Annotated in this window: 27 protein-coding genes, 2 tRNA genes, 2 rRNA genes and 4 CRISPR repeat arrays (2 of these 35 only partly in view); of the genes, 23 read left to right on the top strand and 8 right to left on the bottom strand. The window is 35.8% G+C overall.

What is annotated here, in order from left to right:
* Positions 1-1684, top strand: partial view of a DUF5686 family protein gene (locus tag CGC49_RS03215; protein ID WP_095911835.1) — the 3' portion only. 839 nt of this gene lie to the left of the window's left edge; the window shows 1684 of its 2523 coding nt (coding positions 840-2523); the start codon falls outside the window, past its left edge; its stop codon occupies positions 1682-1684.
* A 17-nt stretch (positions 1685-1701) separates the two neighbouring features.
* Here CGC49_RS03215 and CGC49_RS03210 read toward each other — a convergent pair whose 3' ends face one another.
* On the bottom strand, positions 1702-2835 hold the full coding sequence (locus CGC49_RS03210) for a beta-ketoacyl synthase N-terminal-like domain-containing protein (protein WP_232745195.1): 1134 nt from the start codon (positions 2833-2835) through the stop codon (positions 1702-1704).
* Positions 2836-3102: 267 nt separating this feature from the next.
* Between CGC49_RS03210 and cas9 the strand changes: the two genes are divergently transcribed.
* From cas9 to CGC49_RS03180, 5 genes are all read left to right on the top strand, one after another.
* Positions 3103-7527, top strand: coding sequence for a type II CRISPR RNA-guided endonuclease Cas9 (gene cas9 / locus CGC49_RS03205; RefSeq protein ID WP_095911833.1), 4425 nt, complete (start codon positions 3103-3105; stop codon positions 7525-7527).
* Entirely contained in the window at positions 7511-7936 is a 426-nt protein-coding gene (locus CGC49_RS03200) for a PIN domain-containing protein (protein ID WP_157908987.1), read from the top strand. The genes cas9 and CGC49_RS03200 overlap by 17 nt, the downstream gene beginning before the upstream one ends.
* A gap of 6 nt (positions 7937-7942) precedes the next feature.
* Complete coding sequence (gene cas1 / locus CGC49_RS03195) at positions 7943-8836, top strand: type II CRISPR-associated endonuclease Cas1 (RefSeq protein WP_095911831.1); 894 nt, start codon at positions 7943-7945, stop codon at positions 8834-8836.
* Positions 8833-9171: a CRISPR-associated endonuclease Cas2 gene (gene cas2 / locus CGC49_RS03190; protein ID WP_095911830.1), complete on the top strand. Its 339-nt coding sequence runs from the start codon at positions 8833-8835 to the stop codon at positions 9169-9171. The genes cas1 and cas2 overlap by 4 nt, the downstream gene beginning before the upstream one ends.
* A gap of 245 nt (positions 9172-9416) precedes the next feature.
* Positions 9417-11971: a CRISPR direct-repeat array (repeat unit 46 nt; unit sequence GTTGTAACTAATCACAAAGTTACAGATTTTGAAAGGATTTTACAAC).
* A gap of 2324 nt (positions 11972-14295) precedes the next feature.
* The gene (locus CGC49_RS03180; RefSeq protein ID WP_095893597.1) at positions 14296-15498 is read left to right on the top strand and encodes an IS256 family transposase; all 1203 of its coding nucleotides are present in this window, start codon (positions 14296-14298) and stop codon (positions 15496-15498) included.
* A gap of 23 nt (positions 15499-15521) precedes the next feature.
* Here the strand turns inward: CGC49_RS03180 and CGC49_RS03175 are convergent, their stop codons facing one another.
* From CGC49_RS03175 to CGC49_RS03165, 3 genes are all read right to left on the bottom strand, one after another.
* Positions 15522-16481 (bottom strand): IS30 family transposase, encoded by a 960-nt coding sequence (locus CGC49_RS03175; RefSeq protein ID WP_095911828.1) that lies wholly within the window; start codon positions 16479-16481, stop codon positions 15522-15524.
* A gap of 156 nt (positions 16482-16637) precedes the next feature.
* Positions 16638-17367: a CRISPR direct-repeat array (repeat unit 46 nt; unit sequence GTTGTAACTAATCACAAAGTTACAGATTTTGAAAGGATTTTACAAC).
* 942 nt (positions 17368-18309) lie between these two features.
* Positions 18310-20358: direct repeats of the CRISPR family, unit length 47 nt; unit sequence GTTGTAACTAATCACAAAGTTACGGAAAATTGAAAGCAATTTACAAC.
* A gap of 1184 nt (positions 20359-21542) precedes the next feature.
* Positions 21543-24100: a CRISPR direct-repeat array (repeat unit 46 nt; unit sequence GTTGTAACTAATCACAAAGTTACAGATTTTGAAAGGATTTTACAAC).
* Between the two features lie 278 nt (positions 24101-24378).
* Positions 24379-24759, bottom strand: a complete 381-nt coding sequence (locus CGC49_RS03170; RefSeq protein WP_095911827.1) for a hypothetical protein — start codon at positions 24757-24759, stop codon at positions 24379-24381.
* 158 nt (positions 24760-24917) lie between these two features.
* Positions 24918-25610 (bottom strand): hypothetical protein, encoded by a 693-nt coding sequence (locus tag CGC49_RS03165; RefSeq protein WP_095911826.1) that lies wholly within the window; start codon positions 25608-25610, stop codon positions 24918-24920.
* A 346-nt stretch (positions 25611-25956) separates the two neighbouring features.
* Between CGC49_RS03165 and CGC49_RS03160 the strand changes: the two genes are divergently transcribed.
* The 4 genes from CGC49_RS03160 (at position 25957) to CGC49_RS03145 (ending at position 28887) form a co-directional block, all read left to right on the top strand.
* Positions 25957-26403: an isoprenylcysteine carboxylmethyltransferase family protein gene (locus CGC49_RS03160; RefSeq protein WP_095911825.1), complete on the top strand. Its 447-nt coding sequence runs from the start codon at positions 25957-25959 to the stop codon at positions 26401-26403.
* Between the two features lie 43 nt (positions 26404-26446).
* A complete protein-coding gene (locus tag CGC49_RS03155; RefSeq protein WP_042345088.1) occupies positions 26447-27049 on the top strand; it encodes an HD family hydrolase in 603 nt (200 codons plus the stop codon).
* Between the two features lie 42 nt (positions 27050-27091).
* Complete coding sequence (locus CGC49_RS03150; protein WP_095894431.1) at positions 27092-27787, top strand: metal-dependent hydrolase; 696 nt, start codon at positions 27092-27094, stop codon at positions 27785-27787.
* A 152-nt stretch (positions 27788-27939) separates the two neighbouring features.
* The gene (locus CGC49_RS03145; RefSeq protein WP_232745194.1) at positions 27940-28887 is read left to right on the top strand and encodes a phospholipase A; all 948 of its coding nucleotides are present in this window, start codon (positions 27940-27942) and stop codon (positions 28885-28887) included.
* Between the two features lie 72 nt (positions 28888-28959).
* On the opposite strand, the gene CGC49_RS03140 is transcribed toward CGC49_RS03145, so the two are convergent.
* From CGC49_RS03140 to CGC49_RS11240, 3 genes are read right to left on the bottom strand one after another with little or no spacing between them, the layout of a single operon-like run.
* A complete protein-coding gene (locus tag CGC49_RS03140) occupies positions 28960-30735 on the bottom strand; it encodes a RagB/SusD family nutrient uptake outer membrane protein (protein WP_095911824.1) in 1776 nt (591 codons plus the stop codon).
* An 11-nt stretch (positions 30736-30746) separates the two neighbouring features.
* Positions 30747-33443, bottom strand: coding sequence for a SusC/RagA family TonB-linked outer membrane protein (locus tag CGC49_RS03135; RefSeq protein WP_198540636.1), 2697 nt, complete (start codon positions 33441-33443; stop codon positions 30747-30749).
* Between the two features lie 11 nt (positions 33444-33454).
* Positions 33455-33694 (bottom strand): carboxypeptidase-like regulatory domain-containing protein, encoded by a 240-nt coding sequence (locus CGC49_RS11240; protein WP_232745193.1) that lies wholly within the window; start codon positions 33692-33694, stop codon positions 33455-33457.
* 422 nt (positions 33695-34116) lie between these two features.
* Between CGC49_RS11240 and CGC49_RS03125 the strand changes: the two genes are divergently transcribed.
* The 9 genes from CGC49_RS03125 (at position 34117) to CGC49_RS03085 (ending at position 50553) form a co-directional block, all read left to right on the top strand.
* Positions 34117-34809, top strand: a complete 693-nt coding sequence (locus CGC49_RS03125) for a succinate dehydrogenase cytochrome b subunit (protein WP_095911822.1) — start codon at positions 34117-34119, stop codon at positions 34807-34809.
* Positions 34810-34811: 2 nt separating this feature from the next.
* On the top strand, positions 34812-36842 hold the full coding sequence (locus CGC49_RS03120) for a fumarate reductase/succinate dehydrogenase flavoprotein subunit (protein WP_042009164.1): 2031 nt from the start codon (positions 34812-34814) through the stop codon (positions 36840-36842).
* Positions 36843-36912: 70 nt separating this feature from the next.
* A complete protein-coding gene (locus CGC49_RS03115) occupies positions 36913-37299 on the top strand; it encodes a four helix bundle protein (RefSeq protein ID WP_018279739.1) in 387 nt (128 codons plus the stop codon).
* A 55-nt stretch (positions 37300-37354) separates the two neighbouring features.
* On the top strand, positions 37355-38098 hold the full coding sequence (locus CGC49_RS03110) for a succinate dehydrogenase/fumarate reductase iron-sulfur subunit (protein WP_042009162.1): 744 nt from the start codon (positions 37355-37357) through the stop codon (positions 38096-38098).
* A gap of 183 nt (positions 38099-38281) precedes the next feature.
* Positions 38282-40870, top strand: coding sequence for a TonB-dependent receptor domain-containing protein (locus CGC49_RS03105; protein ID WP_095911821.1), 2589 nt, complete (start codon positions 38282-38284; stop codon positions 40868-40870).
* A 148-nt stretch (positions 40871-41018) separates the two neighbouring features.
* Entirely contained in the window at positions 41019-42278 is a 1260-nt protein-coding gene (locus tag CGC49_RS03100; protein WP_095911820.1) for an ectonucleotide pyrophosphatase/phosphodiesterase, read from the top strand.
* 177 nt (positions 42279-42455) lie between these two features.
* Positions 42456-45134 carry an AsmA family protein gene (locus CGC49_RS03095; protein WP_095911819.1) on the top strand — a complete coding sequence of 893 codons (2679 nt, stop codon included), beginning with the start codon at positions 42456-42458 and terminating at the stop codon, positions 45132-45134.
* 264 nt (positions 45135-45398) lie between these two features.
* Positions 45399-48581 (top strand): TonB-dependent receptor, encoded by a 3183-nt coding sequence (locus tag CGC49_RS03090; protein ID WP_095911818.1) that lies wholly within the window; start codon positions 45399-45401, stop codon positions 48579-48581.
* Positions 48582-48594: 13 nt separating this feature from the next.
* Entirely contained in the window at positions 48595-50553 is a 1959-nt protein-coding gene (locus tag CGC49_RS03085) for a RagB/SusD family nutrient uptake outer membrane protein (protein ID WP_095911817.1), read from the top strand.
* 427 nt (positions 50554-50980) lie between these two features.
* On the opposite strand, the gene CGC49_RS03080 is transcribed toward CGC49_RS03085, so the two are convergent.
* Complete coding sequence (locus tag CGC49_RS03080) at positions 50981-53374, bottom strand: heavy metal translocating P-type ATPase (RefSeq protein WP_095911816.1); 2394 nt, start codon at positions 53372-53374, stop codon at positions 50981-50983.
* A 1061-nt stretch (positions 53375-54435) separates the two neighbouring features.
* Here CGC49_RS03080 and CGC49_RS03075 point away from each other — a divergent pair.
* The 4 genes from CGC49_RS03075 to CGC49_RS03060 all read left to right on the top strand — a co-directional run.
* A 16S ribosomal RNA gene (locus tag CGC49_RS03075) occupies positions 54436-55953 on the top strand.
* 150 nt (positions 55954-56103) lie between these two features.
* A tRNA-Ile gene (locus CGC49_RS03070) sits at positions 56104-56177 on the top strand.
* Positions 56178-56340: 163 nt separating this feature from the next.
* Positions 56341-56414: transfer RNA gene (locus CGC49_RS03065), tRNA-Ala, on the top strand.
* Between the two features lie 171 nt (positions 56415-56585).
* Positions 56586-57671: ribosomal RNA gene (locus tag CGC49_RS03060) — 23S ribosomal RNA — on the top strand (it continues 1747 nt past the right edge of the window).
* The 16S and 23S rRNA genes sit together here with 2 tRNA genes alongside, the layout of an rRNA operon.

The raw sequence follows: 57671 nt of genomic DNA, 5'->3' as shown, positions 1-57671 counted from the left end.
CATTTATTTTTTTCCAAAAATAGATGCTGATTTGGCTTTGGAAGGAAATTTTATTGTGGATACTAAAACTTTTATTATCAAAAGTATAGAGATGAAAACTACTCCCAAAACCAATTTGAATATGGTGCGGGGATTGTTTTTCGAAAAGCATTTTACCATTGAAAATGATAGTATTTATTATCTTGAAAAAGAAATTCAAGAAGCTGATTTTACGATTCTTTCTAAGGACATAGAAGAGAAAGGCTTGTACATTCGTAATACCATAGGATACTCTGATGTGGTCCTGAATCAACCAAAATCGACTCTTTTTTATGAACAAAAAATAGTTCAAAAATATAGGGATCAATTTGTTAAAGGGGATACATATTGGCAACAAGCAACCGTAAAGTCGGCAAATATTTCTAAAACAACTCGGTTGATTAAGGAAGTGGCTGATAATCCGAAAGTTAAATTAATTACTACACTTGCAGATATTATAGGTACAGGGTATGTATCGTTAAATTCAATCCCTTTGGGTAAAGGACTGCAATTCGGTACATATTGGCAGGTGTACGAATCAAACGATGTTGAAAAGCATCGACTTAGATTAGGCTTTAGAACATTTAATTCAATTGAAGATCGTTTTCGCTCTTATTTTTACGGAGCTTATGGCATTGGAGATAAGCGGTTTAAGTATGGATTAAGTGCTAAATATTTACTTTCGGAGGAACCTCGAGTGACGTTTGGAGGTGCTTATCAGGATGACTATTTGCAATTAGGAAACTATTTGATTCACGATGATGGTAATTTCACATTCCGAAGAGGAAGTAACGCCATTATTAATCGAGGAGAAAACTATTTTTTGACCAGAAATCAAAAGACATCAGCGGCTATAACGTATGTGCCGTTAAAAAACATTGAAGTTAGTGTTTTTGGAGTATATCAGCACTCACAATCTGCCGATCCTGAACATTTTTTCATAGCCTTTCGCGATTTGAAGAATAATCAAACATATACCAATTATACCGATTTCAACACAGGGTTGAATATCAAATTTACCCCAGGAAGAAACGTCTTTGGCTATGGGGTGGAGCAACGTTATGGAGAGAAAATACATGATACTTACGTGTTAAAATATACTAAAGGAGCATCAGGAGCTTTAGGAAGCCAATTTGACTATGATAAAGTACAGGTTTTAATCAAAAAACCTATTACTGTTTGGAATTTAGGAATGCTGAACACAACTTTTGAGGCAGGGAAAATTTTTGGTACCGTACCGTTGACTATTTTGACACCAACGCCTGCCAATCAAGCCTATTCGATTATACCTCAGTCGTTTGCGTTGTTAGATTATTATGATTTTATAAATGATACCTATCTTAATGGTTATTTTGAGCATCATTTTAACGGGTTTATTTTGAATAAAATTCCACTTGTTGACAAAACAAAATTACGAAGTTTATTATTTGCTCGTTTTGCTTATGGTACTATAAGTCAGCAAAATAGAGATGCTCACCAAACGAATCTAATATACAATACGCCTGAAAAATTGTATTGGGAATACGGTTTTGGTATTGAAAATATAGGTTTTGGAAATATTCGCCCGTTTCGTTTAGATTTTATATGGCGTGGTGATTTTAATGATGTTAACGGTACTCGGAATCCCAAGTTTGGCATTCGTTTTAGTGTCATGCCTAATTTTTAATGTCAGCAGTACAAAAATTATTTTTCGACTAAAATACTCACAGCATTTCCTCCAAAACCAACAGCGTTAATGAGTATTTTTTCTATTTTTTCAGGTTTCTTTTGTTTTTCAACATAAGGAACGCTATAAACTTCCTGTTTTTGGAGCATACATATTGCCATTTCAAGACTCAAAGCACCACTTGCACCAAATGTATGTCCTATTTTCCATTTATTATTAGTCATAAAAGGAACAGATTCTTTGAAAACTTCTCGGATAGCTGTGATTTCTGCTAAATCTCCTTTAATAGTACCTGGAGTGTGGGTGATAATAACGTCTATATCACAAACGTCTGTATTTCGTAAAGCCATCAGCATAGATTTTTGTAAGCATTCGCCATTGGCCGAAAGAGATACATTGTGAGTTAATTTCTCAGAAGCAAATCCGATTCCTGTTATTCCTGCTAATCGATTGTCTTTCAATCCATTTTCTAAGCAAAAAACAGAAGCTCCCTCACCTAAAACCATCGTATTTAGCTTTTTGTGTACGTCCATTGCTCGGCAGGGAAAATCATCCGTTAGGCTGCTGTAAATTTTTAAAGCTTTGGCTTGAGCTATAGTAAAGGGAGTTAACGGAGCTTCGCTTCCACCGACTAAAAATCGCTGTTCCATACCACTTTGAAGCCATGCAATACCATTAACGACAGCGTGTAAAGATGTTGAACAGGTGATGGAATGAGACATTTCAAAACCTATACTCCCTAAATCTTGACCAACCCACGAAGCAATATTTCCTAACGTAGTAGTTGGAGAAGCTAAAGTTTCACATGCTTTATTTTCAATGAAATAGGAGTGATGTTTTTCAAAAAGAGTTGTCGCTCCGCGAGAAGAACCGATGTTTACACCAAAATTACCATCACACCAATTAGCCTGTTTGACTGCTTGTCGGGCTGATATAATTGCAAATAAAACTGTATCGTCCAAGTTGGTATATGCCGGTGATGATAGTCGTAAGTTGTTTACAGCAGTCAGACCGCTTTCAGAGAGTTTTCCCATAGGAACCTCACCATAAGGCTTCAATAAAGATATTGGATTTTGATATGACAGGCAGACTTCTGTAAAAGAATTTCCTAAAGCAGAAATCGAACCCATTCCGACGATTGATATGTTCACAGTTTAAAAGTTTTATATGCAAAAGTAAGGAATTTTTATTATTTAGGATTTGAAAGGTGTGATTTTTCCCAATTTCAAAGGCTTAATAGGAAATAATTAAGAGGATGTAAAATAAAAGCCCCGCAGATAGGCGAGGCACTAGATGTTTTCACAACGGAATAATCCTTATTGTAAAATCCTTTCAATGGTGCAAAGTTAACTAAAATAATTTGAATAAACAAAATATTTTTTATAATTTTACCTCATAAAAATTTAATAAGAATAATTATGAAACACATACTTGGTCTCGATTTAGGGACAAACTCTATTGGTTGGGCATTGATTGAAAGAAATATCGAAGAAAAATACGGAAAAATCATTGGGATGGGAAGCAGGATTATTCCGATGGCTCAGGATATTTTAGGAAAATTTGATGCAGGTCAGTCTATTTCGCAAACGGCTGAAAGAACCAGATTTAGAAGTACAAGAAAACTATATCAGCGAGATAATTTAAGGAGAGAACGACTACATAGAGTGCTAAATATTTTAGGTTTTTTGCCCACTCATTATGCTAATGTCATTGATTTTGAAAAACGATTGGGACAATTCAAGGAAAATCAAGAGCCAAAACTTCCGTATGCTAAAAATGAGGAAGATAAATTCGAGTTTATTTTTAAATCAAGTTTTGAGGAGATGGTTGCTGATTTCAGAAAACAACAACCACAATTATTTTATACAAAACCCAATGGAAAGGAAAGCCAAATTCCTTATGATTGGACAATCTACTATCTGCGAAAAAAGGCTCTCAGTGAGAAAATATCCAAAGAGGAGTTGGCTTGGCTATTATTGAATTTCAATCAAAAAAGAGGTTATTATCAGTTAAGGGGCGAAGATGAACAAGCAGACGAAAGTAAATCTATAAAATTCTATGCCCTTAAAGTGGTAAAAGTAGAAGAAGACGGCAAGGATAAAAAAGGGGATACTTGGTACAATGTGCATTTGGAAAATGGTTGGATTTATCGTCGCACAAGCAAGAATTTTTTGGATTGGGAAGGAAAAATAAGAGAATTTATTGTTACTGAAAAACTCAATGAAGATGGCACTATTAAAGTTGATAAAGAAGGTAAAGAAGACAGAAGTTTTAAAGCCGTAAATTCAGAAGAAGATTGGATTGCAATTAAAAAAAGTACGGAGGATAAAATCAACTATTCCGAAAAAACAGTAGGTGCTTATATCTATGACACGCTACTGCAAGAACCTAATCAAAAAATAAGAGGAAAACTCATCAGAACCATTGAAAGAAAATTCTACAAAGATGAATTGATAAAAATCCTTAAAAAACAAATAGAATTACAACCCGAAATTTTTACCAAGGATTTGTACAAGGCTTGTATTGAGGAACTATATCCTCACAATGAGGCTCATAAGAAAAATATTTCAGACCGAGGGTTTGTATATCTTTTTGTGGAAGATATTATTTTTTACCAAAGACCACTGAAAAGTAAAAAATCGCTGATAGCAAAATGCACTTTGGAAGAGAGAAGTTTTGTTGTAGAAGAAAACGGAAAACGAAAAGAGAAGACTGAAGGAATAAAATGTATTGCTAAAACCAATCCTATCTATCAAGAATTTAGATTATTACAATGGTTTCATAATTTGAAAATCTATAAGAAGGACGATAAAACAGATATTGATATTACGGATGAACTTTTACCTACAATAGAAGCTAAAGAGCAATTTTTGGAATGGCTGAATGATAAGGCTAGTATATCCCAAAAAGAATTGTTGAAATATCCACCTTTTCAATTGGAAGAAGCGGTGAGAAAAATTTTGGTTCAAAAATTAGAAGAAAAACCCAAAAAGAAAGATATTGAAATGGGATTGGAAGAATATTTTCGTTGGAATTATGTACAAGATAAAGTTTATCCTCTGAATGAAACTCGTGGTGAATTTTTAAAAGTATTGAAAAAAAATAAGTTATCCCCAAACTTTTTAAACAAAGAAACAGAGTACAGACTTTGGCATTTGTTGTATTCTGTTGAAGATAAAGTGGCTATCGAAAGTGGTTTAACTAAATTCGCCCAAAAGTATAATTTACCTAAGGAATTTGTACTTGCTTTTTCAAAATTTCCTCGAATGGAAAAGAATTATGGTGCTTTCTCCGAAAAAGCTATTAAAAGACTATTGACTTTAATGCGTTTTGGGAAATTTTGGGATTTTGAAAACATAGATGATAAGACAAAAGAACGCATTGATAAAATTCAAACAGGAGAATATGATGAAAAACTCAAAAATAGAGTTCGTGAAAAAGCAATTCATTTAACTCGTGATGAACACTTTCAAGGACTTCCTCTGTGGTTGACAAGTTATATCATTTATAACCGACATTCGGAAGTCTCGGAAATTAAATATTGGAAAACAGCCGACCAAATAGAATTGCTCAAACAACATTCACTTCGTAACCCAATTGTAGAACAAATTATAAATGAAACCTTGCAAACTGTTCGCGAAATTTGGGAATATTATGGCGAAGGCAAAGAAAATTTCTTCGATGAAATTCACATAGAATTGGGAAGAGAAATGAAAAATCCTGCCGATAAACGCAAAAAAATGACAGAACGCATTACTGAAAACGAAAATACTAATATCCGCATAAAGCTTTTATTGTCAGAGCTTTTAAATGACGGAGTGGAAGAGGTGCGTCCGTATTCACCGATGCAACAAGAGCTTTTAAAAATTTACGAAGAAGGTGTTTATGAAAATGAACAAGATGAAAAAGTTTTGGAGGAAATTACTAAAATTCGCAAGAAAAACCAACCGACGACAAAAGAAATCAATCGTTATAAACTTTGGTTAGAGCAAGGCTACAAATCCCCTTACACAGGTGAAATGATTCCCCTTTCCAAATTGTTTACTTCAGCATATCAAATTGAGCATATCATTCCGCAATCACGCTATTTTGATGATAGCTTGTCGAATAAAATTATTTGCGAAGCAGAGGTCAATGAATTAAAAGATAATCAGTTGGCTTATGAATTTATTCAGAATTTCGGTGGACAGAAAGTACCTATTGGCAGAAATGAAACGGTAACTATTCTCAAAAAAGAACATTACGAGGATTTTGTTCAAAAATACTTTTCAAAAAATAGTTTAAAACGAAAAAAATTATTGATGGACGAAATCCCTGAAGATTTTATTCAAAGGCAATTAAACGATAGTAGATATATCAGTAAAGTCGTTAATCTGTTGTTGTCTAATATTGTGCGAGAAGATGGCGAGGAAGAAGCAAGAGCCAAAAAAGTAATTGTTTCATCGGGAGGAGTAACCACTAGATTGAAACAAGATTGGGGCTTGAATGATATATGGAACAAGCTGATTACGCCTCGTTTCGAACGATTGAATCAAATGGCGGGTTATGAAAAATATGGTTCTTGGGAAAATAAAGAGGGTAAAAAAGTTTTCCAAATTAACACGACCGAACAAGAATTGATGAAACTCAATAAAAAACGAATCGACCATCGCCACCACGCGTTGGATGCGTTGATTGTTGCGTGTAGTACAGCCGACCATATCAATTATCTGAATAACGAATCTGCTTCGGAAAATAAAAAATCCGAACGATTTGACTTAAGAAAAAAACTTCGCCGAATTGAAAAATACATTAAAGACGGCAAGGAGCGAGAGGCTGCAAAAGAATTTTACAAACCTTGGGAAACCTTTACACAAGATGCCAAAGAGGCGTTGGAACAGATTATTGTGAGTTTCAAGCAAAACAATAGAGTCATTAACAAGTCGGTAAATTATTACCAAAAATGGGAAAAACAAGCCGATGGTTTGATGAAAAAAGTTTTTGTAAAGCAAAAGAAAGGAGACAATTGGGCAATTAGGAAGCCCTTGCACAAGGATACGATTTCAGGTAAAGTGAATTTAAATAGAATAAAAGTTCCTAAAGGAAAAATTCTCACAGCAACAAGAAAAGCGTTGGATGCCACTTTTGATGAAAAGAAAATAGCATCAATTACCGATACAGGTATTCAAAAGATTTTGCTAAATTATTTGAAATACAAAGGTAGTTCAGAATTAGCCTTTTCACCAGAAGGGATTGAAGAAATGAATAAGAATATTTCTCAATTTAATGATGGTGTGGCACACAAGCCAATCTATAAAGTTCGAGTTTTTGAAATGGGTAGTAAATTCAACTTAGGAAATTCAGGCAATAAAAACACCAAATTTGTAGAAGCTGCTAAAGGAACGAATCTATTTTTTGGAATTTATGTCAATGATAAGGGAGAAAGAAGTTATGAAACCATACCTTTAAATGTTGTCATTGAACGCCAAAAACAAGGTTTACCTTCTTGTCCTGATAGGAATGAAAAAGGAAATAGATTATTATTTTCACTATCTCCTAATGATTTAGTGTACATACCTACCGAAGAAGAACAAGAGCATCCGCATTTGGTAGATTTTAGCAAATTGAGTAAGGAGCAAGTGAAACAAATTTACAAGATAGTAAGTTTTACAGGGAATAGGTTATATGCAGTGCCTAATACCGTAGCAAAATCAATTGTTGATAAGGTTGAATTTACTCAACTAAATAAAATAGAGTTTATTAAAGAGAAACAGATGTGTATTAAGATAGATGTGGATAGATTGGGAAATATAATTACCTTAACATCTAAAACGATTCGTGAAAAATTTGATAAGTACAAATAAAATTTTTGTAGATACTAATATTATCCTTTATGCTATTGAAAATCAACATGAAATAAAATCTAAAATAGCTATAGAAATATTAGAGAAGAGACCTTATATATCAAATAAAATATTGAATGAACTAATGAATTTGTTACATAACAAGAGAAATAATAGTAAGTTTCAAAAATCAAAAGAAGAAACAATAGCTATTATTTTAGAATTATTAAAAATATGTCCACTAACGATAAATTCAAAAGATACATATTTCAAAGCCAGATATTTGATGGATAGATATAGGTTGTCACTTCATGATTCTATAGTTGTTTCTGATGCCTTTTTAGAAGGATGTGATATTCTATATTCCGAAGACATGCATGATGGATTATTAGTTGATAAGAAAATGAAAATTATAAATCCTTTTAAGTAAAAAATTATGCTCTACCGCTCCATTTATATTGGCAATCCAGCGTATTTGAAGTTGAAAGACCAACAGATGAAAATCGTTTGTCCTGAAACCAAAGCAGAGAAAGGGAGCGTTCCGGTAGAAGATTTGGGTTTGTTGATGCTCGACCACTTTCAGATTACCATTTCCCATCAGCTGATACAGTGGCTGATGGGAAACAATGTGGTGATTATCAGTTGCGATGCTCATCATCTCCCACACGGACAAATGCTACCGCTCCACGGAAATGCGATTCATTCCCAACGCATAAAAGACCAGATAGAAGCCAGCGAACCGCTCAAAAAACAGCTGTGGAAACAAACCATAGAATGCAAAATAGCCAATCAAGCCGCTGTTTTGGAACGACTTGGAACTTACTCCAGTCCGATGTATGAGTATCTCAACCAAGTGAAATCGGGCGACACCAGTAATATGGAAGGCATCGCTGCACAGCACTATTGGAAATACCTCATTCACCCCGATTTTTTACGCGAACGCTACGGCGATTCGCCCAATCAGTTTTTCAATTTTGGTTATTCCGTATTGAGAAGTATCGTGGCAAGAGCCATTGTAGAAACAGGTTTACTGCCCGTTTTGGGGATTTTTCACAAAAATAAATACAATGCCTACTGTTTGGCAGATGACCTAATGGAACCTTACCGTCCTTTTGTGGATTTATTGGTCATCCGATGGTTGGAAAAGAATCCTGAAGCCGAAGAACTGACCAAAGAAGCGAAAGCCCATTTTTTGCAAATCGCTACCAAAGATGTGAAAATAGATGAACAGGTGCGTCCGCTATTGGTTGCGGTAAAATCTACCGTTTCCTCTCTTTACAAATGCTATACGGGCGAAAAAAGACAAATTTCTTATCCTAAAATGTTATGAATTCCGAACGATTTAACGCTTATAGAATTATGTGGGTAATGGTTTTATACGATTTGCCAACCGAGACCAAGGCAATGCAAAAAGCAGCTAATCTCTTCCGAAAACGCTTGGAAGATGATGGATTTTCTTTATTTCAATTTTCGATATATACGAGACACTGCCCTAGCCGCGAAAATGCCGAAGTACATATAAAAAGAGTAAAATCGTGTCTCCCTAAATACGGTAAAGTAGCAATTATGTGTATAACAGATAAGCAATTCGGAGAAATCGAATTATTTTATTCACAAGTCAAAGAGAAATTACCTCCCACATATCAGCAATTGGAACTGTTTTAGTAAGTAGATTAAGATAGCTTCTAAATTACGTGTAGTATCTGTATTTAAGACGTGTTGTACTGATTTATATTTTGTTTGTATACAAGGTAAATTCGGTATAGAAGGGCTTATTTATGTAAATCAAAAGGACAAAATAGGAATAAAAAAATGTAGAAAATATACAATTTTTAGATACTTTCCATGTGTTTTTTTTATTGAATAAAAAGGGGCAATCCTTTGATTTTTAGTAGATTGTCCCTTTTGAGGTTGTAACTAATCACAAAGTTACAGATTTTGAAAGGATTTTACAACAATTTCCAAACAAAGCACCTTTGAACCTACGTTGTAACTAATCACAAAGTTACAGATTTTGAAAGGATTTTACAACATTGACTTTGTAACTTAGCTTTTTTCTTGTGTTGTAACTAATCACAAAGTTACAGATTTTGAAAGGATTTTACAACTTGTATTCCTGAACAAAATATTCTTTTGAAGTTGTAACTAATCACAAAGTTACAGATTTTGAAAGGATTTTACAACATAATAGAAAGGATTTTAAAAAATAACATAGTTGTAACTAATCACAAAGTTACAGATTTTGAAAGGATTTTACAACATACATATTAACGTACATTTTCCAAATGTTGTTGTAACTAATCACAAAGTTACAGATTTTGAAAGGATTTTACAACAGAATAAAAAAAGTACCCGTTACAATACTCGTTGTAACTAATCACAAAGTTACAGATTTTGAAAGGATTTTACAACGACGCTATGAAAGTCAGTGATGATAGTTTCGTTGTAACTAATCACAAAGTTACAGATTTTGAAAGGATTTTACAACACGGTCAATAATCTTCTGAATGCGGCCAGGGTTGTAACTAATCACAAAGTTACAGATTTTGAAAGGATTTTACAACCTTTGTTAAAGACGGGCTTCATTGCCAAGGGTTGTAACTAATCACAAAGTTACAGATTTTGAAAGGATTTTACAACAGTTGATAGGTGTATGCCTGCCCGACAATGGTTGTAACTAATCACAAAGTTACAGATTTTGAAAGGATTTTACAACTGTTAGTTTTCATTTTAGATACGTTGTTGGGTTGTAACTAATCACAAAGTTACAGATTTTGAAAGGATTTTACAACTATCAAGAAACAGCAGGAGTTGGAGGATGAAGTTGTAACTAATCACAAAGTTACAGATTTTGAAAGGATTTTACAACGGCGGACAAGATGTATCTCGTCCCTACATTGTTGTAACTAATCACAAAGTTACAGATTTTGAAAGGATTTTACAACACTTTGCTTCTATTTTCTTGTTTTTTTAGTGTTGTAACTAATCACAAAGTTACAGATTTTGAAAGGATTTTACAACTATTGTTTTCCACATGCGCTGGTATTTTATGTTGTAACTAATCACAAAGTTACAGATTTTGAAAGGATTTTACAACCGCTGCGGCAGCGCGCAAGGCCGCAAGGCCGTTGTAACTAATCACAAAGTTACAGATTTTGAAAGGATTTTACAACATATTAAAAGCATTTTTAAAAAGATGTAAAGTTGTAACTAATCACAAAGTTACAGATTTTGAAAGGATTTTACAACGTCTGCAAGAACTTCCACAATTTGAGGGACGTTGTAACTAATCACAAAGTTACAGATTTTGAAAGGATTTTACAACCCATAAAGCTCCGTTAAGTGCAGGGTCTATGTTGTAACTAATCACAAAGTTACAGATTTTGAAAGGATTTTACAACTATTATTAAAGACATATGAAGTCTATTTTAGTTGTAACTAATCACAAAGTTACAGATTTTGAAAGGATTTTACAACACAGATTTATTTTTCACCATCAAGTTCGGAGTTGTAACTAATCACAAAGTTACAGATTTTGAAAGGATTTTACAACAATAATCATAGTGCCGTGGCGGTGGGCTTTGTTGTAACTAATCACAAAGTTACAGATTTTGAAAGGATTTTACAACTAAAGTTGATGAGTGGCAAATTTACTTTCCGTTGTAACTAATCACAAAGTTACAGATTTTGAAAGGATTTTACAACAATGGGGGTTTGAATACGAAGAAAAGCCCGGTTGTAACTAATCACAAAGTTACAGATTTTGAAAGGATTTTACAACGGCGGAATGGATATATCCTTTCCCTACGTGGTTGTAACTAATCACAAAGTTACAGATTTTGAAAGGATTTTACAACTTGGTAGCGTCAAAGTCACAAAAGTAAGTTGTTGTAACTAATCACAAAGTTACAGATTTTGAAAGGATTTTACAACTCCGTATAGTCCTAAATATGCGGGGGGCAAGTTGTAACTAATCACAAAGTTACAGATTTTGAAAGGATTTTACAACATACATATTAACGTACATTTTCCAAATGTTGTTGTAACTAATCACAAAGTTACAGATTTTGAAAGGATTTTACAACGTTATGGATTTCACATTATTGTCTATTAAGGTTGTAACTAATCACAAAGTTACAGATTTTGAAAGGATTTTACAACGCACTTCTGCGTTGATGACTTTTATTGTTTGTTGTAACTAATCACAAAGTTACAGATTTTGAAAGGATTTTACAACAAAATAGTCGTAGTCGTTTCATCGCCCTATGTTGTAACTAATCACAAAGTTACAGATTTTGAAAGGATTTTACAACCTCAGCACTTGCAAAGTTAGCAACCACAGGGTTGTAACTAATCACAAAGTTACAGATTTTGAAAGGATTTTACAACAAAAACAAACATTTTGTAAACAATTTTAGAGTTGTAACTAATCACAAAGTTACAGATTTTGAAAGGATTTTACAACACTACTACGATAAGTTTTTCAGCAGTCTGTGTTGTAACTAATCACAAAGTTACAGATTTTGAAAGGATTTTACAACATAAACTGGGAAATAAAGTCTTTGGAGAAAGTTGTAACTAATCACAAAGTTACAGATTTTGAAAGGATTTTACAACCAATGTCTGGTTCGTCAGATGCTAAACCAAGTTGTAACTAATCACAAAGTTACAGATTTTGAAAGGATTTTACAACTAAAAACGTAAATGTCACTGATTTTTCTGGGTTGTAACTAATCACAAAGTTACAGATTTTGAAAGGATTTTACAACCGGCTTTCCAAATGTATTTTTTGACATTGTGTTGTAACTAATCACAAAGTTACAGATTTTGAAAGGATTTTACAACGGAAAGACAAAAGAGGGTATCATTTTGGAAGTTGTAACTAATCACAAAGTTACAGATTTTGAAAGGATTTTACAACTATATTTTCAGACAAAAATCAATCGTATGGTTGTAACTAATCACAAAGTTACAGATTTTGAAAGGATTTTACAACATCTGTTTTCAAGGCTCAAAAGGTCGGGGCGTTGTAACTAATCACAAAGTTACAGATTTTGAAAGGATTTTACAACTGTTCATTACTGCAAAGCAACGAAAGGTAAGTTGTAACTAATCACAAAGTTACAGATTTTGAAAGGATTTTACAACGCAAAAATTCCGTAGCACACAAAATAATGGGTTGTAACTAATCACAAAGTTACAGATTTTGAAAGGATTTTACAACATTTTGACCTACAAATATAGGGCGCATATTGTTGTAACTAATCACAAAGTTACAGATTTTGAAAGGATTTTACAACTTCAAATCTGAAGCCCCATAAACCGTTTGTGTTGTAACTAATCACAAAGTTACAGATTTTGAAAGGATTTTACAACGCAAGGAGCAGACCCTTACATCTTGATGAGTTGTAACTAATCACAAAGTTACAGATTTTGAAAGGATTTTACAACAATCGAGAATTTATGGTTTCATTCATATATGTTGTAACTAATCACAAAGTTACAGATTTTGAAAGGATTTTACAACAAAAAATAATTACATATGATACTTATTCCAGTTGTAACTAATCACAAAGTTACAGATTTTGAAAGGATTTTACAACGTATTCAATAAAGACGTAATACTTGCAAAAGTTGTAACTAATCACAAAGTTACAGATTTTGAAAGGATTTTACAACAGCAGCACTATCGACAATAGCCAAAGGATGGTTGTAACTAATCACAAAGTTACAGATTTTGAAAGGATTTTACAACTGTATTTATGGATTAGAAATAGAAGCCGAAGTTGTAACTAATCACAAAGTTACAGATTTTGAAAGGATTTTACAACTATTGCGTTATTATAATCTTGCGCTATTTGTTGTAACTAATCACAAAGTTACAGATTTTGAAAGGATTTTACAACTAAATATTAAAACTGGATATGTTTCTTATAGTTGTAACTAATCACAAAGTTACAGATTTTGAAAGGATTTTACAACATACGGATTTACGCAAGATGTTGATTATCAGTTGTAACTAATCACAAAGTTACAGATTTTGAAAGGATTTTACAACTGGATGTGAAAAGGATAAAAAAGAAGATTAGTTGTAACTAATCACAAAGTTACAGATTTTGAAAGGATTTTACAACAAAAAAAGTATCCCAAAGGATTCCCTTACCGTTGTAACTAATCACAAAGTTACAGATTTTGAAAGGATTTTACAACATGAGAAGAGTATGATAACTAAAACAGAAGGTTGTAACTAATCACAAAGTTACAGATTTTGAAAGGATTTTACAACGTTTTACATTACAAATATATAACATTTATTGTTGTAACTAATCACAAAGTTACAGATTTTGAAAGGATTTTACAACTCAAAGTAGTTCAGGACGTTGTTCAAGTTGGTTGTAACTAATCACAAAGTTACAGATTTTGAAAGGATTTTACAACCAACATAAGCATTGATTGGTTATTAACAGGGTTGTAACTAATCACAAAGTTACAGATTTTGAAAGGATTTTACAACACAGGTTTATTTTTTACCATTAGGTTCGGAGTTGTAACTAATCACAAAGTTACAGATTTTGAAAGGATTTTACAACGGTTCAATAACATTCATAATCATCTTAGATTCAACCCCCAAGTGCAATTTTTTATGCCACGAATTTATAAAATAAATAGGAGTATCCCATAATCTGTGTAAGTTGAAAAGTTATTCTGAAATTTTTTGAGCCCTTAAAAGCTCAAAAAAAATTTCGGAAATAACTTTTTAACTATTTTTGACCCATAATTTAAACAGATATGATTAACAAGGAAGAATTGCTCAACAGCAAAGAATTTTACAAGTCATTTAAGACTGCTGAGGACTTGACAGGTTTCTTTAAAGAACTCCACAAAAAAGCGGTGGAACATATGCTCAATGCCGAACTCGACGTTCACTTGGACAACGAAAAACATGACAAAACCAAAGATGGAAATTATCGTAACGGACACACTTCCAAGAAGATAAAAACTTCCTTTGGCGAAGAACAAATCCAAGTTCCTAGGGATAGAGACGGTAGTTTTAACCCAATGTTAGTCCCTAAACGCAAGAACGTTATCGATGGTTTGGAAAACATCATCGTATCGTTCTATGCCAAAGGAATGAGCGTAAGCGACATCGAAGAACAAATCCAAGAAATGTACGGCTTTGAAGTATCAACTTCCACAATATCAAGGATTACCAATGCGGTTACCAATGAAATGGTCGCTTGGCAGAACCGCCCGTTGGACGAGCTGTATCTGATTGTTTGGATGGACGGCATCGTTTTTAAAGTTCGTGAGAACTCAAAAGTTGTCAACAAAACCATTTACCTTGCTGTGGGCTTGAATCGAGAGGGAAAAAAGGAAGTTTTAGGAATGTGGCTCGGAAAGAATGAAAGTTCCGCCTTTTGGATGAGCGTTCTCACTGATTTAAAGGCTCGTGGAGTGGAAGATATTCTCATTACTGCCACCGATAATTTAAACGGATTTACGCAAACCATTCGCACGGTTTTTCCCCAATCACAAACGCAAATATGTGTGGTTCATCAGATTAGGAATGCTTGTAAGTATGTGGTTTACAAAGACAGAAAAGAATTTACAGCCGATATGAAACACATCTATACTGCCCCTAACAAGGAAGCTGCCAAGGTTGCTTTGGAAGATTTTGCCCAAAAATGGGAGTCAAAATACGGCTATGCTATCAAATCTTGGTATGACAATTGGGACGAATTGACCGTATTTTTCGATTTTCCGTTAGAGATAAGAAAAATTATTTACACAACCAATCTTATTGAGAATCTGAATGGTAAGATTCGGAAATACACCAAAAACAAGCTGTCTTTCCCAACAGACGAAGCTGTGCAAAAGTCCGTTTTCTTGGCTTTGAGAGAAGCTACCAAAAAGTGGAGTATGCCTATCCAAAATTGGGGGATTGTCTTGAACCAATTTATGCTTATATTTGCACAAAGACTCAAACTATAAAAACTTAACCCCAACTTTTTAACTTACACACTTAGAGGGATAGTGTCAAATAAATTTTTAGGTTCTTCAAAATCTAATGTTAATCTCGGTCTTCGGTTAATTTTATGTTGAATTTCTTTAATCTTCTCTTTGCTAATTTTCTCAAAATAAGTACCCTTAGGGATATATTGTCGTACAAGTTTGTTGGTATTTTCACTCAATCCTCGCTCCCAAGAACAATACGGATTGGCAAAATAAAAATCACAACTTAATTTCTTGCTAATATACTCATGTTCAGAAAATTCTAATCCATTATCACTGGTAATGGTTTTCACATAATCTTTATAAGGGAGCAAAGCGTATATCATTGCTTTGGCTAAACTTTTTGCATTTTTACCACTTAACTTCCTCATTATTAGAAATTTTGTTTTTCTTTCTACAATCGTCAGAATCGCTCCTTTATGTTCTGCCCCCACGATTAAATCTACCTCAAAATGTCCAAATTCTTCATTAGTCAAAACGATTTCAGGGCGTAAACGAATTGGTTTTCGGTTTTTTATCACTTCTTTTTTGCCTGAAACGGGGCGTTTTCGATGTTTTAACTGATGTCTTAAATATTGATATAAATCTCCTCCTTTTTCCTTGTCTTCTCGGATATATTGATAAATCTTTTCAGTACTTACCATACTTATTTCGTGCTTTTTACAGTAACCTACGATTTGCTGAGGAGACCACTGTTCCCGCCTTATTTTCTCTTCTACAAAAGCTGCTACCTTTGGGGTAAACTTCCTGTTTACGGCAAATCTTTCCTTGCGAATATTGGCTTGTTCCTGAGCGTTTTGAGGGTTATACCCCCCTCTTTTGAGTTTGTTCCTCTTAAGCTCTCTACTGATAGTGCTTTCTGAAACGCCCATTTGCTGAGCAATAAATTTTTGTGATTTATTACATTTAAGATATGCTTTTATTTCGTATCTTTGCTCCAAAGTTAAATGTTTATATTTCATTGTCTTATTTGGTTATTTGACAAAGAAATAACATTTTTTTGAAGGGAGAAAGTTTTTTTACTTTCTCTCTTTTTTCTTTGGGCTAGCCCAAAGAAAAAAGAGAGAAAAACGATCCCAAAAAATTGCACTTACTAATGGAATTTAAGCATAACAGTAGTTGTAACTAATCACAAAGTTACAGATTTTGAAAGGATTTTACAACAAGAAGCCCATTTTGATTACACGTGAATTGGTTGTAACTAATCACAAAGTTACAGATTTTGAAAGGATTTTACAACATCTCGGACGAACAAGCTAAAACGAGTGCAGTTGTAACTAATCACAAAGTTACAGATTTTGAAAGGATTTTACAACATACTTTTGATTGGGGCATAATAGAAGGTGGTTGTAACTAATCACAAAGTTACAGATTTTGAAAGGATTTTACAACTAGATTGCTTATGTTTTACGATAACTTCTTGTTGTAACTAATCACAAAGTTACAGATTTTGAAAGGATTTTACAACGCTGTGAACCAAACAGCAGTACGGTAAGAAGTTGTAACTAATCACAAAGTTACAGATTTTGAAAGGATTTTACAACCGTATAGCTTGTATTAGTGTCTTTCACTAAGTTGTAACTAATCACAAAGTTACAGATTTTGAAAGGATTTTACAACAGGTGTATCCACCCTCCGCAAAACCTTCCTGTTGTAACTAATCACAAAGTTACAGATTTTGAAAGGATTTTACAACTATCCTTAAATATATTTACATAAGGTAACAGTTGTAACTAATCACAAAGTTACAGATTTTGAAAGGATTTTACAACCACTGCGGTTCTCCTCCCATTCCAACTCTTGTTGTAACTAATCACAAAGTTACAGATTTTGAAAGGATTTTACAACCAATTCATTGAGGACTGCGAACTTACGCTAGTTGTAACTAATCACAAAGTTACAGATTTTGAAAGGATTTTACAACTGTGTTGCAAACTTGCCTTTCATTTCTACTGTTGTAACTAATCACAAAGTTACAGATTTTGAAAGGATTTTACAACGATCGGAATACCAGGGATGTTTGCCTTCCGGTTGTAACTAATCACAAAGTTACAGATTTTGAAAGGATTTTACAACTTCGGTGCAGCTTCGTGATATTGGCTGTACGTTGTAACTAATCACAAAGTTACAGATTTTGAAAGGATTTTACAACGCAATTCTTTGAGTAGCATCATCAAAGACTGTTGTAACTAATCACAAAGTTACAGATTTTGAAAGGATTTTACAACTAATAGTCTAATCCACTGATGTCAATCATCGTTGTAACTAATCACAAAGTTACAGATTTTGAAAGGATTTTACAACGAAATATCCCGATTGGGACGAAAGCTCTTTGTTGTAACTAATCACAAAGTTACAGATTTTGAAAGGATTTTACAACCATCAAAGGTATTGCGTAAAGTGTTGGCTGGTTGTAACTAATCACAAAGTTACAGATTTTGAAAGGATTTTACAACTTATCAGTTCCATAGCCGAAAGCGTAGAAAGTTGTAACTAATCACAAAGTTACAGATTTTGAAAGGATTTTACAACGAAAACGTTTCTAACACAATACAATACATAGTTGTAACTAATCACAAAGTTACAGATTTTGAAAGGATTTTACAACACAATTTCCATTTCATTGATAGCTATTTGCGTTGTAACTAATCACAAAGTTACAGATTTTGAAAGGATTTTACAACGGAGGCAAACAAAGATAAATGCGTAGACAAGTTGTAACTAATCACAAAGTTACAGATTTTGAAAGGATTTTACAACCACCTTAGCGGTGTATGACAAAAATGATTTGTTGTAACTAATCACAAAGTTACGGAAAATTGAAAGCAATTTACAACTCTACTGAACAAGTTCAGTTATTGAGTCAGGTTGTAACTAATCACAAAGTTACGGAAAATTGAAAGCAATTTACAACTGGCGGGGCTCAAACCACATACTTCTGTGAGTTGTAACTAATCACAAAGTTACGGAAAATTGAAAGCAATTTACAACTTGTCGGCACTTATAAAATCTTCATCATCTGTTGTAACTAATCACAAAGTTACGGAAAATTGAAAGCAATTTACAACTAGGATGCACAATACAACCAACAGCACCGAGTTGTAACTAATCACAAAGTTACGGAAAATTGAAAGCAATTTACAACTGCCCGTATAGCTTCGGGCGACATTGTCGGGTTGTAACTAATCACAAAGTTACGGAAAATTGAAAGCAATTTACAACCATTCCTTTGATAAGTCCTACCAAATGCCTGTTGTAACTAATCACAAAGTTACGGAAAATTGAAAGCAATTTACAACTGCTCTTTCTTTGAGAATTGGTTTTGCCCGGTTGTAACTAATCACAAAGTTACGGAAAATTGAAAGCAATTTACAACCGGTCATCGATGGAAAGAAGCGAACCCGCAGTTGTAACTAATCACAAAGTTACGGAAAATTGAAAGCAATTTACAACTAATCTCCGCTCGAGGCTTCTTTGATGATAGTTGTAACTAATCACAAAGTTACGGAAAATTGAAAGCAATTTACAACACAAAAAAAAGACTGCCAAAACTGCCAAAAGTTGTAACTAATCACAAAGTTACGGAAAATTGAAAGCAATTTACAACGAAATGATACTATAAAATTATGTTTGCTCAGTTGTAACTAATCACAAAGTTACGGAAAATTGAAAGCAATTTACAACGCTACGGGTGTCGTTAGGATTATCCGAGAGGTTGTAACTAATCACAAAGTTACGGAAAATTGAAAGCAATTTACAACCCGAGCAAATTATACAGACACTGCACAAGAGTTGTAACTAATCACAAAGTTACGGAAAATTGAAAGCAATTTACAACCCCGTTGTATCACTTCAAAACAGAACGTATGTTGTAACTAATCACAAAGTTACGGAAAATTGAAAGCAATTTACAACCAACCACAGGCACAGGTAACGTACCTTTGGGTTGTAACTAATCACAAAGTTACGGAAAATTGAAAGCAATTTACAACTTGGTATCCTGTTGAAACGAAAACAAAAACGTTGTAACTAATCACAAAGTTACGGAAAATTGAAAGCAATTTACAACTATGACAACCAATATGCCCAAATGCTAAAAGTTGTAACTAATCACAAAGTTACGGAAAATTGAAAGCAATTTACAACAAGAAATCTTGACAAAGAAAAACAACCGTAGTTGTAACTAATCACAAAGTTACGGAAAATTGAAAGCAATTTACAACCGCTTTTTCTTTGTGATGAAAGTCAATCAAGTTGTAACTAATCACAAAGTTACGGAAAATTGAAAGCAATTTACAACCTTAACCATAGAAGACACACCGAGAACGTGGTTGTAACTAATCACAAAGTTACGGAAAATTGAAAGCAATTTACAACCGGAAGTGCCTCATTATCTTTGTATGTTAAGTTGTAACTAATCACAAAGTTACGGAAAATTGAAAGCAATTTACAACAGGCTATGGTAAGAAAACATACAAAGTACTGTTGTAACTAATCACAAAGTTACGGAAAATTGAAAGCAATTTACAACAGTTCGTTAATAATGTCAGATGCCAACATCGTTGTAACTAATCACAAAGTTACGGAAAATTGAAAGCAATTTACAACAATAATGTAACTTCCATAGCTTACTTTTTTGTTGTAACTAATCACAAAGTTACGGAAAATTGAAAGCAATTTACAACACCTAACATTTTGATACAAAATCCTTTAATGTTGTAACTAATCACAAAGTTACGGAAAATTGAAAGCAATTTACAACCACCAAAACCGAAACGCACACTTACACGGAGTTGTAACTAATCACAAAGTTACGGAAAATTGAAAGCAATTTACAACAATTCGCCTTTGGGATGACTGTCTCCTCAGTTGTAACTAATCACAAAGTTACGGAAAATTGAAAGCAATTTACAACCATCAGCATCTATTGTAATGATTGGCATTTGTTGTAACTAATCACAAAGTTACGGAAAATTGAAAGCAATTTACAACTGTTTCTGACATCTCAATTGCTCCTATCGGTTGTAACTAATCACAAAGTTACGGAAAATTGAAAGCAATTTACAACTATGCGATTAGCTGTTGCTACTGATACCCCGTTGTAACTAATCACAAAGTTACGGAAAATTGAAAGCAATTTACAACGAGAGAACCCAAATACACAGAATCCGAAGCGTTGTAACTAATCACAAAGTTACGGAAAATTGAAAGCAATTTACAACAGGCGAATCCATTGCGACTACGTCCGCAGCAGTTGTAACTAATCACAAAGTTACGGAAAATTGAAAGCAATTTACAACCTTTGGCGGAATCGAATCACCCTGTTCAGGGTTGTAACTAATCACAAAGTTACGGAAAATTGAAAGCAATTTACAACCTTGTTTGGCTTGTAGTTTTGCTTGTTTTTGTTGTAACTAATCACAAAGTTACGGAAAATTGAAAGCAATTTACAACATGGAAACCATCTTAGAAAACTTTGAAAAAGTTGTAACTAATCACAAAGTTACGGAAAATTGAAAGCAATTTACAACTTTTTGCCTATAACATCAAATAAACAGATAGTTGTAACTAATCACAAAGTTACGGAAAATTGAAAGCAATTTACAACGGGCAGAGGATGCGTTTTTCTCCTTTAAACGTTGTAACTAATCACAAAGTTACGGAAAATTGAAAGCAATTTACAACCTGTACACAGGGGTTTGCTGTGGAGCTTGGGTTGTAACTAATCACAAAGTTACGGAAAATTGAAAGCAATTTACAACTTTGTTCTGCCAACTTCCTTTAAAATCGCTGTTGTAACTAATCACAAAGTTACGGAAAATTGAAAGCAATTTACAACTACGACAATCAATATGCTCAAATGCTGAAAGTTGTAACTAATCACAAAGTTACGGAAAATTGAAAGCAATTTACAACGTTAGGCATTTGATGTAACACATCTTGTCCGTTGTAACTAATCACAAAGTTACGGAAAATTGAAAGCAATTTACAACTGTTCTGACCGCCCATTCTGTACGCTACATGTTGTAACTAATCACAAAGTTACAGATTTTGAAAGGATTTTACAACTTGACAGAACCTTTGTCAGTCGATTAATAGGTTGTAACTAATCACAAAGTTACAGATTTTGAAAGGATTTTACAACGAATATCAATTTGTTCTTTGTAGAGAAATTGTTGTAACTAATCACAAAGTTACAGATTTTGAAAGGATTTTACAACTATAAATTAGTATTTGTCATTTTTTATTTTGTTGTAACTAATCACAAAGTTACAGATTTTGAAAGGATTTTACAACTAACATTCCTAAATGTTCTGCTCATTTTTAGTTGTAACTAATCACAAAGTTACAGATTTTGAAAGGATTTTACAACGAGATATAGATCTTCCTGTAATGAATCCTCGTTGTAACTAATCACAAAGTTACAGATTTTGAAAGGATTTTACAACAGATGCAGGGCTGAAAAAGTAACTTTAAAAGTTGTAACTAATCACAAAGTTACAGATTTTGAAAGGATTTTACAACGACTTTACCTCCGCAGTCAAGTAATGAAATGTTGTAACTAATCACAAAGTTACAGATTTTGAAAGGATTTTACAACAGGCTTCATCTTGGGCTAAAAAATTGTTTAGTTGTAACTAATCACAAAGTTACAGATTTTGAAAGGATTTTACAACTGCTGGTGTAACATACAAAATACGACCTGTGTTGTAACTAATCACAAAGTTACAGATTTTGAAAGGATTTTACAACGAGATTGAGCCCCCCATCAGGTTCTACACTGTTGTAACTAATCACAAAGTTACAGATTTTGAAAGGATTTTACAACAGAGTTTATAAGGTAACAGATAAGATTTATGTTGTAACTAATCACAAAGTTACAGATTTTGAAAGGATTTTACAACGTCGCCAATGACCTATCTGGGAGCGATATAGTTGTAACTAATCACAAAGTTACAGATTTTGAAAGGATTTTACAACACACTCCACACCTGTACTGGAAGTAAAGCTGTTGTAACTAATCACAAAGTTACAGATTTTGAAAGGATTTTACAACCCGATTGTCTGCATAGGATTGAAGTGTTCTGTTGTAACTAATCACAAAGTTACAGATTTTGAAAGGATTTTACAACGAAGAATCCCCTAATGTTCTGCCGTTATTTGTTGTAACTAATCACAAAGTTACAGATTTTGAAAGGATTTTACAACCGCTAAGTTGCGTTGTGCTGTAAAGTTCGCGTTGTAACTAATCACAAAGTTACAGATTTTGAAAGGATTTTACAACCCTGAAGCAGTTGATATCGCGTAATAAAAAGTTGTAACTAATCACAAAGTTACAGATTTTGAAAGGATTTTACAACTGCTAAGGCAAATTCTACTAAGTTTATCCTGTTGTAACTAATCACAAAGTTACAGATTTTGAAAGGATTTTACAACATTCCTGTTATCGTTTAGTTGCAATACATGGTTGTAACTAATCACAAAGTTACAGATTTTGAAAGGATTTTACAACCATTATATCTCTCAAATCATTTTCCCCGATGTTGTAACTAATCACAAAGTTACAGATTTTGAAAGGATTTTACAACTTACATTTGTTTTCATAATGGAAAGGATTTGTTGTAACTAATCACAAAGTTACAGATTTTGAAAGGATTTTACAACGGAATATGAGCATAACCCAACGCAGGAGCTGTTGTAACTAATCACAAAGTTACAGATTTTGAAAGGATTTTACAACCCTTCGGCTCGGGCATCGAGCGGCTGGCGAGTTGTAACTAATCACAAAGTTACAGATTTTGAAAGGATTTTACAACAGGCTAAAAAGTGAAAACGAATTGCTACGAGTTGTAACTAATCACAAAGTTACAGATTTTGAAAGGATTTTACAACTTTCTTGTCGTGGACGAGAGTATCAAAATCGTTGTAACTAATCACAAAGTTACAGATTTTGAAAGGATTTTACAACATTCTTCCATTGAGCGGATATATTTCACGAGTTGTAACTAATCACAAAGTTACAGATTTTGAAAGGATTTTACAACAAAGGAGGAACATTCAAGCGTTCAGCTTATGTTGTAACTAATCACAAAGTTACAGATTTTGAAAGGATTTTACAACTTTGATGTGATAATCTACTATTTTTTGACTGTTGTAACTAATCACAAAGTTACGGAAAATTGAAAGCAATTTGCAACTAGGCAGTAAGCTATACGCCTAATGCCAATGTTGTAACTAATCACAAAGTTACGGAAAATTGAAAGCAATTTGCAACGAAAGAGAAAGTTTAATAGAGATGTGTGATGTTGTAACTAATCACAAAGTTACGGAAAATTGAAAGCAATTTACAACAAATACAAACAGAAAAAACGAAATAGAAGAGTTGTAACCAATCACAAAGTTACGGAAAATTGAAAGCAATTTACAACCACATCGCTATCTACGGCAATTTTCTCGCAGTTGTAACTAATCACAAAGTTACAGATTTTGAAAGGATTTTACAACACAGTCAAAAGCAATTTAGAAAGTTGTTTAGTTGTAACTAATCACAAAGTTACAGATTTTGAAAGGATTTTACAACCCAAAAAAGGCAGTACTTTAAAGTTTCCAAGTTGTAACTAATCACAAAGTTACAGATTTTGAAAGGATTTTACAACACGAAGTCTATAAAGTTCCGTTTCTATATCGTTGTAACTAATCACAAAGTTACAGATTTTGAAAGGATTTTACAACACGAAGTCTATAAAGTTCCGTTTCTATATCGTTGTAACTAATCACAAAGTTACGGAAAATTGAAAGCAATTTGCAACGATTTCTCGCATGTTATCCATGTTGATATTGTTGTAACTAATCATAAAGTTACAGACGATTTAATATGCCCGCTCTTTGTACGACTTCAAATAATGAAGGTTTAAAGTATCCATTACAAAAGATTTCAAGCAGTAAATTATGTCCTCGTCCTTTTTCTGACGTAAGATGTCGAGAAAGATGATAAAAACCATCCTCTTGCTTTTCGTATTTGATTTTTTTTAGCCAAAATCCTGAACGTGTTATGTATAGCCAATCTTGAAATTGGAAAGGTGCATAGCGACAGTCCCAATCAGGAGGATAACCTTGAAGTAATGTTCTGTACTCTATGCTGGAAAGACGAAAGTCGATGCATTCTTCTGCTTCCCAATGCACACTATCGGGATTTGGGTATTGGACTCCGTAGATGATTATATTATCTTGCTTATTCATTTTATAAAGAATTAAGGTTTTTATTTTCAACGTGTTAACTTTCGTGTTTTGGAATTTAGAACTAAGGTTTTGTTCGTTTGCTATTGAACTTTAGAGAACTTGTTTGTGTAAATTTAGTTGAGCATCAAATGTTTTTATAGAAAGGAATTTACATAAACTTAGAGATTATTAATATAAGATATTAGTTCAATAGGTTTACGACTCACATTAAGTTTACAATTCCAAAAAAATCGCTGCGAATAACGGAAACTCCAGTATCTTTGACTAATTGGAATTGAATTTATTGTTGTTATCAAGGAAGGCTTATCAATCCATGCTACAAAAAAGGTTGTGTTTAAATATTGATCTGCCTGGAATTTATTATAGAGATATTCAGAATCATTATGTAGGTTGATGTCTTGGGTTTTTAGCCAGTTGTCGCGTTCTTTTGTTTTATGGGAAAAATAAATTTGCATATGAATATCACCTCGTAGTTGCTCTATGCTATCATTCCCTCTTTTAATAAGCTTTATGTCTCTTTTAGAAATAGTAGTAGCGAGGTTTTTGTCTGCGTCGGGGATAAGAGACGTTTTCAACTCTATATTTTTACCCTTTACCAAAAAATCAATATCTATATTTTCCCCATCTTCCAAATAATTCGTGGAGCTTAAAGTGATATCATTATTTGCAAACCATTTTGCAATCGCTAATTCTCCAATATATCCACGCAATTTGCAATCAAACTGAACATTTTTATGTCTGTATCTGAGATTGTTAATAAACTCGTGCTTTTTTGTTTTTTCAATACACAATATAACATCCTCTTTTGATATTTCTAACTTGATTATGTCTTCTATTGTGACCATATTCATTTTATTGGTATAAAATTCATTATTTTTGTCTTAAATTTCATGTAAATTGCAAATCTAAATGTACAAGAAAAGAAAGTACATTTTTTTTGAAAGTTACGCTCCACGTTAGCAAAGATATGCAAAAAATAAAGAACATAATCAAAAAATCCTTTTTGTTTGGTGCTTTCATTTTAAGTAATGCTACTGAGATGTAAACCTAATTAACTCGTTAATAATTTTTTAGCTTTTCCGTATTTTAAATACACTTTTATTTCATACCTTTGCTCCGAAGTTAAATGTTTATATTTCATCGTCTTAAGTAATTATTCGATAAAGGAACTACAACCAAGAGACACATTTCAAAATTATGTTAGATTTAAAAATTCCTCCTATCGTTGTTCTTTCTATTTTTTCGGGAGTAATTATCTCCATTCCTTTTGTTTTTCCTTTTTATGAAGTGAAATCCATTTGGTTATCTACTATTTTTATTATTTCGGGAATAGTAGTTGCACTGATGGGAGTTTGGGAATTTAGAAGATTAAAAACAACGGTTAATCCTACAACGCCTGAAAAAAGTAGTCGAATGGTTAGTACAGGAATTTATAGATTTAGTCGAAATCCGATGTACTTAGGAATGGCATTTGGATTGGTAGGATTGGTTTTTTATTTTGGAAATTGTCTTTCATGGTTTGGAGTTGCAGGGTTTGTAGCATACATTACCTATTTTCAGATTATTCCTGAGGAAGTGGTTTTAAAAAGAATCTTTGGCAAATCATACGAGGATTATTGTCAAAAAACAAGGCGTTGGTTTTAAAAAAAATAGATGAAATACCATAAAAAATATAGATTATCAAGAAATGGAATTAGCAAAAGAACTTGAATTTATACTAACCTTAGATAAACTCAAAAACGTACAGCGTCGCAATTATAATTTAGACGATACACGTAGAGAAAACTCGGCAGAACATTCATGGCAAGTGATGGTTTTGGCTCAAATAATGTATCCGTATGCCAAGAATAAGGAGCAAATCGACTTGTTTCGTGTTATGAAAATGCTTTCTATTCACGACATAGTAGAAATTGATGCTGGAGACACCTTTGTCTACGATGAAAAGGCGATGGTTGGAAAGTACGAACGTGAATTGGCATCAGCAAAGCGTATTTTTGGGATATTGGGAGAGCCTTTGAGTGCGGAATTTTTAGCTTTGTGGGAAGAATTCGAGTCAGGAGAATCTGCTGATGCAATTTTTGCTTCGGCAGTGGATAGAATTATACCTTTTATACTGAATGCCCACACTTCAGGTAAAAGTTGGAGGGAGGCCAAAGTGAGTGCCGAAAAGGTACGAAATATTGTAGGGGCAGCGGTGGAAAAAGGTTCCGAAGAGCTAACCGAATTATTTGAAATTCTATTACAACGAAGTATTGATACAGGAAAAATCGTACATATAAATAACGATTAGACTTAGTGAGATTCAAGTAAAACATTCAAAAAAAGATATATTATGAAAGTAACTTATTTAGGACATGCTTGTGTCAATATTGAGATTAACGGCAAGTTCTTCTTGGTTGACCCTTTTATTTCGGCCAATCCTTTAGCTAAACATATTGATATTTCCGATGTTAAAGCAGATTATATTCTACTTACACACGCACATCAGGATCATATTTTGGATGCCGAATTTATTGCTAAAAGAACGGGAGCAAAACTGATTACCAATCCAGAGATACTGGCTCACTACAGATCTTTAGGTTTGGACGGACACGAAATGAATATTGGAGGTTCATACCGATTTGAGAATGGAACTGTGAAAATAAAAATGACAAAAGCTGTACATTCGTCTTCGTTTTCTGACGGTAAGTATGGAGGAAATCCCGCAGGTTTTTTGATTAACTATGAAGGCTTAACAGTCTATATTTCAGGAGATACAGCACTACATTTGGATATGACCATTATTCCAAGCCAATATAAAGTAAATTTAGCGGTTCTTCCAATAGGGAATAATTATACAATGGGAGTCCGAGATGCTTTAACAGCGGCCAAATTCGTAGATGCTATCCATACCCTTGGAGTGCATTATGATACTTTTGATGTTATCAAAATCGATCGTCAAGCGTCAATAGATAAATTTGCAGCAGAAAATAGGAAATTACATTTGTTAAATATTGGGGAAAGCTTTGATGTAAAGGATTTTAGGTAATCTCTATGGATTAAAGTTTATGTACTTAAACACAAATTGTCTAACTATTGGAAGCAAAATATCTTTTGGTTCTGAAAATAACTTTTTTAGTTAAAAGTTTCATTTTTCAGACATAAACTTGTTTAGCTTCTGTAAAATATGTAAGAAACATTTTGAATACAAAAATTAGTAATTTAGCTTTAGTATTATCATTGATTATTAGTCAAATGGCTATATCGCAAGAGGTGAATCATCAACATCGTTTGGATACGATACTGCCTATTATTGAAAAGATTGAATACAACCGATATGGGAGTGCGTTATCGAAAATGTTTGAAATTGACGATAAAGATCAACAAGGTATTTTTAGACCATCGGAATATCGACCAATTTATTTGATACCTTTTCGTTGGACAGATAGAATGAATCGGCAACCACAAAATACCAATCCACTTAGGGGAAATCCGCCATATCGGGATTTTCAGAATGTAGAAACGAAATTTCAAGTAAGTTTGAAAACCAAAGTTTGGCAGGATTTTTTAGGTTCCAAAGGAGATATTTGGGTAGCTTTCACACAACAGGCATATTGGCAGGTTTATAATGGAGAATTGTCCCGTCCGTTTCGGGAATTAAATTACGAACCCGAGGTCATGTATTTAATTCCTTTGAACTTATCCGCGGGAGGCTTTAAATGGCGTTTGACGGGACTTTCTTTAAATCACCAGTCTAATGGAAAGGAACATCTCTATTCCCGAAGTTGGAATCGAATTATTTTAATGAATGCTTTCGAATGGGGAGATTTTATGTTTATAACCCGATTTTGGCGACGTATGAGTGAAAAGAAAAATGATAATGATAATCCCGATATAATTGATTATGTAGGAAGAGCTGAATTAAATGTGTTTTACATGGCTAAAAGACATCAAATTCTATTTTTAACACGTAACAATCTGAACTTCAAAAACAATAGAGGATTTGGCGAGTTGACTTATGTACATTCTGTTGGTAAAGGAGGATTACGACTTTTTGCTCAGGTATCCACAGGCTATGGAGATTCGCTCATCGAATATAACCACAAACAAAATACAATTGGGGTAGGTATCATGCTCTCCAGCTTTTAATAAAAAGTTAGGGTGAGATAAATTTATAATAAAAGAGGCAGTCTAATTTTAGACCGCCTCTTTCCATTTTTTCTATTTGGTTGGATTTTGAGTAAGTTTTCCTTTATATGAATTTATAGCCGTTTGTGGTATATAATACACTACTCTGTAATCATTAGCCGAAATATCTTCCATGGCACTATGAGGGCCTGGATAATGGCGAGTAAGAGATTTTCCATTTCTGAATACATCATAACTGCGTTCTGCTTGGAAAGCTAACTCCAGTTGTCGTTCTTTATCAATGCGTTCCGCTGCATTAGAAGCGTCCAAAGAAGCGTAACCACCTCCTATGATTGAACGTTCTCTGATGATATTCAAGTTCGTAAGAGCTTCTCCATAGCGTCCAAGTTTAGCTAGAGCCTCAGCTTTGTTCAAATAGATTTCTCCTAAACGAGAAATCACAGGAGAATGCAAGTGGCTGTCCTCTCCCTCGCGAGAGCATTTTACAATGTAAAACATCGGATAAGCACGATTTAATCTCATTAGGTTGTCAATGACTCCTTCATAAACATCTCCTTCATAACTGATAGTGTATATGCCTTGAGCAATGTTTACACCAGTAAGGGGGTAAGTTGTGTCTACATCCCCTGCTTTTATCGTGCAGGTTGGAACTCCTGAAGTTAATTCCAACTGGTTGCTTTCATAGTTGTAAGCAACCGGAGCTTGAATGTATCTATAACCTGTTTGTTTGCCGTTTTTATCCTTAAGTTTTGCGATAAAGCGGAATACTTTTTGGTGGTAGTTAACACCGTTTACGGTAACAGAAGGTTTGGTGTATTGAGGTTCAATAAAACTGGCTCTTGCATCAACGATGATGTTGTTACTCCAGTCATTACGTCCCGTTTCATTCAGTAAATCAATGTATTTGGCACTGGCATACATTTCTCCCCAGCCCATACCACCGATGTTAGCATACATACCACCAACACCATAATAGTGGTCGTAGCCTGAAAACTCTGAAGCTACCCTCTTAACTACGAATATGGATTCTTTATTACTTTCAGGGACAAAGGTGTTATACTTCATGAAGTTTTGTCTGTCAAGAAGTACATATTTATTAGAATTGATAACCTTGTCAGCATACTCAACAGCCAATTGAGCGTAATTGGTATTCGGTGCTTCATATGTGCCGGACATATAAAGATATATTCTTGATAAAAGAGCTTGAGCAGCCTCTCTTGAAGCATATGCATTGCCTCTATTACGGCTAATCAATTGCTCTGCTTTTAGCAAGTCTTTGATAGCTTGGTCATATGTTTCCTTAACAGTAGATCGGTCAGGCAGTGTTGTGTTTACCAAATCTTCAGGTGTACCATTAACGATAGGCACTCCCAAATTAGTTTCAGGTGATTGTGCATAGGGGCGTCCATATGCTCTACATAGATAGAAATACATCATCCCTCTAAGAAAGTAACATTCTCCTAATTTTGTTTTGGTTTCGTTAGAGGCTTTATCTTCAGGGAAAAGGTTGATGATATTGGATGTTTGAGCAATTACCTTGTATCCACTATCCCAAAATGATTGTAAGCGATAATTATTGGGAGTGCGGGAGTACGAGATGAATTCATAAAAAGCATCGGTCGAACTACCTCGAATCATCATGTTATCACCAGCATATTCACCACATCGATGCATAACGTCTGCCCAACCTTTCATCTGAGCGTAACATCCGTTAAGTAATCCGTCCAGAGAACCATCGGGGTCTGATGTTATTTTTTCTGCCGCCATTTGTCCGTGCGGAAATCTTTCTATATCGCAAGAGGATAAAAGAACGATGGAAATTGTTAAAATGTATACGATATTTTTCATGATTTCAAAAATTAAAAATTAGCGGTTATTCCAAAAATAAATTTACGTGTTGAAGGATACACCGAAGGCCCTGATGAATTTATGATAGCTCCGTTTCTTGTAGGAATTTCAGGATCAACACCTGAATAGTTCGTTATGGTGAACAAGTTTTCTCCTGAAATAGACAATCTCAGTTTAGGGAGTTTATATTCAGATAAATCCAAATTGTATCCTATTGATAATGAGCGAAGTTTCAAGTAACTGCCATCTTCCAAGAATCGAGAAGACACTTTGTTTGAATTACTTTTGTTTTCGTAGGTAGCTTTTGGGTGCGTTGCATCATCACCAGGTTTTTGCCAACGTGACCACCCGCTCATTAATTTCATTTGATTTCGGTCGGTATAAGCCCCATCAGAGTCATATTCAGTTCGTGAATAATTATATATTTTTCCGCCATAAGCAAATCCGAAATTAGCTCTGAGGTCGAAATTTTTATACGTGAAAGCCGTTCCGAAACCTCCAAAGAAGTCAGGGGTTGCTTTTCCGACATCCACTTGGTTGGCTTCGGAATATTTCTGGGTTACTTCACGTGTTACATTTCCATTGGCATCAGTTACGGACTTGTACCACAAAGGAGCTCCCGTTTCTTTGTCTACTCCCGCCCATTCTCGTATGTAGAAAGTATCGCTATCATACCCTGGTTTTAATATTTTGTTTGCAGAACCTGCTATTCCTGCTCCATCCGACACAATGATTTCTTTTCGGTCGCCATATAAGTTTTTGATTTCATTGGTATTTTTACCGAAGTTTAAATCGACTTCCCAGTGGATATCTTCATTTTTAATGATGGAAGCCCCTAAGGTAATTTCGATTCCTTTGTTCGATAGTTCACCAACATTACGCCAAACGCTGGTAACTCCCGTAACACCAGAAACGGGTACAGGATACAATAAATTACTGATGTCCTTATTGTAGTAATCTACTGTAAGTGAAAATCTGTCAAACAAAGTTGCATCAAAACCTAACCCTGTGGTATAGGTAGTTTCCCAAGTTAAGTCTTTATTTCCTTTTTGAGAAATTAATGCTCCCGAAATTTGGTTGTAACTAGCACCAGTAGAAACTGCATATAAATCATATTGTCCGTATAAAACATTAGGCTGGATACCAACAGAACCGTATGATGCTCTAAGTTTGAGATTATTAACCCATTCAGGAGTAAACCATTCTTCATTGTGAACGTTCCAACTACCACTCACGGAGAAGAAATTTCCATATCTGGCATTGGCTCCAAAATTAGAAGCCCCGTCACGGCGTAGAGAACCCTCCAATATGTATCGGCTGGCGTAATTATAAACAAATTTAGAGATAAGCGATTGTGTAGCAGATTCGGTTAAGCTACCTTTCGTGCTTTCAGGTTTGGTAACAACGTCCAATACTTCAAATCCAGGGATGAATCCAACCCCTTGTGCGGAGATAACTTTTCCCCAATAATCTTTATATTCATACACCAAAGTTGCGTCAATTGAGTGTTTATCAAAAGACTTATTGAAATTCAAAATCTGACTTGTGTATCGATTTATTGTATTACTTTGATATTCATACAAACGTCCTTTCACACTCTCTCCGGCAGAGGAACGAGGGTCGCTGTAAAAGTTTGAGTGATATGTAGACAATCGATAGTTATTAATTGAAGAGAATGAAAGCCAATCATAGAATCTGATAGTAAAATCCAAACCTCCCATTCCTTGGAAAGAAGTTCCTTTGCCATGATTCCATTGCAAATCATATAGATAGTTTGTTGAGTTGTTATTAAACCATCTGGAAGAGCGATGTGGAACGATGTTTCCTTCTTCATCGTACGGACTATCCCAAGGTAAGTTCGAATACATAGCTGTCACAGAATGCTGTTTATCATCTGTTTGTCTAAAGCTACCAGTAATGTTTGGTTTAATCGTCAACCATTTAACAGGAGTGTAATCCGTTTTTAATCGGAAGTCATATTTATCATAATCATAGCCTTTAACCGCTCCTTGTTCGCTGTAGAAACCTACAGAGAAATAGGAACGAAGCATGTCTGAACCACCACTGATTGAAGCCGTGTAGTCACGTACAAATCCCGCACGAGTTGCTTCTTCCCACCAGTCAAAATTGCTATTGCGAAGCTCTGGATTCCAACGAGGTGCACTTATGGTTGAAGCATTGGAAAATGATTGAAAGTAATCATATAGCTCAGCTCCATTCATCACCTGTAAATTTCCGTTGTTTAGAGAGGTAAGCCCTTGTTTAAGAGATATTTGTGTTTTTAATTCTCCTGCAACAGCCTTTTTGGTAGTAACGAGAATTACCCCATTAGCTCCTTGTGAACCATAAATGGCCGTGGAAGCAGCATCTTTTAAAATGGTCATCGTTTCGATGTCCGCAGGGTTTACAATGTTCGCACCTGTTCCCATAATAACGCCATCTACAACCCAGAGAGGGGCGGTACTTCCGTTGATGGTTGATTTTCCACGAATGATAATAGCTCCCGTTTCCCCTGGACGACCCGAACCTGGAGCGACGAACACTCCCGAAACCTTTCCGCTAATCATGTTCTCAATCGTAGGAGAAGTGATGTCGGTCAATTTTTCTTGTTTTAAGGTTTGCATAGCCCCTGTTAGGCTTTCTTTGCGTTGAGTTCCGTACCCTACAACAACCACATCTTCAAGTTGTTCGGCGTCTTCTCTAAGCAAAACATTGATAATCAGTGTTTTACCCCCCCCATAACTTTTTTAGTCTGTGATTGAAAACCCATAAATCCAAACTCAAGTTCATCACCTACTCGAGCCTCAATTTCGTAACTTCCATTCAAATCAGTCGCGGTTCCTTTAGTAGAACCTTTAATAATCACAGTCGCACCTGGTAGTGGACTATTACTCTCATCAGTAACTTTTCCTGTCACTTTTACTTGTGCCATTAGCGGTAAAGCTAAAAATGTCAGCATAAGTATGATTAATAATTTTTTTAGCATATGGTGTTAATTTTTATGATTACATGCGTCAAATTTATGAAAAAAAAGAAGAAGAAAACATGATTTCTGTCATATTTTTTACTTTTTTCTCCCACATTTATATTGATTTAAATAAAATTGTATTAAGAGCATTAATAAATATAGGTGTATTATTTAGCTTTATTTTTTATTTCTTAACTTTTTTAGTGCTGATAGAGCTTAAGTAAAGAAATTTAATAGAAGAATTAGTCTCTAATTTTTATTTTGTATTGAGAATCTGTAAAATAGGGTAGTATCTTTTTTTAAAATCGTTATAAATTAGGTTTTGTAAAGTTTTTTAGTTGTAGATTAACTGTTAAATACGTAAATTTGTATTCAATTTTAAAAAACTATAAACAAATAATTAACAGTTAATAATGGCAGCACTATTTAAAACATCTATTGCTCGAAAGGTGGCGATGGCTCTATCGGCACTTTTCCTGATTGTCTTTTTGGTGATACACTTGGCGGTGAACTTTACTTCGGTTTTTAGTGCCAGTTTGTTCAACGATTTATCACATTTTATGGGGACCAATCCCTTGGTTCAAGGCGTGATGCAACCCATTCTGATGTTGGGAGTTATTTTCCACTTCGTGATGGGTTTTGTTTTGGAAATCCAAAACCGCAAAGCCCGTGGAGCTAACGCTTATGCCCGTTACAACGGAGCGGCAAACTCCACTTGGATGTCACGTAATATGATTATCAGTGGTGCGTGTATCCTCCTATTTTTGTTATTTCACTTGAAAGATTTTTGGGTACACGAAATGACCGTGAAGTATGTAAACGGAGATATGTCAGGCTTGGCAGCCGACGGAGGTTTCCGCTACTATACTGACCTTATCGTAGCTATGAGTAATCCTATTCGCGTGGCGGTGTACGTGTTAAGTTTTGTTTTCTTGTACCTACACTTGATTCACGGATTCCAATCATCATTCCAATCAATGGGTTGGAAAGATGATAAACGCAAAAAATTCATCAGCAAATTAGGTAGCATCTATTCTTTGGTGATTTGTAGCGGATTTGTTTTCGTTGCTTTGTTCCATTATTTTAATCATTTATTAGGGAAATAACTATGAAGAAATTAGATTCAAAAATTCCAGAAGGTCCTATCGCGGAGAAGTGGACAAAACATAAAAATAAAATCAATTTGGTAAACCCTGCAAATAAACGTAATATTGATATTATTGTTGTAGGAACGGGGCTTGCAGGAGGTTCTGCTGCAGCTACATTGGCTGAATTAGGTTATAATGTTAAGGCGTTTGCTTATCAAGATTCGCCACGTCGAGCTCACTCCATTGCAGCACAAGGAGGTATCAACGCTGCGAAAAACTATATGGGTGACGGAGACTCTAACTACCGACTTTTTTATGATACGGTAAAAGGGGGGGACTTCCGTGCTCGCGAAGCTAACGTATACCGTTTGGCTGAGGTTTCAGGAAATATTATCGACCAGTGTGTGGCCCAAGGAGTTCCATTAGCTCGTGATTACGGCGGATTGTTGGACAACCGTTCGTTTGGAGGGACGCAAGTTTCCCGTACTTTCTATGCAAAGGGACAGACAGGACAACAGCTTTTGCTTGGAGCATATTCAGCAATGAACCGACAAATAGCTCGTGGAAAAATTGATATGTACAATCGCCATGAAATGTTGGATGTTGTGGTAGTTGACGGCAAGGCTCGTGGAATTATTGCTCGTGATTTGGTTACAGGTGAAGTAGAACGCCATTCAGCTCATGCTGTGGTAATTGCAACGGGAGGTTACGGAAACGTATATTTCCTTTCTACCAACGCCATGGGCTGTAACGGAACGGCAGCTTGGAAGACTCACAAAAGAGGAGCATTCTTCGCGAATCCTTGTTTTACGCAAATCCACCCAACTTGTATTCCACGTTCGGGAGATTATCAATCAAAATTGACATTGATGTCTGAATCGCTTCGTAACGACGGACGTATTTGGGTGCCTAAAAATATGGATGATGTGTATGCTATCCGTGAAGGACGTAAAAAACCAACTGAAATTGCAGAGCAAGACCGTGATTATTACTTGGAAAGACGTTATCCTGCTTTCGGAAACTTGGCTCCGCGTGATATCGCTTCACGTGCTGCTAAAGAGCGTTGCGATGCAGGTTACGGAGTGAATGCAACAGGCGAGGCTGTGTATTTGGACTTCTCTTCTGCTATTGAGCGTTACGGAAAGGAACAATGTAAAATCCACGGAATCGAAAATCCTTCCAAAGAAGAAATTATAAAACGGGGAGAAAAAATTATTGAGGCAAAATACGGAAACCTTTTCCAAATGTATGAAAAAATCGTTGATGAAAATCCGTATAAAACGCCAATGATGATTTACCCTGCAACACACTACACAATGGGTGGAATTTGGGTAGATTACAATTTAATGACTACAATTCCGGGTTGTTACTGTATTGGTGAAGCGAACTTCTCCGACCATGGGGCGAACCGATTGGGAGCTTCTGCTTTGATGCAAGGTTTGGCGGACGGATATTTTGTTCTTCCTTATACAATTGGCGATTATTTAGCAGCAGATATTCGTACAGGGAAAATCTCCACCGATTTGCCTGAATTTATTGAAGCAGAGCGTGTTGTAAAAGAGCGTTTGGCATTTTTCATCAATAATAAAGGAACGAATTCAGTAGATTATTACCACAAAAAACTTGGAAAAGTGATGTGGGATAAAGTAGGAATGGCACGTAACGCACAAGGGCTTAGAGAAGCTATTCAGGAAATTCGCGAAATTCGTGAAGACTTTTGGAAAAACGTAAAAGTTACTGGAGAACTTACAGGAATGAATACAGAGCTTGAAAAAGCAGGTCGTGTAGCTGATTTCTTGGAGCTTGGAGAGCTTTTTGCCAAAGATGCTTTGGAGCGAAACGAATCGTGCGGAGGACATTTCCGTGAAGAGTATCAAACTCCTGACGGTGAAGCACTTCGCGATGACGAAAATTATGCTTATGTAGCGGCTTGGGAATACACAGGGAACCCTAATGAGGTGAAATGTACCTACAATCCAAGCGAGGAAATTATGCATAAAGAAGAATTAGAGTTTAAAGATATAAAATTAGCACAACGTAGTTATAAATAGGAGAAAGAAGGAATAGAAAAATAGAAAGATTAGAAGAATATAAAGACTATAAGGAGATAGGTTTGTAACAATGTTAAATAAAGTTACGTCATATAAAGAATTAGTCGTTTGGCAAAAATCAATGGATTTAGTCAAGAGAGTATATGAAGTAACTCGCTTATTTCCTGAGGAAGAAAAATTTGGGTTAACAAGCCAAATTCGCCGAAGTGCAGTGTCGATACCATCCAATATAGCAGAAGGTTGGGGACGAGCCTCTTTGAGAAGTTGCTTAAACTTTTTAAGAATAGCACAAGGCTCTCTTTTTGAATTGGAAACTCAAATATATATAGCAAAAGGATTGGGTTTTTCATCGGACAGTCATATAGAAGAACTCATTTCTGAAATAGGAAAAATGATAGGTTCGATGATTTTCAAAATGAAATCCAGAGATAATATCCAAAGCGACCCAAAAAACTGAAAATTCTATATATCTAATCATTCTTACTTCCTAATCTCCCTAAATCCTAAGCACAATGAATTTAACATTAAAAATTTGGAGACAGAAGAACGCCAACGAAAAAGGTCGTATGGTAGAATATAAAGTAACCGATATTTCCGAGCATATGTCGTTCTTGGAGATGATGGATATACTTAATGAAAGTTTGGTAGCCAAAGGTGAAGAGCCTGTGGCGTTTGACCACGATTGTCGTGAGGGAATTTGTGGTATGTGTTCGCTTTTCATCAATGGAGAAGCTCACGGGCCTGACCGCGGAATTACTACATGTCAGTTGCATATGCGTATGTTCAACGACGGTGACACTATCACTATTGAGCCTTGGAGAGCAACCGCTTTCCCTGTAATCAAAGACTTGATTGTGGACAGAACTGCTTTCGAGCGTATCCAACAAGCAGGAGGATATATTTCAGTAAATACTTCGGGAAATACGCAAGATGCTAATGCGATTCCAATCCCGAAATTCGATGCTGACCGCTCAATGGATGCTGCTTCTTGTATTGGCTGTGGAGCTTGTGTGGCGACGTGTAAAAACTCATCAGCGATGTTGTTTGTAGCGGCAAAAGTGTCACAATTTGCATTGCTTCCACAGGGACGTGTAGAGGCTGCTGATCGTGTGATGAACATGGTACACCAAATGGATTTGGAAGGTTTCGGAAACTGTACCAACACAGGAGCTTGTGAGGTAGAATGTCCGAAAGGTATTTCTTTAGAAAATATCGCGCGTATGAACCGTGAGTATTTGAAAGCAAGTTGCCGATAGATAACCATTAGAATAAATCGGATGGGTAGAGAGCATAAAATATTCCCTATTACATATCAGGGGGATGTTTTATGCTTTTTTTGGATTGCTGTGAGAAATACTTAACATTCACTTAATATATGATTTCGTGAAAAGATGCATTTTTGTCGCATCAAACTAACTTTAATATTTAACACAAACAAAATGAAAAATTGGTTTTTAAATTTAGCCTTAATTTTATGTGCTACAATGACTTATGCTCAGGGAATAGTTACCGGTAAGGTCATTGATGGCGAGTTTAACGCACCGCTCTTGGGAGCTAATGTACTCATTCAAGGAACTACCAAAGGAGTATTTACCGATGCTGATGGAAAATTTTCATTGCAAGTGGACAGTGACAGTGGAGTTTTGGAAATCTCTTATTTAGGATTTGTTACAAGACAAGTACCTTTCAAATTGACAAGCGGTAAGGCTAATATCAATGTAACCTTACAATCCGACGCTGAGAGTTTGGGAGAGGTTGTTGTTACGGGAGGTACTATTATTGACGTAGTTAAGGATCGTCAAACACCAATTGCTGTTTCAACCATTCCAGCAGTAGTAATTCAGGAAAAGGTAGGAAATCAAGAATTTCCTGAAATTATGAAACATACACCTTCTGTACAAGTTGCTGGACAGGCTGGAGGTTATGGAGATGCTCGTGTGAACGTACGTGGCTTTACCCAAGATAATACAGCATACCTTCTTAATGGTCAGCCAATTAATGGTATGGAAGATGGCAAGGTATACTGGAGTAACTGGTCAGGGCTTTCTGATATAGCTAATGCTGTTCAAATTCAACGTGGATTGGGGTCTTCAAAATTAGCAATTTCTTCAGTAGGAGGTACCGTTAATATTGTAACTAAAGCCACAGATAAGAAAGAAGGTGGTTTAATAAGGGGTACCATTGCAAATGGAAATTATGTCAAGTCAACTGTGGGATATAGTACTGGTTTAACAGAAAAAGGATTTGGAGCGAGTATTTTGTTTTCTCATTGGCAGGGAGATGGTTACAATCACGGAACAAAGGGGCAAGGACAGACTTATTTTATTTCTTTAGGTTGGAAGATTAATGATAATCATTCGCTAAATCTTTTGGCAACAGGAGCTCCTCAATGGCACGACCAAAATTACACAAAAGCTATTTCAAGTTATCTTAAGTATGGACTTAAATACAATAATAATTGGGGATACAGAGATGGTCAATACTATTCAACTCGAAGAAATTTCTATCACAAACCTGTATTTAACTTGAATTGGGATTGGAATATTTCTGACAGAAGTTCATTATCAACTGTTTTGTATGCTTCGATAGGGCGAGGAGGAGGAACAGGACCTCTTGGAAGTACTTTAACAAATTCTGATACTGGACTTATTGATTTTGCAGAAATACAAAAACGTGATGCGGGAAAAGAAACTGCTACTTATGGAAATAAGGGGTTGGCAATGCGAGCTTCCTATAATAACCATTTTTGGTATGGAGGTGTAGCTAATTTTCAACATAATCTCTCTGATAAATTTACTTTGAATCTCGGGACAGATATCCGTAGATATGAAGGAGATCACTTTAGAGCAGTGACAGACCTTTTTGGGTTCACAAATTATGAAGATTCTACAAGAGGTCGTTTTTATGGAAAAAATGTTGTAAATAAGGCACATACAACAAATCCTTGGAAGGCAATGACACAAAAAGTGGAGGAAAGTCAGAGAATCGCTTGGGATTATTCTGAAACAATTACATACGGAGGACTTTTTGGACAAGCTGAATACAAAACGGAGCATATTTCAGCATATGTTCAGGGTTCTATATCAAGACAGCAGCATACAAGAACGGATAGATATCAATATGCTTCGGGTAATCAGGAGGCTTCAAAAGTGTATAACAACGGATTCAATGTTAAAGGAGGGGTAAACTGGAAAATAAATTTACAACATAACGTGTTTGCTAATGTTGGTTATTATTCTCGTCAGCCTTACCACGATAACGTCTACTTGAATTATAAAAACGATGTTAATCCGTTAGCTCAAAATGAAAAGATATTTGGGATAGAAGCTGGATATCAGTTCAATAGTGATATTTTTGATGCAAATCTTAACTTATATCGTACTTCTTGGAAAGATAGAGTTACTGCTAAGTCAACAACTGATGCTACTACAAACCTAACAACGTATACAACTAATTCAGGTTTAGGACAATTGCATCAGGGAGTAGAACTTGATTTTAGAATAAAACCATCCCAATTAATTCAGTTTAATGGTTTTGTTTCATATGGGAATTGGGAGTATCAAGATAACTCATTGACCAAAACGTATGATGATGATCTACAATTGATTAATGAAAAAGTAGAAGATGTTAAAGGAGGAAAAGTAGGTGACTCTCCTCAGTTTCAGGTAGGTATGGGATTTGTTTTAAATCCTATAGATAGATTGAAGTTTGATGTTGATTGGAAGTATAACGATAATCTATATGCGGATATTGTTTTGAAAGATAATTTAAAATTACCTTCTTATAATCTATTTGATGCGGGAATTTCGTATAGATTACCTTTGGTAAAAGATCAAAGTATTGCTTTCCGATTTAACGTAAATAACTTATTTGATACCACTTACATAGCTGAGGTAAGTTCAGACAGAGGTAAAATATATAGGGTAGATGGTAAAACCAAAGAGACCTATCAAGGATTGGATGTTCGGAATTTAGTTCGTTTCGGTTTCGGAAGAACTTGGAACTTTGGTATAACTTACAGATTTTAATTGTCAAATATAAATTAGTAAATAGGCTATCCGAAAGGTCGATTTTAAATAAAAGTGTGTTTTTAATATATTTATTATCAATAACTTATTTTTTAAAATCATTAAAATTAGACTTTTCGGGTGGTCTATTTGTGTAAATAGAATATTTATGAAAAAAATATACTTTCAAAGATTTATTTTTTTATTAATTTCATTACTTTTCATTGGATGTAACCCATCTAAGACAGGTGTCAGTAAGGTCGAGGAGAACTATGTGCTGTTTGTATCTTTCGATGGTTTTCGACACGATTATGCAGAAAAGTATAATCTTCCTAACTTCAAGAAATTAGCAAAAGAAGGAGCTACAACTCCAATGCTATTATCTTCATTTCCAAGTAAAACTTTTCCAAACCATTATTCTCTTATCACAGGTATGTATCCTGGTAATCATGGTATAGTAGATAACAAATTTTATGATCGTGGTCGTGATGCAGTTTATGCCATCGGTGATAGAGCTAAGGTACAAGATGCTCATTACTATCAAGGATATCCACTTTGGCAATGGCTACAGTCCAAAGGAATGAAAACAGCATCTTATTTTTGGGTTGGTTCAGAGGCTCCTATTCGAGGAGAATATCCAACCTATTACTATGATTATGACGGAAAAGTATCCAATGAAGCTCGGATTGATGAAGTAGCTCGTTGGTTTCAATTACCTAAAAATGAACGTCCTCGATTCGTCACACTTTACTTTTCATTGGTAGATACGGAAGGTCATAATTCTGGGCCAAACTCTCCAAAAATGCGAGAAACTGTACAGGAAGCTGATCGATTGTTAGGACTTATTATGCAAAAAGTTAAAGACATCAATCTGCCTATTTACACCATTGTGGTGTCTGACCACGGGATGATTGAAATGGATTCCTCCCAAGATATTTTTATAAATTTGGAAGAAGTCATCAAAGCAACTAAAGACAAGGCGAATATTATTAGCAACGGAATGCACGCTCAGGTTTATGTCAACAACCCTGCTGATAAAGCTGAGGTTTACAATCTTTTGAAAGCTGAGTTACCTGCAAAGGTCAAGATATACTACAGAGAACAAACTCCTGCTCACTGGCATTATTCAAAAAGTTCACAGATTGGAGATATTATTTTAGTGGTTGATGCTCCTAATTATATGATTCACAGAGCAAATCATCCGCTAACACGATTGAAAAATAAATGGGGAACACACGGTTATGACCCTTATGTAACGCCTGATATGGGCGGTATATTCTATGCTATAGGGCCTAAAATCAAGAAAGGTTACAAAGTTCATACCTTCGAAAATGTCAATGTATATCCATTAATAACCAGAATTTTAGGAGTAGATAATCCTGAAAATATTGATGGGAAACCAGAAGTTTTGGCTCCCATATTGAAGTAAGAATATTTTTTGTACCTTTGCCTTGCTCCTGACTTTGATGGGGTGAAACGAAGGTCGGAATTACATTTTTTTTGTAGCCTCGACTTATGTACTGTTTCTGTTGATTATTCTTCAACAGTTTACATAGGTCGAGGCTATTTATAATAATTACATAATAATCTTTTAAAAACAAAATCTATGAAAATAGTAAAAAAACTTTTGAAAATCACAGTTATTTTTGTTGTGCTACTTGTGTTGGCTATGGTAGCTATTCCATTTTTCTTCAAGGATAAGATAAAGGAAAAAGCCATTAGCTTGGTTAATGAAAATATCAATGCAACAGCCTCATTAGAGGATGTTTCTCTCAGTTTATTCCGTAGCTTTCCAAAGGCTGATGTTACCCTCACCAACTTTAGTATAGTCAACAAAGAACCGTTCGTAGGGGATACTTTATTTACAGCACAGAAAATAGCTGTTAAAGTAAGTGTGACCGATTTGTTGTCAGGTAATTACAACATATTAGGCTTCGATTTGAAAGATGCGTCAGTTTTCATTCATATGAATAAAGAAGGGCAGGGAAATTTTGATATAGCTTTGCCTTCAGAAACAACACAAAAGGAAAGTCAGTCCACCCCATTCAAGTTAGGCATACAGTCTTATAATATTGAAAACATGAAGTTTACATTCAAGAATGACGATGGTGATATGCATTTGCTTTTGGATGAACTGAACCATACTGGAAAAGGAAATTTTGAAAACGAAGTATTAGATTTGAATACGAAGACCGATCTGAAAATATCATTTTCGATGGACAAAAGCAATTTTATGAATAGAATTCCCGTTTCGTTGGATGCTATTTTAGGAATTGATTTGAATCAGCAAAAGTATACGTTTAAGGAAAACAAAGCAATTATTAATCGTTTGGAGCTCGTTTTCGATGGATTTGTAAAATTATTAGAAAACGGACAGCATTATGACCTAACTTTTAATGCTCCGTCAAACAGTTTTCAAAGTTTCTTAGCGTTAATTCCAGAGGCGTATTCCAAAGAAATTGAAAAAGTGAAAACTACTGGCGATTTTACACTAAAAGGAAATGTCAAAGGGGACATGGTAGGGGATAAAATACCAACATTTGCTATGGAAATGACCTCTCAAAAAGCTTCATTAAAGTATCCTGATCTACCCAAAAGTATACAAAATATCAACATTGATTTGAAAGTAAAAAATACAACGGGAATTATGAATGATACTCAAGTCAATTTGGATAAATTTACAATGACTATTGATGAAGATCATTTTACAGCTAAAGCCCATGTGTACAACGTAGTTGACAATCCGAAAGTAAATGCTGCATTGAAGGGAACGGTAAATTTAGCAAATCTTTCACAAGCCTATCCTATATCTTTAGACAAACAATTGAAAGGAATTTTTAAAGCCGATATAACCACCGAATTAGATATGAATTCGGTTGAAAAACAGAAGTTTGAAAATATTAAAAGTCAAGGAGTTGCATCTTTACAGCAGTTCGTTTATGAAGGTGAAGAATTCGTGAAACCTTTCCATATTGACGAAGCAAACTTAGATTTTTCAACGGCTCACATTCAATTGAGTAAATTTATTTCACATGTCGGAGATTCTGATTTAAAACTTAACGGGCGTCTGGATAATTTATTTGGATTTCTATTCAAAAATGATGTTTTGAAAGGGAATTTTGCTTTGAATTCTAATAAATTAGTAATTGCAGATTTTATGCAACCTGCAACCAATCCAATAGAAAATCCAACAGAAAGTCAATCTAAAGAAGTAACAACAGCTTCATCAACAACATCAGTTTTGAAAATCCCTTCATTTTTGGATTGTACATTTACTGCAAATGTTGAAACGGTAATTTACGACAATTTAGAGTTGAAAAACACTTCTGGAAGATTGATTATCAAAGAAGAAAAAGTGCGTTTGGAGAATTTAAGAACTGATATCTTAGGAGGAAATGTGGCTATTAGTGGTAATGTATCAACTAAAGATGCTATTCCAACTTTTGCTATGGGCTTGGATATGTCAAAATTAAATATTGTAGAGGCATTTACAAAAATAGAAATGCTATCAAAAATAGCTCCTATTTCTAAAGTTTTGCAAGGAAAAATAAATACTGTAATTAATGTTACAGGGAATTTGAAGAATGATATGACCCCCGATTTGAGTACTCTTTCTGGAGATATTTCCGCAGGTTTGGTTGATTCAAAAGTTAAGAGTGAAGGGTCTAAATTGTTAACTTCCTTAGCTTCAAATTTCCAGAGTTTAGATTTCTCTAAGTTGAATTTGAAAGATTTGAAAGTATCAGGAAAATTCAAAGATGGAAAGGTCAATATTAATCCGTTTAAAGTGAAATATAAAGATATGTCGATTGATGTAGCTGGAACGCATGGTTTTGACCAAGTGATGGACTACAATGTGGTGTTTAACCTGCCACCACAAATGTTGGGAAGTGAAGCAAGTGCAACATTAACCAAACTCACAGGAAATCAAGCTAAGGTAGATAACATTGCCATAACTGCCTTACTTGGAGGGACATTCGACAACCCTAAAATTTCAACCGATATGAAACAGTCAGTGGCCAATTTAGCTTCTCAAATAGCTAAAAATCAAATTAATAATCTTAAAGATAAAGGAACAGATGCCCTCAAAGGATTGATTTCATCTAAAACAGATTCAACTACTGCAGGAAAAGCTAATCAACTTATTGAGGGATTGACAACAAAAAGAGACAGTACTATAAACAAGGTCAAAGACGATGTCAAAGAGAAAGCTAAAGAGGAAGTTAAAAATCAAGCAAAAGGACTTTTAAAAGGTATTTTTGGAGATAAAAAAGAGGAGAAATAGGGTTGTTTTAAGAATGAAAAGCCTGTATAAACCTAAATGTTTTCAGAAAAGTTTATATAGGCTTTGTCGTTTTTTTACATAGAATGTAAGTCTGTTATTTATTGCTGTAAGGTGTTCGTGGTTGTACAACATCCTTAAAACTTTAGTTTCTATATATTTACACATCATACATATATTTCACTTGCAAAAAAAAATAAAAAAAGTTGTATAAAATTGTAAAAAGATGTACCTTTACACTCGAATTTTAAATTAATCAAACAGCTTATGAAATTAAAAATTTTAACATTGTTTGCGTTTGTGTTCAGTTGGTGTTTGACACTTTCTGCACAGACGGTGTCAGTAAAAGGAACGGTTACTGACGAGAGTAAAGTGCCACTACCAGGCGTAAGTGTGTTGATCAAAAACACCACTCGTGGGGTCGCTACCGATTTTGATGGGAAGTACGAAATCAAAGCAAATCGAGGCGAGGTTCTTGTCTTCAGTTACTTAGGTTTTGTAACACAAGAAAAAGTAGTGGGGGGGGGTAATAACCTGACTATCAACGTTTTACTTGTTGAAGAGGCTCAACAATTGGAAGATGTAGTAGTTGTTGGGTATGGAACTCAGAAAAAAGAAAACTTAACGGGAGCGGTAGCAACCGTTGATGCGAAGATATTGGATAGCCGTCCTGTAAGTAGCATCACACAGGCTTTGCAAGGAGCTGTTCCAGGGCTTAACTTTTCAGTAGGAAACGGAGGAGGTGAGCTTAATAACTCTCTTAGTATCAACATTCGGGGAGCTGGAACTATCGGGGATACCACCTCGTCTCCGTTGGTGCTAATCGATGGTATGGAAGGTAACTTGAATACGCTCAACCCACAAGATGTAGAAAGTATTTCAGTACTGAAAGACGCTGCTTCAAGTTCTATCTACGGTTCGAGAGCTGCTTTTGGGGTTATTTTGGTAAAAACAAAATCAGGTAAGGAAGGGCGAATTTCCGTAAATTACAATCAGAACTTCAGAATGAGTTCAGCTTTGCTACAGCCCAGAATGCTGGATTCTGAAAGTTTTGCCTACTATTGGAATGAAGCTGCTCAAAATGCAGGTACAAATCTTCCTTTTTCAGACGAAATTATTCAAAAGATAATTAAATACAAAAATGGAGAGCTTAAAGATGCTACTGATTGGAACGAAAAACAAAGAAATTGGAATGCATACACTCAAAGTTGGGCAAATGTGGACTGGTTTAAGCAATTCTACAGAAATAATGCACCTGCACAAGAACACAATTTAAGTGTCAGTGGAGGTACTGAAAAAGTTAATTTCTTCTTCTCTGCAAACATATTAGACCAAGAGGGTTTATTGCGATACAACACTGATAAGAGACAACGTAAAAGTGTCGTAGGTAAATTCACAGCAAAACTTCACGATAAAATTAAGTTAGATTACAAGACCCAATTTATTAGAATTGATGACAATAAACCTATTTGGGGTGGACCTCTTTTCTACCACAACGTAGCTCGTCGTTGGCCGACTCTACCCGTGTATGATCCTAATGGTTTTTACAAAGAAGGTAATGAAATTGCTCAGTTAGAGGGAGGTACGTCTTTCGGTCAAGAAGATGAATTTATACAGCAATTGTCTTTTGTTATTACTCCCATCAAAAATTGGAATATCCACGTAGAAGGAAATTATAAAACTAAAAACATATTTAATAACTCATATGCTCTTCCTATTTACTATTATGACAATAACAAAAAGCCTGTTGTATTTCCGTTTGGAGGCATTGGATTAAATAAAGCAGGACAAACTTACGTGTCTGAGTATGGTTACAAATCAGAGTTTTATAGTCCTAATATCTACTCAAATTATAGTTTTTCCATAAATGATATACATAACTTTAAGCTAGTTGCTGGTTTCCAAGCAGAACTTAATAAATACAGAAGTTTATCGGCAAGTAGAGATGGGTTATATACCCCTGATGTTATCACAATCAACACTACATATGGTGATAATGACAACGTAGGCGGAGAGAAGCAACACTGGGCAACCGCAGGTTTCTTCGGTAGAATAAACTATGATTTAGCAGGTCGTTACCTATTTGAGTTCAATACACGTTATGACGGTACCAGCCGTTATTTACGTGACCAACGTTGGAACTTGTTTCTTTCAGGTTCGTTTGGTTGGAACGTAGCTCGTGAAGACTTCTGGAAGTCACTGGGAGGTTTTACTGAACATATAAGCACTTTAAAACCAAGGGTTTCTTACGGTAAATTAGGTAACCAAAATATCAAGAATTGGTATCCTTTCTTCCAGTCAATGCCATTGGGAGCTTCCAATGGATATTGGTTGATAAACAATCAACGTACAAATACCGCTTCTGCTCCTGGTTTGGTAAGTAGTTTGCTTACTTGGGAAAGAGTATCGACTGCTAACTTTGGGCTTGACATTAATATGTTCAAGAACCGCTTAGGAGTCGTATTTGACTACTTCGTCAGAAAAACAGAAGGAATGGTGGGGCCTGCTCCTGAATTACCTTCTGTATTAGGAACAGGAGTACCTCGTTATAACAATACAGATATGGAATCCAAAGGATTTGAGCTTGAGTTAAGTTGGAATGACCGATTAGAAAACGGTCTTGGATATTCTGCAAAATTCACTTTGACTGATAGTAGACAGTTTGTAACCAATTATCCTAACGAGAAAAAATTACTTAATCAACCATGGTATAGTGGCAAAGAGGATAAAGAAATATGGGGATATATTACCAAAGGAATTGCCAAAACAGATGCTGAGATGACGGAACATCTTGCTAAAAACACACCTTCTTGGGGAAGTAATTGGGCTGCAGGAGACATTATGTACGAAGACTTGAACGGTGACGGCAAGGTTAACAATGGAGATAACACAGTGGATAATCCTGGAGATTTAAGAATTATTGGTAACGCTACTCCCCGTTATAATTTTGGGCTTAGCTTAGGTGCAGATTGGAAAGGGATTGATGTTAGCCTATTCTTCCAAGGAACGGCTAAGCGAGATCTTGACCTGAGAGATGTTTATTTCCGAGGTGCTAATGGAAATAGATGGCAAAATGCAGGGTATGTTGAACACTTGGATTACTTCCGTCCCGAAGGCACTAAGAGTCCTTTTGGACCTAATGTAGATTCATACTATCCTCGTCCTATTGAAAATAGTGGATGGAAAAACTTTGAACCTCAAACTCGATGGTTGCAAAATGGAGCATATATTCGTTTGAAAAATGTTCAGGTGGGTTACACAGTGCCTGCTGATATTACTAAATCAATTGGGGTAACGAAACTACGTTTTTACATTTCAGCTGAAAATATTTGGACGTACACCAAGCTAACAAAAATATATGACCCAGAAACTTTTGGAGGAGCTTGGGGAGAAGGGAAGATTTATCCTTTATCAAAAGTGGTCTCTACTGGACTTAGTTTAACTTTCTAAAAGAATAACGAAGATGAAAAATAAAATTAAAACAACATTTTTATTACTTGTTGCAACAAGTTTAGGAGTGATATCTTGTAATGATTTTTTGGATAGAGAACCTCTATCAAATGTTACGCCCAAGGATTTTCTTAAATCAGAGTTAGATTTGGCTACCTATACCGTTACAAGATATGGGTTATTCCCCACACATTCGGGGTGGAATGCGGGTACTTTTATTCATGACAATGGTACCGACAATCAAGCAGGCCCTGGAGCTAGTAATATTTGGCTTCCAGGAGAGGTGCGTGTACCCTCATCAGGAGGATCTTGGGACTTTTCGACGATTCGTCAAATTAACTACTTTTTTGAACAGGTTTTACCTCGTTATGAAAAGGGAGAAATAGTAGGAGATAAAGGTAATATTGAGCATTACATAGGGGAGGCTTATTTTTTGAGAGCCTACGAATATTTCAACAAATTAACTTCATTAGGAGATTTTCCAATAATAACGAAAGTTTTGCCCGAGGATAAGGGAGAACTAATAGCAGCCTCTAAACGTGCTCCCAGAAATGAAGTAGCTCGATTTATTCTTTCAGATTTGGATAAGGCTATAGGGTTGTTGAAATCAGCTCCTTTTTCTAATAAAAACAGAATTAACAAGGAGGTAGCTTTATTGTTTAAATCAAGAGTAGCATTGTATGAAGGAACTTGGTTAAAGTATCACGCTGGTACGGCACGCGTTCCAGGTGGTCCTAACTGGCCTGGTGCTAAATCTCATACAGGATTTTCTTTAGATGTAACAGCTGAGAGTAATTATTTTTTAGATCAAGCAATGAATGCTGCTGAACAGGTAGCGGATGCCGTCAAGTTAGTAGAAAGTAATCATCAAACTCAGCAAACCAAAGCTTTGGAAAATCCATATTTCAAAATGTTTGCAGATCTTTCTATGACAAGTTATAGCGAAGTGTTAATGTGGAGACAGTATAATGCAGAATTCTCAGGACATCACACTATGCACTATTTGAATGGAGGAGCTTCATCAGGGTATACAAGAAATTTTGTAGAAACATTTCTTATGAAAAATGGCTTACCTATATATGCACCTGGTTCTGGTTATAAAGGTGATACAGAGATAGTTGATGTTCGTGCTGATCGTGATGAAAGATTGCAACTATTCATGGTACAACCTAAAGACACCTTGGTTTATGAAGGAGTGAGCAAGCCTTTAGTAGCACCTTATCCTGAGTTATTGGATAATAATGAGCGTAAAGCCGTTACTGGGTACAATGTTAAAAAAGGAGTTTACGGAAAAGGAGGTAAATACTTGGTAGGTGCTAATCCAACCGAAACTGGTTGTATTGTGTTCAGAGCTACAGAAGCTTATTTGAACTATATAGAGGCTTCTTACGAGAGAACAGGAAGTTTGAACGGTAAAGCTACCTCATACTGGCAAAAATTACGCTCAAGAGCGGGACTTCCAGAGGATCCTAACGTTACTATCGCTGCAACCGATTTGTCACAAGAAAGGGATTGGGGTAAATACTCAGCAGGTAACGTAATTGACGCTACCCTCTACAATATCCGCAGAGAGAGACGATGCGAATTCATAGCAGAAGGAATGAGATGGAACGATTTGAAACGTTGGAGATCATTAGATCAGGTAAAAAATTATGTGATAGAAGGTTTTAATTTGTGGGATTCTATGTACACAAATTATAAAAATAAAGAAGGAGAAACTGTTCTAAAGGCTTTACCAGAGTCTAATCCTAACGTTTCTGCGAAATCTCAGAGCAAGTATTTACGACCATATCAAATAGTGAAAAACAATAACAAATTTTTTGATGGATACAATTGGACACCTGCTCACTATTTGTCTCCAATTGCTTATGAGCATTTTGTCATAGCCAGTCCAGATGGAACAGAAGAGAGTTCAGTGATTTATCAAAATCCTAACTGGCCGACAAAATCTGGAGGAACTCCATTGGATTAAGTAAAATTTCAAGAACTCTATCTTGGCAAAATTTGACAATGAGGTAAAAAAACTCATTGTATTGATACGGTTATAAGAGTTATAGTGAAATCACTTTCATTATAACTCTTATTTTTATAGATATGTGCTAAGAAAAGATTGTTTTGTGATTTGTTTAATATCCGTCAAACCAAGAGTTAGGAAAAACGGTTAATAGCTTAATGGATAAAAATTAAGCTAAAAACTCTGGAAGTCTTATTTTTACTGTCTTTGTAAAGGTTTAAAATTTGGTCGTGTTATAAAAAGTATGATGGTAGTTCTGCTTCGCCTGAGAAATGCCATAATTGAAAAAAAATGGGAGTTTTTCAAATATACGAAATTCTCAGGCAACTTATTTAGAAAATTTTGGTCTAAAAAATAGTCTAATTTTTATTCATTATCCTAATATTTACAACACCCTTTTTTTCAATCTCAAACTATTTCCTACTACACTTACGGAGCTCAGTGCCATAGCGGCTCCTGCAAGCATCGGGTTGAGTAGAAATCCGTTGATGGGATAGAGAACCCCTGCCGCAATGGGAATACCGATGAGGTTGTAGATAAAGGCCCAAAATAAATTTTGACGAACGGCTGCTACCGTATGTTTTGATAAGCGAATAGCTTGTGGAATTTTGGTTAAATCTGACGAAATGAGCGTCATTTTGGCAACATCCATTGCGATATCAGAGCCTTTTCCCATCGCGATGCTCACATCTGCCGTGGCAAGTGCCGTACTATCGTTGATGCCATCGCCTACCATGGCTACTACTTTTCCTTGAGATTGCAGTTTTTTCACAAAGTCTGCTTTGTCTTGTGGCAAAACTTCTGCTTGATAATGTTCGATGCCCGTTTGTTGGGCAATAGCTTTTGCTGTAGCCTCGTTATCGCCCGTGAGCATATACAGTTCAATCCCCATTTGCTGCAATTCTTGGATAGCTTGGACGGAATTTTCCTTAATTTTATCCGAAATTGCCAAAACGCTCAATGCTTTTTCACTATCGGCAAACCAAATTACGGTTTGGGCTTGGTGTGTCCATTCGTTGGCTTTTTCAAGTAGCTTTGCATCAATATTGATATGATTTTCGAGCAGCAATTTTTGGTTGCCTACGAAATACATTTTATCATTAAATATCGCTTTGGCACCTTTGCCTGTGATGCTTTGGAAATTCGATATTTCAACAGTGGTTACCGAGTGGAGTTTAAGTGCAACCGCCTCTGCCAATGGGTGTTCGGATTGTTTTTCAATGCTTAGAAGAATACTTTCAGCAGAGTTATCGTTATTTAGCCAAAGGACATCAGTAACTTCAGGTTTTCCTTGGGTAATGGTACCCGTTTTATCGAGAATGATGGCATTAATTTTATTAGCAGTTTCCAAACTTTCAGCATCTTTAATTAAAATACCGTTTTCGGCACCTTTGCCCACACCTACCATAATGGCAGTGGGAGTAGCCAATCCCAAAGCACACGGACAAGCGATAATCAATACCGTAACGGCAGAAATCAAACCTTGTACCCATTGATTTTCAGTACCTAAAACTACCCAAAGTACAAATGTGAGTACCGCAATGGATAAAACCGTAGGAACAAAAACAGCAGCGATTTTGTCTGCTAATTTTTGTACAGGGGCTTTGCTTCCTTGGGCATCTTGTACCGTTTTGATGATGTGAGCAAGGAGCGTTTCTTTGCCTACTTTCACTGCCTCAAACTGAAAACTTCCCTTTTGGTTGATGGTTCCTGCATAGACTTTTTCGCCTTCTTTTTTCTGTACAGGTACAGGTTCGCCACTCAGCATACTCTCATCTACAAATGAGTTTCCCTGCGTTACGATGCCGTCCACTGCAATTTTTTCACCGGGTTTCACGAGGATAATATCCCCTGTATTTACCGCTTCTATCGGTGTGATTTTTTCGGTATTTTCATGGAGTACTACCACGGTTTTGGGTTGTAACCCCATTAGTTTTTTGATAGCGGTAGAGGTATTTCCTTTGGCTTTTTCTTCCAAATACCTTCCTAATAAGATAAAGGCGATAATCACCGATGCTGCTTCAAAATACACATGAGGATGGATACCTATTTTGTGTAGATGCTCGGCAAAAATCATCATTACTACGCTGAAAAGATAAGCGATTCCTGTACTGAGTGCCACGAGTGTATCCATATTGGCGGTGCGATGCTGGGCTTGTTTCCACGCATTCACAAAGAAATCTTTACCCAACCAAAATAGGACAGGTGTAGCAAACAACCACGAAATTTCGTTGCCATAGGGCATATCCATAAAAAACATCCCGATAATCACCACAGGAAGGGACAGAATAATCGCCCAAAACGATTTGAATTTTAGTTTTTTGAGTTTTTCTTCGTGAATATTTTCAAGGGTTTCTTGTTGTTTTTCTTCATTTTCGATGAGTAGATCGTACCCGCCTTTTTGTACGGCTTTTTTTATTTCGGCAATGCTTGTTGCACTCGGAAAATATTCCACCGTAAGGTTGCCCGTGGCAAAATTTACCGAAGCCGATACGATGCCCTGAGTTTGCTTTACAATGTTTTCTGCCCCGCTGGCACAAGCCGCACAGCTCATGCCAAGGATGGGGTATGTTGCTTGAGTAATGGGTACTTTATAGCCTAATTTTTTTATTTTTTGTACTGCCAAAGCTGCTGATTCTAGGTTTTTGGTATCTAGTACCACCCGCTGATTGTTGATTTCTACTTTAGCACTTACAACGCCTTCTATTTGTAAAAGTTCCTTTTCGAGGAAAGAAGTTGGGTCGGCGAGGAGGTTTGGAATAGGGATTTGTATTGTCATTTTCTGCTTATTGTTAACTTATTATACGTCTACTTAGTTTTTTTCGTTAGAGTTTTTACGAATTAAATTCTGCTTCAAACTCTAATTTTTGAGCAAATATCGGAATAATATTTCAAAAATGACTATTTTAGATTTTCTAAGAATTATAAACTTACCAAGGTTTATATGACACATGTTAGGGAAATACAGGTAAATTTTGAGAGATTTGTAGATAAGTATATACTTATTCCTTTATATTATTACTCATATATAAGATAAGCTGTCATCATTAAATATACAATGATAGTTGTTTATCTTTTGAAAACTCAATAACTAAATAACACCCAATCCCGTATTGAAAAGTTTTTGACCCAAGAATAAGTTATTTTACGGTATTAATAAGTATTTTAAAGAGTAACATTCTATTTTTTATCTACAAGTTTTTGATAATAAGCATGATAAGATAATATATGAAAAATATTTCAAAAAAACTTTCGAAAATTTTTGGTGATTTATAAAAAAGTATTACTTTTGCACCCGCTTTGGAAGGCAGTTAGCTATTAGCTTATGGCGTATAGCTTACAGCGCGAAGCGAAAAGTTCAAAAAATATTTTGAAAAAAAAAGTTTGCAAAATTTTTGGTGTTTTATAAAAAAGTATTACTTTTGCACCCGCTTTGGAAGGCAGTTAGCTATTAGCTTATGGCGTATAGCTTACAGCGCGAAGCAAAACGCTCAAAAAAATATTTTGAAAAAAAACTTTGCAAAACTTTTGGTGGTTTAGAAAAAAGTATTACTTTTGCACCCGCTTTCGAAAAGCAGTTAGCTATTAGCTTATAGCGTATAGCTTACAGCACAAAGCAAAACGCTCAAAAAAAATATTTTGAAAAAAATTTGGAAGTAAAGATAAAAAGTTGTTATCTTTGCACCCGCTTTGAGAGCTAATAGCTGTTAGCTAGTAGCTAAAAGCGAAGAGTAATAAAGTTCATTGAAAAAATTGTTGACAGCACAAGAATAAGATTTAAAGAATTATCCTAAGAGTCGATTACTTATTTGTTAAAGGTTACGATATTAAAGATTTTTAACGATGAAGAGTTTGATCCTGGCTCAGGATGAACGCTAGCGGCAGGCCTAACACATGCAAGTCGAGGGGTAAGGAGAGCTTGCTCTCCCTAGACCGGCGTACGGGTGCGTAACACGTGTACAATCTACCTTTTACTAAGGGATAGCCCGAAGAAATTTGGATTAATACCTTATAGTATTATTTTATGGCATCATTAAATAATTAAAGCTACGGTGGTAAAAGATGAGTACGCGTCCCATTAGCTAGTTGGAGTGGTAACGGCACACCAAGGCTACGATGGGTAGGGGTTCTGAGAGGGATGTCCCCCACACTGGTACTGAGACACGGACCAGACTCCTACGGGAGGCAGCAGTGAGGAATATTGGACAATGGTCGGAAGACTGATCCAGCCATGCCGCGTGCAGGATGACGGCCTTATGGGTTGTAAACTGCTTTTATACAGGAAGAATAAGGTCTACGAGTAGATTGATGACGGTACTGTATGAATAAGCATCGGCTAACTCCGTGCCAGCAGCCGCGGTAATACGGAGGATGCGAGCGTTATCCGGAATCATTGGGTTTAAAGGGTCCGTAGGCGGGCGTATAAGTCAGAGGTGAAAGCACTGAGCTCAACTGAGTAACTGCCTTTGAAACTGTATGTCTTGAATAGTTGTGAAGTAGCTGGAATGTGTAGTGTAGCGGTGAAATGCATAGATATTACACAGAACACCGATTGCGAAGGCATGTTACTAACGACCGATTGACGCTGATGGACGAAAGCGTGGGGAGCGAACAGGATTAGATACCCTGGTAGTCCACGCTGTAAACGATGGATACTAGCTGTTTGGTTTTCGGACTGAGTGGCTAAGCGAAAGTGATAAGTATCCCACCTGGGGAGTACGCACGCAAGTGTGAAACTCAAAGGAATTGACGGGGGCCCGCACAAGCGGTGGAGCATGTGGTTTAATTCGATGATACGCGAGGAACCTTACCAAGGTTTAAATGGGAAACGACGTACCTAGAGATAGGTATTTCTTCGGACGTTTTTCAAGGTGCTGCATGGTTGTCGTCAGCTCGTGCCGTGAGGTGTCAGGTTAAGTCCTATAACGAGCGCAACCCCTGCTGTTAGTTGCTAGCGAGTTAAGTCGAGCACTCTAACGGGACTGCCGGTGCAAACCGTGAGGAAGGTGGGGATGACGTCAAATCATCACGGCCCTTACATCTTGGGCTACACACGTGCTACAATGGCCGGTACAGCGAGCAGCCACTGCGTGAGCAGGAGCGAATCTATAAAGCCGGTCACAGTTCGGATCGGAGTCTGCAACTCGACTCCGTGAAGCTGGAATCGCTAGTAATCGGATATCAGCCATGATCCGGTGAATACGTTCCCGGGCCTTGTACACACCGCCCGTCAAGCCATGGAAGCTGGGGGTACCTGAAGTCGGTTGCCGCAAGGAGCTGCCTAGGGTAAAACTAGTGACTGGGGCTAAGTCGTAACAAGGTAGCCGTACCGGAAGGTGCGGCTGGAACACCTCCTTTCTAGAGAAATGCCTTTACGAGAGTAATTGTAGGGTATTCTTTAAATCTTGTGCAGTCGATATTTCTAGGCTAATTAGAGGTTAGTGATTAGTGTTTAGAAGTTATATAGACTAATTGCTATTTGCTGATGGCTAATAGCTAAAAAGATGCAGTCTCATAGCTCAGCTGGTTAGAGCGCTACACTGATAATGTAGAGGTCGGCAGTTCGAGTCTGCCTGGGACTACAGAGCAGATAGCTAATGGCTAATATCCAATAGCTAAAAGCTAAAAAGTTCATACAAATAGAATGAAAGGAAATTTTAGAGGTTGTTGCTTTTAAGATAGGTAAGAGTTTTGGGATTGATATAAACTATTCCCTATTGCCTAACCCCTAATACCTATATTAATGGGGAATTAGCTCAGCTGGCTAGAGCGCCTGCCTTGCACGCAGGAGGTCAAGGGTTCGACTCCCTTATTCTCCACATAATGCTTAAAGCCTTTAGCTAATGGCTAATAGCGGAAAGCTATAAAGAGTTCATTGACATATTGGGATAAAAAACACGAGAGATCAAATAAGATTGATTAAATCGAGAAATAAATAAAGAATCAAAGAGAACGAGGTATGTTTTGCAATAGCAAAACAACTACAAGCGCAATAAGTTATGTAAGGGCGTATGGGGGATGCCTAGGCTCTCAGAGGCGAAGAAGGACGTGATAAGCTGCGAAAAGCTGCGGGGATTGGCACATACGATTTGATCCGCAGATATCCGAATGGGGCAACCCACTGCATTGAAGGTGCAGTATCCTGTTAAGGAGGCGAACCCGCTGAACTGAAACATCTAAGTAGGCGGAGGAGAAGAAAACAAAAGTGATTCCGAGAGTAGTGGCGAGCGAAATTGGAATAGCCCAAACCTATATTGTTACGGCAATATGGGGGTTGTAGGACCCGATATTGGTTGTTATATGGAACTAGAAGTGTTTGGAAAATCACATCATAGAGCGTGAAAGTCGCGTATAGGTAACGTATAATAAATCATAGGGAAATCCTGAGTAGGGCGGGGCACGTGGAACCCTGTCTGAATTTGCCGGGACCATCCGGTAAGGCTAAATACTCCTGAGAGACCGATAGTGAACTAGTACCGTGAGGGAAAGGTGAAAAGAACCGTGAATAACGGAGTGAAAAAGACCCTGAAACCATACGCTTACAAGCGGTCGGAGCCCATTAGGGTGACGGCGTGCCTTTTGCATAATGAGCCTACGAGTTACTTTTACTTGCGAGGATAAGCATTTCAGATGCGAATTCGTAGCGAAAGCGAGTCTTAATAGGGCGTTATAGTAAGTAGTAGTAGACGCGAAACCTGGTGATCTACCCTTGGGCAGGTTGAAGCGCTGGTAACACAGCGTGGAGGACCGAACCGGTTGTCGTTGAAAAGACTTCGGATGACCTGAGGGTAGGGGTGAAAGGCCAATCAAACTGGGAAATAGCTCGTACTCCCCGAAATGTATTTAGGTACAGCGTCGTGTTCTAGTTTATTAGAGGTAGAGCTACTGATTGGATGCGGGGGTTTCACCGCCTACCAATTCCTGACAAACTCCGAATGCTAATAAATGATACACGGCAGTGAGGGTATGGGTGCTAAGGTCCATATCCGAGAGGGAAAGAACCCGGACCATCAGCTAAGGTCCCCAAATATATGCTAAGTTGACCAAACGCGGTCTGACTGCAGTGACAGCTAGGA

The sequence above is a fragment of the Capnocytophaga sp. H4358 genome, assembly GCF_002302515.1.
In the GTDB taxonomy this organism is placed as follows: domain Bacteria; phylum Bacteroidota; class Bacteroidia; order Flavobacteriales; family Flavobacteriaceae; genus Capnocytophaga; species Capnocytophaga canis.
This window is presented reverse-complemented; position numbering and strand designations above follow the sequence as displayed.

What these genes read in the sequence shown, in the direction of transcription:
- CGC49_RS03160 (WP_095911825.1), top strand. Translation starts at nt 25,957, where the DNA reads ATGTTAGATTTAAAAATTCCTCCTATCGTTGTTCTTTCTATTTTTTCG.
- CGC49_RS03105 (WP_095911821.1), top strand. Translation starts at nt 38,282, where the DNA reads ATGAAAAATTGGTTTTTAAATTTAGCCTTAATTTTATGTGCTACAATG.
- CGC49_RS11240 (WP_232745193.1), bottom strand. Translation starts at nt 33,694, where the DNA reads ATGCTGACATTTTTAGCTTTACCGCTAATGGCACAAGTAAAAGTGACA.
- CGC49_RS03180 (WP_095893597.1), top strand. Translation starts at nt 14,296, where the DNA reads ATGATTAACAAGGAAGAATTGCTCAACAGCAAAGAATTTTACAAGTCA.
- CGC49_RS03155 (WP_042345088.1), top strand. Translation starts at nt 26,447, where the DNA reads ATGGAATTAGCAAAAGAACTTGAATTTATACTAACCTTAGATAAACTC.
- CGC49_RS03140 (WP_095911824.1), bottom strand. Translation starts at nt 30,735, where the DNA reads ATGAAAAATATCGTATACATTTTAACAATTTCCATCGTTCTTTTATCC.
- CGC49_RS03175 (WP_095911828.1), bottom strand. Translation starts at nt 16,481, where the DNA reads ATGAAATATAAACATTTAACTTTGGAGCAAAGATACGAAATAAAAGCA.
- CGC49_RS03095 (WP_095911819.1), top strand. Translation starts at nt 42,456, where the DNA reads ATGAAAATAGTAAAAAAACTTTTGAAAATCACAGTTATTTTTGTTGTG.
- CGC49_RS03150 (WP_095894431.1), top strand. Translation starts at nt 27,092, where the DNA reads ATGAAAGTAACTTATTTAGGACATGCTTGTGTCAATATTGAGATTAAC.
- CGC49_RS03170 (WP_095911827.1), bottom strand. Translation starts at nt 24,759, where the DNA reads ATGAATAAGCAAGATAATATAATCATCTACGGAGTCCAATACCCAAAT.
- CGC49_RS03085 (WP_095911817.1), top strand. Translation starts at nt 48,595, where the DNA reads ATGAAAAATAAAATTAAAACAACATTTTTATTACTTGTTGCAACAAGT.
- CGC49_RS03110 (WP_042009162.1), top strand. Translation starts at nt 37,355, where the DNA reads ATGAATTTAACATTAAAAATTTGGAGACAGAAGAACGCCAACGAAAAA.
- CGC49_RS03115 (WP_018279739.1), top strand. Translation starts at nt 36,913, where the DNA reads ATGTTAAATAAAGTTACGTCATATAAAGAATTAGTCGTTTGGCAAAAA.
- CGC49_RS03125 (WP_095911822.1), top strand. Translation starts at nt 34,117, where the DNA reads ATGGCAGCACTATTTAAAACATCTATTGCTCGAAAGGTGGCGATGGCT.
- cas1 (WP_095911831.1), top strand. Translation starts at nt 7,943, where the DNA reads ATGCTCTACCGCTCCATTTATATTGGCAATCCAGCGTATTTGAAGTTG.
- CGC49_RS03165 (WP_095911826.1), bottom strand. Translation starts at nt 25,610, where the DNA reads ATGAATATGGTCACAATAGAAGACATAATCAAGTTAGAAATATCAAAA.
- cas9 (WP_095911833.1), top strand. Translation starts at nt 3,103, where the DNA reads ATGAAACACATACTTGGTCTCGATTTAGGGACAAACTCTATTGGTTGG.
- CGC49_RS03120 (WP_042009164.1), top strand. Translation starts at nt 34,812, where the DNA reads ATGAAGAAATTAGATTCAAAAATTCCAGAAGGTCCTATCGCGGAGAAG.
- CGC49_RS03100 (WP_095911820.1), top strand. Translation starts at nt 41,019, where the DNA reads ATGAAAAAAATATACTTTCAAAGATTTATTTTTTTATTAATTTCATTA.
- cas2 (WP_095911830.1), top strand. Translation starts at nt 8,833, where the DNA reads ATGAATTCCGAACGATTTAACGCTTATAGAATTATGTGGGTAATGGTT.
- CGC49_RS03090 (WP_095911818.1), top strand. Translation starts at nt 45,399, where the DNA reads ATGAAATTAAAAATTTTAACATTGTTTGCGTTTGTGTTCAGTTGGTGT.
- CGC49_RS03080 (WP_095911816.1), bottom strand. Translation starts at nt 53,374, where the DNA reads ATGACAATACAAATCCCTATTCCAAACCTCCTCGCCGACCCAACTTCT.